Origin of the sequence: Cryobacterium sp. W22_MBD10_FK3, from assembly GCF_052113745.1 — a bacterium.
Classification (GTDB): Bacteria; Actinomycetota; Actinomycetes; order Actinomycetales; family Microbacteriaceae; genus Cryobacterium.
Genome location: NZ_JBGQOH010000011.1, coordinates 1 through 56,136, shown reverse-complemented (window position 1 = coordinate 56,136; position 56,136 = coordinate 1). Strand labels below are relative to the sequence as shown.

53 protein-coding genes, 1 tRNA gene and 1 pseudogene (1 of these 55 only partly in view) are annotated in these 56,136 nt (G+C 70.7%); 23 read left to right on the top strand and 32 right to left on the bottom strand.

Annotated features, from left to right (window positions below):
• The 3 genes in view from ACEN2M_RS11910 to ACEN2M_RS11900 are tightly spaced (each overlapping or abutting the next) and all read right to left on the bottom strand, a layout consistent with a single transcriptional unit that may run on beyond the window.
• On the bottom strand, positions 1–690 hold the 5' portion of the coding sequence (locus tag ACEN2M_RS11910) for an ABC transporter ATP-binding protein (protein ID WP_441648343.1). The gene continues 153 nt to the left of window position 1, outside the view; only the first 690 of its 843 coding nucleotides appear in the window; it begins with the start codon at positions 688–690; its stop codon lies off the left edge, out of view.
• Positions 690–1,757 carry a FecCD family ABC transporter permease gene (locus ACEN2M_RS11905; RefSeq protein WP_441648342.1) on the bottom strand — a complete coding sequence of 356 codons (1,068 nt, stop codon included), beginning with the start codon at positions 1,755–1,757 and terminating at the stop codon, positions 690–692. Before ACEN2M_RS11905 ends, ACEN2M_RS11910 begins: the two co-directional genes overlap by 1 nt.
• Positions 1,754–2,860, bottom strand: coding sequence for a FecCD family ABC transporter permease (locus ACEN2M_RS11900; protein WP_441648341.1), 1,107 nt, complete (start codon positions 2,858–2,860; stop codon positions 1,754–1,756). Before ACEN2M_RS11900 ends, ACEN2M_RS11905 begins: the two co-directional genes overlap by 4 nt.
• Before the next feature lie 224 nt (positions 2,861–3,084).
• Between ACEN2M_RS11900 and ACEN2M_RS11895 the strand changes: the two genes are divergently transcribed.
• Positions 3,085–3,951, top strand: a complete 867-nt coding sequence (locus ACEN2M_RS11895; protein ID WP_441648340.1) for a PhzF family phenazine biosynthesis protein — start codon at positions 3,085–3,087, stop codon at positions 3,949–3,951.
• A gap of 240 nt (positions 3,952–4,191) precedes the next feature.
• On the opposite strand, the gene ACEN2M_RS11890 is transcribed toward ACEN2M_RS11895, so the two are convergent.
• On the bottom strand, positions 4,192–5,121 hold the full coding sequence (locus tag ACEN2M_RS11890) for a sulfurtransferase (RefSeq protein ID WP_441648339.1): 930 nt from the start codon (positions 5,119–5,121) through the stop codon (positions 4,192–4,194).
• A 74-nt stretch (positions 5,122–5,195) separates the two neighbouring features.
• Between ACEN2M_RS11890 and ACEN2M_RS11885 the strand changes: the two genes are divergently transcribed.
• The gene (locus ACEN2M_RS11885) at positions 5,196–6,404 is read left to right on the top strand and encodes an MFS transporter (RefSeq protein ID WP_441648338.1); all 1,209 of its coding nucleotides are present in this window, start codon (positions 5,196–5,198) and stop codon (positions 6,402–6,404) included.
• A gap of 28 nt (positions 6,405–6,432) precedes the next feature.
• On the opposite strand, the gene ACEN2M_RS11880 is transcribed toward ACEN2M_RS11885, so the two are convergent.
• On the bottom strand, positions 6,433–7,329 hold the full coding sequence (locus ACEN2M_RS11880) for an SDR family oxidoreductase (RefSeq protein ID WP_441648337.1): 897 nt from the start codon (positions 7,327–7,329) through the stop codon (positions 6,433–6,435).
• Positions 7,330–7,513: 184 nt separating this feature from the next.
• Here ACEN2M_RS11880 and ACEN2M_RS11875 point away from each other — a divergent pair, with 184 nt between their 5' ends.
• Both ACEN2M_RS11875 and ACEN2M_RS11870 read left to right on the top strand, forming a co-directional pair.
• Positions 7,514–8,497: a serine hydrolase domain-containing protein gene (locus ACEN2M_RS11875; protein ID WP_441648336.1), complete on the top strand. Its 984-nt coding sequence runs from the start codon at positions 7,514–7,516 to the stop codon at positions 8,495–8,497.
• Between the two features lie 57 nt (positions 8,498–8,554).
• Positions 8,555–9,373 carry an aldo/keto reductase gene (locus tag ACEN2M_RS11870; RefSeq protein ID WP_441648335.1) on the top strand — a complete coding sequence of 273 codons (819 nt, stop codon included), beginning with the start codon at positions 8,555–8,557 and terminating at the stop codon, positions 9,371–9,373.
• 9 nt (positions 9,374–9,382) lie between these two features.
• Here the strand turns inward: ACEN2M_RS11870 and ACEN2M_RS11865 are convergent, their stop codons facing one another.
• From ACEN2M_RS11865 to ACEN2M_RS11850, 4 genes are all read right to left on the bottom strand, one after another.
• Positions 9,383–10,369, bottom strand: coding sequence for an aldo/keto reductase (locus ACEN2M_RS11865; RefSeq protein ID WP_441648334.1), 987 nt, complete (start codon positions 10,367–10,369; stop codon positions 9,383–9,385).
• 43 nt (positions 10,370–10,412) lie between these two features.
• Complete coding sequence (locus ACEN2M_RS11860) at positions 10,413–11,201, bottom strand: GNAT family N-acetyltransferase (protein WP_441648333.1); 789 nt, start codon at positions 11,199–11,201, stop codon at positions 10,413–10,415.
• 70 nt (positions 11,202–11,271) lie between these two features.
• The gene (locus tag ACEN2M_RS11855; protein ID WP_441648332.1) at positions 11,272–12,117 is read right to left on the bottom strand and encodes an alpha/beta fold hydrolase; all 846 of its coding nucleotides are present in this window, start codon (positions 12,115–12,117) and stop codon (positions 11,272–11,274) included.
• 44 nt (positions 12,118–12,161) lie between these two features.
• Positions 12,162–12,377, bottom strand: a complete 216-nt coding sequence (locus ACEN2M_RS11850) for a hypothetical protein (RefSeq protein WP_441648331.1) — start codon at positions 12,375–12,377, stop codon at positions 12,162–12,164.
• Positions 12,378–12,540: 163 nt separating this feature from the next.
• Here ACEN2M_RS11850 and ACEN2M_RS11845 point away from each other — a divergent pair, with 163 nt between their 5' ends.
• The 3 genes from ACEN2M_RS11845 to ACEN2M_RS11835 all read left to right on the top strand — a co-directional run bounded on the left by ACEN2M_RS11845 (position 12,541) and on the right by ACEN2M_RS11835 (position 16,274).
• Positions 12,541–13,461 carry a DUF4349 domain-containing protein gene (locus ACEN2M_RS11845; protein WP_441648330.1) on the top strand — a complete coding sequence of 307 codons (921 nt, stop codon included), beginning with the start codon at positions 12,541–12,543 and terminating at the stop codon, positions 13,459–13,461.
• Between the two features lie 10 nt (positions 13,462–13,471).
• Complete coding sequence (locus ACEN2M_RS11840; protein WP_441648329.1) at positions 13,472–14,665, top strand: acyl-CoA dehydrogenase family protein; 1,194 nt, start codon at positions 13,472–13,474, stop codon at positions 14,663–14,665.
• A 67-nt stretch (positions 14,666–14,732) separates the two neighbouring features.
• Positions 14,733–16,274, top strand: a complete 1,542-nt coding sequence (locus ACEN2M_RS11835; RefSeq protein WP_441648328.1) for a threonine/serine ThrE exporter family protein — start codon at positions 14,733–14,735, stop codon at positions 16,272–16,274.
• 66 nt (positions 16,275–16,340) lie between these two features.
• Here ACEN2M_RS11835 and ACEN2M_RS11830 read toward each other — a convergent pair whose 3' ends face one another.
• The 8 genes from ACEN2M_RS11830 to galU all read right to left on the bottom strand — a co-directional run bounded on the left by ACEN2M_RS11830 (position 16,341) and on the right by galU (position 22,558).
• Positions 16,341–16,586: a hypothetical protein gene (locus ACEN2M_RS11830; protein ID WP_441648327.1), complete on the bottom strand. Its 246-nt coding sequence runs from the start codon at positions 16,584–16,586 to the stop codon at positions 16,341–16,343.
• 415 nt (positions 16,587–17,001) lie between these two features.
• Complete coding sequence (locus tag ACEN2M_RS11825; RefSeq protein WP_441648326.1) at positions 17,002–18,138, bottom strand: baeRF11 domain-containing protein; 1,137 nt, start codon at positions 18,136–18,138, stop codon at positions 17,002–17,004.
• Between the two features lie 72 nt (positions 18,139–18,210).
• Positions 18,211–19,062: a hypothetical protein gene (locus tag ACEN2M_RS11820; RefSeq protein ID WP_441648325.1), complete on the bottom strand. Its 852-nt coding sequence runs from the start codon at positions 19,060–19,062 to the stop codon at positions 18,211–18,213.
• A 113-nt stretch (positions 19,063–19,175) separates the two neighbouring features.
• The gene (locus ACEN2M_RS11815; protein WP_441648324.1) at positions 19,176–19,589 is read right to left on the bottom strand and encodes an ankyrin repeat domain-containing protein; all 414 of its coding nucleotides are present in this window, start codon (positions 19,587–19,589) and stop codon (positions 19,176–19,178) included.
• A gap of 191 nt (positions 19,590–19,780) precedes the next feature.
• Positions 19,781–19,856: transfer RNA gene (locus tag ACEN2M_RS11810), tRNA-Ala, on the bottom strand.
• 54 nt (positions 19,857–19,910) lie between these two features.
• A complete protein-coding gene (locus ACEN2M_RS11805; RefSeq protein WP_441648323.1) occupies positions 19,911–20,891 on the bottom strand; it encodes a hypothetical protein in 981 nt (326 codons plus the stop codon).
• A 54-nt stretch (positions 20,892–20,945) separates the two neighbouring features.
• Positions 20,946–21,602 (bottom strand): GNAT family N-acetyltransferase, encoded by a 657-nt coding sequence (locus ACEN2M_RS11800; protein ID WP_441648322.1) that lies wholly within the window; start codon positions 21,600–21,602, stop codon positions 20,946–20,948.
• Positions 21,603–21,664: 62 nt separating this feature from the next.
• On the bottom strand, positions 21,665–22,558 hold the full coding sequence (gene galU, locus ACEN2M_RS11795; protein WP_441648321.1) for a UTP--glucose-1-phosphate uridylyltransferase GalU: 894 nt from the start codon (positions 22,556–22,558) through the stop codon (positions 21,665–21,667).
• Between the two features lie 51 nt (positions 22,559–22,609).
• On the opposite strand from galU, the gene ACEN2M_RS11790 reads away from it, so the two are divergent.
• The 3 genes from ACEN2M_RS11790 (at position 22,610) to mscL (ending at position 24,227) form a co-directional block, all read left to right on the top strand.
• Complete coding sequence (locus tag ACEN2M_RS11790; RefSeq protein ID WP_441648320.1) at positions 22,610–23,188, top strand: 5-formyltetrahydrofolate cyclo-ligase; 579 nt, start codon at positions 22,610–22,612, stop codon at positions 23,186–23,188.
• A 67-nt stretch (positions 23,189–23,255) separates the two neighbouring features.
• Positions 23,256–23,624, top strand: coding sequence for an FmdB family zinc ribbon protein (locus ACEN2M_RS11785; protein ID WP_441648319.1), 369 nt, complete (start codon positions 23,256–23,258; stop codon positions 23,622–23,624).
• Positions 23,625–23,726: 102 nt separating this feature from the next.
• On the top strand, positions 23,727–24,227 hold the full coding sequence (gene mscL / locus ACEN2M_RS11780; protein WP_441648318.1) for a large conductance mechanosensitive channel protein MscL: 501 nt from the start codon (positions 23,727–23,729) through the stop codon (positions 24,225–24,227).
• A gap of 197 nt (positions 24,228–24,424) precedes the next feature.
• Here the strand turns inward: mscL and ACEN2M_RS11775 are convergent, their stop codons facing one another.
• From ACEN2M_RS11775 to ACEN2M_RS11760, 4 genes are all read right to left on the bottom strand, one after another.
• Positions 24,425–24,694, bottom strand: coding sequence for a hypothetical protein (locus ACEN2M_RS11775; RefSeq protein WP_441648317.1), 270 nt, complete (start codon positions 24,692–24,694; stop codon positions 24,425–24,427).
• A complete protein-coding gene (locus ACEN2M_RS11770; RefSeq protein WP_441648316.1) occupies positions 24,687–28,379 on the bottom strand; it encodes an AAA family ATPase in 3,693 nt (1,230 codons plus the stop codon). The genes ACEN2M_RS11775 and ACEN2M_RS11770 overlap by 8 nt, the downstream gene beginning before the upstream one ends.
• A 155-nt stretch (positions 28,380–28,534) precedes the next feature.
• Positions 28,535–29,551: a magnesium and cobalt transport protein CorA gene (locus tag ACEN2M_RS11765; RefSeq protein WP_441648315.1), complete on the bottom strand. Its 1,017-nt coding sequence runs from the start codon at positions 29,549–29,551 to the stop codon at positions 28,535–28,537.
• 64 nt (positions 29,552–29,615) lie between these two features.
• Positions 29,616–30,218, bottom strand: a complete 603-nt coding sequence (locus tag ACEN2M_RS11760) for a hypothetical protein (protein ID WP_441648314.1) — start codon at positions 30,216–30,218, stop codon at positions 29,616–29,618.
• A 135-nt stretch (positions 30,219–30,353) separates the two neighbouring features.
• On the opposite strand from ACEN2M_RS11760, the gene ACEN2M_RS11755 reads away from it, so the two are divergent.
• On the top strand, positions 30,354–31,079 hold the full coding sequence (locus ACEN2M_RS11755) for a 4'-phosphopantetheinyl transferase family protein (RefSeq protein WP_441648313.1): 726 nt from the start codon (positions 30,354–30,356) through the stop codon (positions 31,077–31,079).
• Positions 31,080–31,330: 251 nt separating this feature from the next.
• Here ACEN2M_RS11755 and ACEN2M_RS11750 read toward each other — a convergent pair whose 3' ends face one another.
• The 3 genes from ACEN2M_RS11750 to ACEN2M_RS11740 form a co-directional block, all read right to left on the bottom strand.
• Positions 31,331–32,689, bottom strand: a complete 1,359-nt coding sequence (locus ACEN2M_RS11750) for a M1 family metallopeptidase (RefSeq protein WP_441648312.1) — start codon at positions 32,687–32,689, stop codon at positions 31,331–31,333.
• A gap of 5 nt (positions 32,690–32,694) precedes the next feature.
• Positions 32,695–36,603 (bottom strand): Pls/PosA family non-ribosomal peptide synthetase, encoded by a 3,909-nt coding sequence (locus tag ACEN2M_RS11745; protein WP_441648386.1) that lies wholly within the window; start codon positions 36,601–36,603, stop codon positions 32,695–32,697.
• Positions 36,604–36,969: 366 nt separating this feature from the next.
• Positions 36,970–37,956 carry a DMT family transporter gene (locus ACEN2M_RS11740; RefSeq protein ID WP_441648311.1) on the bottom strand — a complete coding sequence of 329 codons (987 nt, stop codon included), beginning with the start codon at positions 37,954–37,956 and terminating at the stop codon, positions 36,970–36,972.
• Here ACEN2M_RS11740 and ACEN2M_RS11735 point away from each other — a divergent pair.
• A pseudogene (locus tag ACEN2M_RS11735) lies at positions 37,955–38,188 on the top strand (GntR family transcriptional regulator); the annotation flags it as partial. The gene ACEN2M_RS11740 and the pseudogene ACEN2M_RS11735 overlap by 2 nt on opposite strands.
• Positions 38,189–38,565: 377 nt before the next feature.
• A complete protein-coding gene (locus ACEN2M_RS11730; protein WP_441648310.1) occupies positions 38,566–39,585 on the top strand; it encodes an aminotransferase-like domain-containing protein in 1,020 nt (339 codons plus the stop codon).
• Here ACEN2M_RS11730 and tcuA read toward each other — a convergent pair.
• The 3 genes from tcuA to ACEN2M_RS11715 all read right to left on the bottom strand — a co-directional run bounded on the left by tcuA (position 39,582) and on the right by ACEN2M_RS11715 (position 43,545).
• Complete coding sequence (tcuA, locus tag ACEN2M_RS11725; RefSeq protein WP_441648309.1) at positions 39,582–41,063, bottom strand: FAD-dependent tricarballylate dehydrogenase TcuA; 1,482 nt, start codon at positions 41,061–41,063, stop codon at positions 39,582–39,584. The two genes, ACEN2M_RS11730 and tcuA, sit on opposite strands and share 4 nt — an antisense overlap.
• Before the next feature lie 110 nt (positions 41,064–41,173).
• Positions 41,174–41,875: a response regulator gene (locus ACEN2M_RS11720; RefSeq protein WP_441648308.1), complete on the bottom strand. Its 702-nt coding sequence runs from the start codon at positions 41,873–41,875 to the stop codon at positions 41,174–41,176.
• Positions 41,872–43,545 (bottom strand): ATP-binding protein, encoded by a 1,674-nt coding sequence (locus ACEN2M_RS11715; RefSeq protein ID WP_441648307.1) that lies wholly within the window; start codon positions 43,543–43,545, stop codon positions 41,872–41,874. The genes ACEN2M_RS11720 and ACEN2M_RS11715 overlap by 4 nt, the downstream gene beginning before the upstream one ends.
• 114 nt (positions 43,546–43,659) lie before the next feature.
• Between ACEN2M_RS11715 and ACEN2M_RS11710 the strand changes: the two genes are divergently transcribed.
• From ACEN2M_RS11710 to ACEN2M_RS11700, 3 genes are read left to right on the top strand one after another with little or no spacing between them, the layout of a single operon-like run.
• A complete protein-coding gene (locus ACEN2M_RS11710) occupies positions 43,660–44,640 on the top strand; it encodes a Bug family tripartite tricarboxylate transporter substrate binding protein (RefSeq protein WP_441648306.1) in 981 nt (326 codons plus the stop codon).
• Positions 44,637–45,275, top strand: a complete 639-nt coding sequence (locus tag ACEN2M_RS11705; RefSeq protein ID WP_441648305.1) for a tripartite tricarboxylate transporter TctB family protein — start codon at positions 44,637–44,639, stop codon at positions 45,273–45,275. Before ACEN2M_RS11710 ends, ACEN2M_RS11705 begins: the two co-directional genes overlap by 4 nt.
• 1 nt (position 45,276) lies before the next feature.
• Positions 45,277–46,857 (top strand): tripartite tricarboxylate transporter permease, encoded by a 1,581-nt coding sequence (locus tag ACEN2M_RS11700; protein WP_441648304.1) that lies wholly within the window; start codon positions 45,277–45,279, stop codon positions 46,855–46,857.
• A gap of 8 nt (positions 46,858–46,865) precedes the next feature.
• Here the strand turns inward: ACEN2M_RS11700 and ACEN2M_RS11695 are convergent, their stop codons facing one another.
• Positions 46,866–47,558: a hypothetical protein gene (locus ACEN2M_RS11695; protein ID WP_441648303.1), complete on the bottom strand. Its 693-nt coding sequence runs from the start codon at positions 47,556–47,558 to the stop codon at positions 46,866–46,868.
• Between the two features lie 124 nt (positions 47,559–47,682).
• Between ACEN2M_RS11695 and ACEN2M_RS11690 the strand changes: the two genes are divergently transcribed.
• Together ACEN2M_RS11690 and ACEN2M_RS11685 are read left to right on the top strand one after the other, a co-directional pair.
• Positions 47,683–47,991, top strand: a complete 309-nt coding sequence (locus ACEN2M_RS11690; RefSeq protein WP_441648302.1) for a hypothetical protein — start codon at positions 47,683–47,685, stop codon at positions 47,989–47,991.
• Positions 47,992–48,135: 144 nt separating this feature from the next.
• The gene (locus ACEN2M_RS11685; protein WP_441648301.1) at positions 48,136–48,333 is read left to right on the top strand and encodes a hypothetical protein; all 198 of its coding nucleotides are present in this window, start codon (positions 48,136–48,138) and stop codon (positions 48,331–48,333) included.
• 49 nt (positions 48,334–48,382) lie between these two features.
• Here ACEN2M_RS11685 and ACEN2M_RS11680 read toward each other — a convergent pair whose 3' ends face one another.
• The 3 genes from ACEN2M_RS11680 to ACEN2M_RS11670 all read right to left on the bottom strand — a co-directional run bounded on the left by ACEN2M_RS11680 (position 48,383) and on the right by ACEN2M_RS11670 (position 50,534).
• Entirely contained in the window at positions 48,383–48,586 is a 204-nt protein-coding gene (locus ACEN2M_RS11680) for a hypothetical protein (RefSeq protein ID WP_441648300.1), read from the bottom strand.
• 95 nt (positions 48,587–48,681) lie between these two features.
• A complete protein-coding gene (locus ACEN2M_RS11675; protein ID WP_441648299.1) occupies positions 48,682–49,341 on the bottom strand; it encodes a response regulator transcription factor in 660 nt (219 codons plus the stop codon).
• A complete protein-coding gene (locus ACEN2M_RS11670) occupies positions 49,338–50,534 on the bottom strand; it encodes a sensor histidine kinase (RefSeq protein WP_441648298.1) in 1,197 nt (398 codons plus the stop codon). Before ACEN2M_RS11670 ends, ACEN2M_RS11675 begins: the two co-directional genes overlap by 4 nt.
• 173 nt (positions 50,535–50,707) lie before the next feature.
• Here ACEN2M_RS11670 and ACEN2M_RS11665 point away from each other — a divergent pair, with 173 nt between their 5' ends.
• The 4 genes from ACEN2M_RS11665 to ACEN2M_RS11650 all read left to right on the top strand — a co-directional run bounded on the left by ACEN2M_RS11665 (position 50,708) and on the right by ACEN2M_RS11650 (position 55,083).
• On the top strand, positions 50,708–51,244 hold the full coding sequence (locus ACEN2M_RS11665; RefSeq protein ID WP_441648297.1) for a hypothetical protein: 537 nt from the start codon (positions 50,708–50,710) through the stop codon (positions 51,242–51,244).
• Positions 51,245–51,314: 70 nt separating this feature from the next.
• Positions 51,315–52,193 carry a transposase gene (locus ACEN2M_RS11660; RefSeq protein ID WP_441648296.1) on the top strand — a complete coding sequence of 293 codons (879 nt, stop codon included), beginning with the start codon at positions 51,315–51,317 and terminating at the stop codon, positions 52,191–52,193.
• 44 nt (positions 52,194–52,237) lie between these two features.
• Positions 52,238–54,037, top strand: coding sequence for a helicase HerA-like domain-containing protein (locus ACEN2M_RS11655; protein WP_441648295.1), 1,800 nt, complete (start codon positions 52,238–52,240; stop codon positions 54,035–54,037).
• A 104-nt stretch (positions 54,038–54,141) separates the two neighbouring features.
• Positions 54,142–55,083 carry a S1C family serine protease gene (locus ACEN2M_RS11650; RefSeq protein ID WP_441648294.1) on the top strand — a complete coding sequence of 314 codons (942 nt, stop codon included), beginning with the start codon at positions 54,142–54,144 and terminating at the stop codon, positions 55,081–55,083.
• Positions 55,084–55,104: 21 nt separating this feature from the next.
• Here the strand turns inward: ACEN2M_RS11650 and ACEN2M_RS11645 are convergent, their stop codons facing one another.
• Entirely contained in the window at positions 55,105–55,377 is a 273-nt protein-coding gene (locus tag ACEN2M_RS11645) for a DUF2277 domain-containing protein (RefSeq protein ID WP_441648293.1), read from the bottom strand.
• A gap of 428 nt (positions 55,378–55,805) precedes the next feature.
• Here ACEN2M_RS11645 and ACEN2M_RS11640 point away from each other — a divergent pair, with 428 nt between their 5' ends.
• Positions 55,806–56,075, top strand: a complete 270-nt coding sequence (locus tag ACEN2M_RS11640; protein ID WP_441648292.1) for a hypothetical protein — start codon at positions 55,806–55,808, stop codon at positions 56,073–56,075.
• Positions 56,076–56,136: the final 61 nt, after the last annotated feature.

The following is a 56,136-nucleotide window of genomic DNA, read 5'->3' as shown; positions in this document are numbered from 1 at the left end:
CCGCATCACGACGAGCCTGTCGGCGTAGCGGGCGGCCAGGTTGAGGTCGTGCAGCACCATCACCACAGTGGTGCCCTGATCGTGGTTCTGCTCATGCAGCAGGTCGAGCACCTCCACCTGGTGGGTGACGTCGAGGAACGTGGTCGGTTCGTCCAGCAACAGGATGTCGGGCTTCTGCGCGAGTGCCATGGCGATCCAGACGCGTTGACGTTGCCCACCGGAGAGCTCTTCCATGCGCCGGGAGGCCAATTCCAGGGTCTGGGTGGCGGCCATGGCCTCGGCCACGATGGCGTCGTCGGTGCTCGACCAGTGCCGGAACCAGCCCTGGTGCGGGTACCGGCCGCGGCCGACGAGGTCGGCCACGCCGATGCCCTCAGGCGCGATGGGCTGCTGCGGCAGCAGCCCCACGATGGTGGCGACCTGACGGCTGGGCAGACCGGCGATGTCGCGGCCGTCGAGGGTGACGGTGCCGGCCTGCGGCGGCAGCAGCCGGGCGAGGCCGCGCAGCAGGGTGGACTTTCCCGATGCGTTGGCGCCGACGATCACGGTGATCGCGCCGGGTTCGATGGCGAGGTCGAGGTTGTCGACGATGCGGATGCCGTCGTAGCCGAGGCTGAGGCCGGTCGCGGTGAGGGCGTGGCGGGCTGCGGCGGGCGCTACTGCCGTGCTCTGGTCGGTGGGCTGGGGCATCAGGCTCCCTTTCCGATTCGGTTCTGGGTGGCGAGCAGCCAGAGCAGGTAGGGCGCGCCGATGGCGCCGGTGATGATGCCGGCCGGCAGTTCGAGCGAGCCGGGCAGCAGGTGCTGGGCGGTGAAGTCGGCGACGGTGGTGATGAGCACACCGATCAGGGCGGCCGGCACGAGGGCCAGGCTGCCGGTGCCCACCAGGCGCCGGGCGATCGGGGCGGAGACGAAGGCGATGAAGGCGAGCGGGCCCACGAAGGCGGTGGCGAGGGCGGCGAGCGCCACGGCCGTCACGAGCAGCGCCAGCCGGGAGCGTTCGGCGCGCACCCCGAGGCTGCTGGCGGTGTCGTCGCCGAGCTGCAGCATCCGCATCCGCCCGGCGAGCACGCCAATGGCCGGCAGCAGCACCGCCAGGAACGCGGCCAGAACCGCGATCTCGGGCCAGCGGGCGCCGCTGACGCTGCCGACCAGCCAGGTGAGGGCGTCTTGCGCGTTGCGCAGGTCGGCGCGGGACAGCAGATAGCCGAGCAGGCCCTGCACCATGAACGCGACGCCCACGCCGATGAGCACGAACCTGTAGCCCACCACGCCGCCGCGCCAGGCCAGCAGGTAGATGGCGGCGGCCACCACCATGGCGCCGGCGAAGGCCATGAACGACGTGGCGACGCTGCCCAGGCCCAGCACGAGCAGGCCGAACACCGCGGCCGCGCTGGCGCCGCCGGTGACCCCGATGATGTCGGGGCTGGCCAGGGGGTTGCGCAGCACGGTCTGGAACAGCGCGCCGGAGACCGCGAAGGCAACGCCGACCAGGATCGCGAGGGTCAGCCTGGGCAGGCGCAGTTTGAAGACGATGAAGTTCTCGCTGCTACTCCCCTGCCCCGCCAGGGTGCGCAGCAGGTCGGGCACGCTGAGGTTGTAGGCGCCCACCATCAGGCTCACGGCAGCAACGAGCAGCACCAGCACGCCCAGCGCGGCCACGATGCGGCGCTCCCGGCGGTGCCGCAGGGTGCGGGCCAGCGTGAGCGGGGCGGCATCCGCTGCCGGACGGGTGACGGATGCCGCGCCGGCGCTCACAGGCCGGCCAGCTTCACGCGGCGCACCAGCATGATGAGCATCGGGGCGCCGAGGAACGCGACGACCAGGCCGGCTTCGATCTCGCCGGGCCGGGCGATGACGCGGCCGAGCACGTCGGCGGCCAGCAGCAGCACCGGGCCGAGCACCGCGGAGTAGAGCAGGATCCAGCGGTAGTCCGGGCCGGTGAACCGGCGGGCGATGTGCGGCACGGCCAGGCCCACGAAGACGATCGGGCCGGCCATGGCGGTGGCGGAGCCGCAGAGCAGCACCACGGCGACGGCGCAGACGATGCGCGCCGCCACGAGGTTCTGGCCGAGCCCGCGGGCCAGGTCGTCGCCGAGGGCGAGGGCGTTGAGCATCCGCCCCGCCAGGAGGCAGAGCAGCGCGCCCACGGCGATGAACGGGGCCAGCTGCAGGGTGGAGTCGAGGTCGCGGGCCACCAGGGAGCCGGCCGACCAGAACCTGTACTTGTCGAACGCCTCCGAGTCGGTGAGCAGCACGATGGTGATCAGCGAGGTGAGGGAGGCGGTGAGCGCGGTGCCGGCCAGGGCCAGTTTCACCGGGGTGGCGCCCTCCCGGCCGAGCGAGCCGACCACGTAGACGATCACGGCGGCAGCGAACGCGCCGGCGAAGGCGAACCAGACGTAGCCAAGCGCGGAGGTGACGCCGAACCAGGCGATGCCGCCGACGACGAAGAGCGAGGCGCCGGCGTTGACGCCGAGCAGGCCCGGGTCGGCGAGGGGGTTGCGGGTGATGCCCTGCATGAGGGCGCCGGCGAGGCCCAGCGCGAGGCCGGCGAGCAGGCCGATGGCGGTGCGCGGCACGCGCAGGTCGAGCACCACGGTGTGGTCGGTCACGCCGAGGTCGGGGTGCAGCAGGGCGTCGAGAACGGTGCCCAGCGGGATCTCCCGGCTGCCCACCACGAGGGAGGCGGCCACGGCGAGCACCAACAGCACCACGGCGATCAGCAGCCCGGCGAGCTGGCGGCGGCGCGGCACCCGCACGGCGTCCAGGCCGGCGCCGGGCACGGGGGCGCCGGGCCCGGGCAGCTCGGTGCCGCGGGCAGGCGCGCCGGTCGCGCCCATCTGTGCTGAGGTAAGCATTACCTAAGTATGACAGGCCAGAACAGCGCCACGACCTGCCAGGGCGCTGGGAGATTCTCCGTCAGGGGGCCATCCGCCCGTGCCGGCCGCCCCGGACTGACTCACTGCACCTCGTACCGTTGAGCGCGCCCGCTATAGCGGGCGCGGCGGCCCGCAGGGGGTGCGGCGACCAAGCGAGGGGCGCGCCGCCCGGTGACGGGCACCGATGCTGGCACCATGGACGCATGACCGTGCCCGTGCTGCGTTTCGCCGCCTTCACCGATCCGTCCCTCGACCGCGCCCAGGACGGCGGCAACCCGGCCGGCATCGTCCTCGACGCCAGCGGCCTCGACGACGCCGCGATGCAGGCCATCGCCGCGGAGGTCGGCTACGCCGAGACCGCGTTCGTCACGGTTCCGCGCGTTGACGGCGACCCGCGACGCAGCCGGTTACGGTACTTCTCCCCCGTCGCCGAGGTGCCGTTCTGCGGGCACGCCACCGTCGCCACCGCGGTCGCGCTGGCCGGCCGGGACGGCGCCGGCACCCTCACCTTCGACACCAGCGTCGGCACGATCACGATCGAGACCCGCAACACGGATGCCGGCCTGACCGCGTCGTTCACCAGCGTCGTGCCCGAGGTGCGTGCGATCGCGCCAGAGGTGCTCAGCACCCTGCTCGAGCTTCTCGGCGCCACGGCCGGGTCGCTGCACCCCGGCTACCCGCCCCGGCTGGCCTTCGCCGGCAACTGGCATCCGGTGCTGGTCTTCGCCGGCCTCGCTGAGTTCGACGCCTTCACCTTCGACCCGGCAAACATGCGTGCACTGATGGATGCGCAGGGCTGGGCGGGCACCGTCACCACCCTGGTGGTGCGGGGCGATACCGAGTTCGAGGCGCGCAACCTGTTCCCGGTCGGCACCCTCAGCGAAGACCCGGCAACGGGTTCGGCCGCGGCATCGGTGGGCGGCTACCTGCGCGAACTCGGGCTCGTGACGCCGCCGGTCAGGGTGGTCATCCGCCAGGGCCGGCACGTGGGCCGGCCGAGCCTGCTGCTCGTGGACGTGCCCGCGAAGGGCGGCATCGTGGTGAGCGGCACCGCGGTCGACATCGCCTAACCGCGCCAGCACCCTCGTGCTCGCGGCGCACCCTGGTGCTCGCGGCATCCTTTATGGCTCGCGGCGCACCTTCGTATTCGCGGCGCACCGTCGTGTTCGCGGCGCACCTTCGTATTCGCGGCGCACCGTCGTGTTCGCGGCGCAGGTTAGTGCGCCACATACCCTGCGCCGCGAGAAACAACATGCGCCACCAGAAACAACCTGCGCCACCAACGGCTGCGCAGCGAGGGCCACCGGGGGTCAGTGCCCCGCGCCCGTGCCGTCACCGGTCGCGACCGGGCGGTCGAGCAGGTTCGACCACTGCGACCACGACCCGGGGTAGAGTGCCGGCGTGAATCCGGCGAGCGTGAGCGCCACAGCCTCGTGCGCGGCCGTCACCCCAGACCCGCAGTACACACCCACGTCGACGCCGGCATCCGGCGCAGCACCGGCTGCATGAGGCGACGGCGCGCCGCCCTTGTCGCCCGCCGAGGAGCCATCGGCCGCGACCCGGCCGCGCACCCCGAGCGCCTCGAACCGGGCGCGCAACTCCGCGACGGGCAGAAAACGCCCGTCGGCATCGAGGTTTTCGCCGGTGGGGGCGCTCACAGCGCCCGGAATGTGCCCGGCGCGCGGGTCGATCGGTTCGGTGTCGCCCCGGTAGCGTTCGGCGGCGCGGGCGTCGAGCAGCACACCGTCGAGCGCGAGCGTGGCCGCGGCATCCGGGTCGAGGGTCGGCAGCACGCCCGCCATGAGCACGACCGAACCCGGCGTCACCGGCTCCTCCCCCACCACCACGGGCAGGCCCTCGGCCCGCCAGGCGGCCAGGCCGCCGTCGAGCAGGCGCACATCACGCACCCCGGCGTTGCGCAGCAGCCACCAGGCGCGGGCCGCCGACATGTTGCCCAGGTCGTCGTAGACCACGACGGTGTCGCCGTCGTTCAGGCCCCAACCGCGGGCGGCCGCCTGCAGATCGTTCAGCGCGGGCAACGGATGCCGGCCATCGGCCGGTTCGCCGTGCCCGGCCAGCTCGGAGTCGAGGTCGACGTACACGGCGCCGGGCAGGTGCCCGCGGCGGAACTCGGTGCGGCCGGGAGGGCCACCGAGCTTCCAACGCACATCGAGGATGCGCGGCGCGGGGCCGGCGATGAGGAGCCCGGCCAGGTCGGCTGCCGTGATCAGTGTGTGCACCCGTCCACGTTAGCCGCAGGCCGGCCCGGCCCCGCTTTTCGCCGCGGTGCTCCCCGGCCGTAGACTGGAGGGTTGTGAGCAGCTACTGGACCCTTCTGAAAACCCCGGGCGTTGCCCGACTCATCGGAGCCCAGCTCACCGCCCGATTCCCGTTCGGGATGCTCTCGCTGGCGTTCCTCATCCACATCGAGGCGCTCTTCGATTCGTACGCGGCCGCCGGCCTCGTGCTGGCCGCCATGAGCATCGGCCAGGCCATCGCCGGCCCGCTCACCTCCCGGCTGATGGGCCGGCTCGGCATGCGCCCGGTGCTCATCGTCACCATGATCGTGTGCACAGCGGCCATCGTGGTCATGGCGCTGGTTCCGCTGCCGATCCCGGGCCTGATGGTCGTCGGCTTCATCGCCGGCCTGTCGATGCCGCCCGTGCAGCCGGCCGTGCGCACCATCTATCCCAAGGTCGTCAACTCCCGCCAGCTCACGCCGCTGTTCTCCCTGGATGCCTCGGCGCAGGAGATCATCTGGGTGCTCGGCCCGGTCATCGCCACCTTCGTCGCCATCCAGGTCAGCAGCACCGCGGGCATCCTGCTCGCCGCGTTCTTCCTCGTCGCCGGCGGCATCTGGTTCGTGGCGCTGCCCGAGGTGGGCCGGGTGCGGATCCCCCGCAGCCGTCGCAAGCTCGGTGTGGTGCTCAAGAAGCCCGAGGTGCTGCTGAGCACCGTCGTGGGCTTCATGCTCGTCGCCGCCTGCGCGGCCGTCGAGGCCGGTGTGGTCGCCGTGTTCGGCCACGGCAGCGCCAACGCCGGCTGGGTGCTGGGCATCTTCGCCATCGGTTCGCTCATCGGCGGGCTCGCGCTCGGCCACCTCCCGATCGGCCCGTGGGCGCTGGCCAGCCGGATGCTCATCGTCACGATCGGCCTGGCCGTCGCCGCGATCTGGCTCAACTTCTGGTGGCTCTCCGGGGCGCTGCTGCTGGCCGGCATCGGCATCGCACCGTCGTTCGCCGTGCTGTTCGGCATCGTCTCGGCCAGTGTCAAGTTCAGCGACACCGCCGAGGCCTACGGCTGGGTCGGCACCGGGCAGCTCATCGGTGCGGCGCTCGGTTCGGCGCTGGCCGGCTTCGCCATCGACCACTCCGGCGCGGCCTCGGCCATCTACGTGGCCGCCGCCTTCGCGGCGCTCGGAACGATCATCCCCGCGCTCGGCCGCCGCTGGCACCCCGACCTGCGCGGGCGCGACGCGAGCCCGATCCCGGACACCGAGCCGATCAGCATCCAGGTCTCCTGACCCGCCCGCTGAGCCAGACCGGGACCGGTCAGTTCCCGAGGCCGAAGCCGCCGTCGCTGGTGAGCACCTGGCCGACCATCCAGCGACCGTCCGAGCCGGCCAGCCAGGCGATCAGCCGCGCCGGGTCCGCGGGGGCGCCGAACCTGCCGAACGGCATCGTGCGCAGATACTCGAGAATGCCCTCCAGCGGCCGGTCGGTCGACTCGGGGTCGAGGTATCCGGTGTTCACCGGGCCGGGGTTGACGGTGTTCAGGATGATGCCGCGCGGCAGCAGCTCGGCGGCGACCGTGGGCGTCAGACCCGCCAGCACCGCCTTGCTCGCCGCGTAGGCCACCTCGCCGGGCATCGGTCCGTTCACCTGCCCCGAGGTCAACCAGATCACCCTGCCGGTGGCGAATTCGTCGATGGGCTCGCTGGCGTCCGCACGCTCCCCTGGCTTGCGGGGCGCGGCCGGCGCCGTCGCTCCCGGGCCGGATTCGACGAACTGCTCGGCGAACGCGCGGGTGAGCAGCAGGGTCGACCGGGCGTTCACCTGCCAGTGTGCGTCCAGCATCCCCGCGGTCAGATCGAAGATCGACCCGTCTCCCCCGCTCTTGGCGTGGTTGGCCACGAGGATGTCCACCCGCCCGGTGAGTGCCGCGGCCGCGTGCATCACGGTGGCGGCCGCATCCACCTCGGCGAGGTCGGCGCTCACGTCGCCGAACACCGCGCCCTCCTGCAGCGCCCCGCGGATGCCGGCCCGCACGGCTTCGAGGTCGTCACCGCCCCACGGCTGTGCGTGGTCGTGCGGGGCGTAATGCTGCACGAACACGCTGGCGCCGAGTTCCGCCAGGCACAGCGCCACGGCGTAGCCGATGCCTTTACGCCGAGACACCCCGGTGACCAGAGCGGTCTGACCGTGCAACGTGGCTATGGCGCCGTTCATCGGGACTCCTCGTGTGGCTGCGGAACGCTGGATTCGTCGTCGAGAATAGCTCTCCCCTTTCGCACCGGGGAGCTCGTGGATACGGTGGTGCAATGAGAGCGCTCTGCCCTACTGACCCCGGCCCTGTCCCCGACGCGAGTGTGCACCCCCAGTGTGGCGCACGACCGAGCCTCGGTTCGCCGTCGTGACCGCCGGCACCAGCGATGCCACCCTGGCGGCGCGACTGAAGGGCCGAGCGGGCAGAGGCCACCGCGTCATCGCGGTCGCCACGGTCGCGGCGGGCGAGGTCGTGACGGCGACACTCGGCGCCGACCTTGACGCGGACTTCGAGATCGGGTCGATCTCGAAGGGCTTCACCGGGCTGCTCTACGTCGATGCTCTCGAGCGGGGAGAGATCGGGGCGCTGTCGACGCTGGGCGACTTCCTGCCCCTGGCAACGAGCCCGGCGGCGGGCCTCGCCTTGAGCGCTGTGAGCACCCACTCGTCCGGGCTCCCCCGGCTGGCGCCGGGCACCGTCACGCTGCGCACGATGCGCGACATGTGGCGCCACGGTGCGAACCCGTACGGGGAAGACCTGCCGCAGCTGCTCGGTCAGGCCGCCGAGGTGAAGCTCGGCAAACCTCGCCCCTCCTACTCCAACTTCGGCTTCGAACTGCTCGGGCACGCCATCGCCGCCGCAGCCGGCACCACCTACCGCGAGCTGGTGGCGACCAGACTCGCCGGCCCACTCGGCCTGGCCAGCGTCTACGCGCCGCGCTCCGCCGCCGACCTGCGCCCCGGCGCCCTCCTCGGCACCAGCCGGCTCGGACGACCGCAGCAGGCCTGGACCGGGGAGGCCCTCGCCCCGGCCGGCGGCATCCGCGCCTCGATCGAAGACATGGGCAGGTTCACCCTCGCGCTCCTCGACGGGTCGGCGCCGGGCATCGCGGCGCTCGACCCCGTCGCGCCGCTGGCCGGCCCGGCGGTGCGCATCGGGGCCGCCTGGATCACGATCGACCGGCACGGCCGCCAGGTCACCTGGCACAACGGCGGCACCGGCGGCTTCCGCTCCTGGATCGGGGTGGACCGGGCTGCGGGAACTGGAGTGGTGGTCCTCACCGCCACCGCCAGGTCCGTGGACAGGGCCGGCATGTCCATGCTCACCGAGCTCAGCACGGCCGCGCCCTGACCGAGCCCGGCCTTGAGCGGGCAGAGCAGAGACCGGTGGCTTGGTTTAATGGGAGCCATGGATCACACGCTGAAGCTCAACGACGGTCACCTGATTCCGCAACTGGGGCTCGGGGTGTACAAGATTCCGGATGCCCTCGCCGCCGGTACCGTGCAGATCGCGTTGGAAGCCGGCTACCGGCACATCGACACCGCCGCGCTCTACGCCAATGAGCGCGGCGTCGGCGACGGGCTCGCCCGGGTGGCCCTGCCCCGCGACGAGGTCTTCGTCACCACCAAGGTCTGGAACGACCGGCACGGCTACGACGAGAGCCTGCGCGCCTTCGACGAGAGCCTGGCCAAGCTCGGCTTGGACTACGTCGACCTCTACCTGATCCACTGGCCCGCGCCCCGGCAGGACCGCTACGTCGAGACCTACAAGGCGCTCGAGACCCTCCGCGCCGACGGCCGGGCCCGGTCCATCGGGGTGTCGAACTTCCACACCCACCACCTGGACCGGTTGCTGGCCGAGACCGATATCGTGCCGGCGGTCAACCAGGTGGAGCTGCACCCGTGGCTGCAACAGACCGAGGTGCGCGCGTACAACGCCACCCACGGCATCCTCACCGAGGACTGGTCGCCGCTGGCCAGGGGCCGGGCGATCGGCAACCCCACCCTCGACGCCATCGGCGCCCGCTACGGCAAGTCAGCCGCCCAGGTGGTGCTGCGCTGGCATCTCGACCTCGGCGACGTCGTGATCCCCAAGTCGGTGACGCCGGAGCGCATCCGCGAGAACCTCGACGTCTTCGACTTCAGCCTGGATGCCGCCGACCTCGCCGCCATCACCGCCCTGGACGCGGGCGAACGCACCGGGAAAGACCCCGACGACCTCGGTTGACACCAGGTGTTACCAGCGTTCGTGGATGGACTCCCGCAGCAGCCGGTCGTAGATGGACTGCACACCCTCCATGAACTCGATGGGCAGGGTCGGCACGGCGCCGGCGGATGCGTTGCCCCGGGCCTGCGTCACCGACCGGGCGCCGGGGATCACCGCGGAGACCCCGTCGATCTGCGCCACCCAGGCCAGCGCCGCCTGCGCCGGGGTGAGCCCGTCCGGCACCAGGGCGGCGAACTCGTTCGCGGCCACCAGACCGGTCTCGTAGTCCACGCCGGAGAAGGTCTCGCCCACGTCGAAGGCGCTGCCGTCGCGGTTGAAGTTGCGGTGGTCGTTCTCGGCGAAGGTGGTCTCTCGGGTGTACTTGCCGGTGAGCAGGCCGCTGGCCAGCGGCACCCTGGCGATGATGCCCACCCCGGCGGCGCGTGCAGCCGGCACGACCTCGTCAAGCGGCTTGAGCCTGAACGCGTTGAGGATGATCTGCACGGTGGCGATGCCGGGGCGCTGGATCGCGGTGAGCGCCTGCTCGCAGGTTTCCACGCTGACGCCGTAGTTGGCGATCACCCCGTCATCGACGAGGGTGTCCAGGGCGTCGTAGACCTCACCGGACTCGATGACCGCGCTGGGCGGGCAGTGCAGCTGCACCAGGTCGAGGGTTTCGGTGCCGAGGTTCCGGCGGGACCGCTCGGTCCAGGCACGGAAGTTCGCCAGCACGTAGTTCTCGGGCAGCTGCTCGACGCGGCGACCCATCTTGGTGGCCACGGTGATGTCAACGCCCGGGGCGCCGTGGTCGAGGAAGTGCCCGATGATCTGCTCGCTGCGGCCGTCACCGTAGACGTCCGCGGTGTCGAAGAAGGTGACGCCGGCCTCGACGGAGGCGGCGAGCACGGCGGTGGCGTCGGCCTCGGTGACGTCGCCCCAGTCGGCGCCCAGCTGCCAGGTGCCCAGTCCGATGACGGAGACGGTGCGGCCGGTTCTGCCCAGTGTTCTAGTGTCCATCCGACCAGCCTAGCCACGCGGCCTGACCGCGAGCGGTTTGGCCCTAGCGCGCCCAGTTATACGGCGTGGTCGTCGACACCTTGATCAGGCCGGATCGTTCCAGGATGGGCCGGGAGTATTCGGTCGAATCGCTGTGCACCAGGGTCTTGCCCTGGGCGAGCGCGGAGCGGGCACGGGCGGCGGTCAGGGCACGGTAGATACCGCGGCCACGATAGTCCGCCAGGGTCGCGCCACCCCAGATACCCACGAAGTCGGTTCCGGGCACCGGCTCGAGTCGGCCGCCGCACACCATGCGGCCGGCCACCTCGGCGACCCAGAGCTCCATGCCGTCACCGAGAGCGACCCGCTCGAGCAGGGCGTCGGCCATCCGCGTGTCGACGGCGTCGCCGAACGCTTCGTCGACGGTGGCGCTCATCGTGCGCACGTCGGCCTCCGAGGTGACCCGCCGCAGCGTCACGCCGTCCGGCGTGGCCACGTCGGCACAGAGCGCAGCGAGGGGGCCGATCATGATCGATTCGGCCTCGTCCGCCTCGAACCCGTTCGACAGGAGCGCCGCGTGCAGGCCGGGGGCCTCGTCGTGGCCTCGGCTCTTCCACTCCACGCGGGAGACCCCGGGGTCGGCGCGGAAGTACTCGAGGGCGCCAGTCACCAGCTGCGCGATGCCGGCCTGGTCGGCTCCGCCGAGGTCGCGGTAGGTGATGAAGCCGCGGCCACCGGCGAAGGTCACCAGCCGTAGCGGGCCCAACCGGGTCACGCCGATCGCGCTCGGGGTTTCCGCGTCGGTGCGCAGCTGGTCGTCGTAGGCCTGGAGGTACTCGGCGGGATTCATCATCAGGTTCATGCTGGCAGCGCCGGCCCGCCCTGGCAACTCGGGCGGTCGGGCCCCCTCGGCCGCGGGCGGGTCACGCCGCGCGATCGCCCGCGGGCACCGGGTCGGCGGCGCCGTCGATCACCCGCACGAGCACCCGGGCGATCCGGCTGCGCACGATGTGGTCGTTGGCCTCCACCCGGTGGGTGGTGACGTGCCGCATCCGCTCCACCACCCGCAGGCTGCCCGGCGCGACGAAGGCGTCCAACGCCCCGTAGATCAGGTCCACGGGAATCCGCAGGCTGGCGATGTCGCTCACCATGGTCTGGGATTCGATGCAATGCTCGAGCGATTTCACGAACGGCGTCCAGGTCTCCGCCGTGAGGTCCAGGATGCCCTTGGGCAGCAACCGGCCGAGCACCGCGGCGTTGGCGAGGGTGAAGTCCTTGTTCGACCGGAGGAATTCGTAGGCGCGCAGGTACGCGGTCACCCGTGCACGCACCCACGGATCGCCGATGTCGGTGGGCGAGAGATAGATGGGCGGCCCCACCAGCAGCAGCCTCGCGACCTTCATGCCCCGGCGGGCATACCGGCGGTGTGTGGCCGCGTAGCGGGTCGCGATCAGGCTGCCCAGCGAATGCCCCACCAGGACGAACGGTTCCCGCAGTCGCAGGTCCCGGATCGTGGCGGCGAGCGCGTCGACATGATCGTCGAGGGTGTACTCGCAGTCCGGCGGTGCGGGTGAGGAGCCGTGCCCGAGGATGTCCACGGCGACGACCCGGTGCCCGGGCGCCAACAGCGGCACGACCTTGCGAAAGGTGACCGCCGTCGACGCGATACCGTGCACCAGGATCACCACGGGTCCCGTTCCGGTGTCGGTCTGCACGTGCAACCGCGGGGTGCGGCGTCGGCGGACGATCTCCGCCAGCGCCGCCCGCATGCCGCTTCGAGCGGTCGGGGTCCGGGGGTCCGGCTGTTCGAGCGCTATTCGCGCAGGTCTTCCTTGTAGTCGTTCTTGGCCTTCGTGGCGTCGCGCTCGGCCTCGGCGTGCTTCACACCGGCCTCGGCCTTCTTCACTTCGGCATCGGCCTTGGCCTCGTCGACCTTGTCAGACACGCGCTCCTTGGTGTCCTCGGCTGCGCGCTGGATCTTCTGGCCGGTGGCGGCGAGTGCGTCTTTGGCGTCGTCTGCAAATCCCATGGTTCCTCCTAGAACGAGTGCTGAATCGTATTTCCGGCGGCGGCCCCGTCGAAAACGGGTGCCGCTTCGAGCGTACGGCGCGGCCCTGAGCCGAGACTCGATTGTGATCCGACTCCCAGAAACCACCCAGATTGCGGCTGCGGCCCGACCCTACAGTTGGCCCATGAGCAACAGCGCGGACAGTAACGGTGCGGTGCCGGCCGGCCGGCGGCAGCGGCCCCTCCGCCTGACGCGACGGGTCGGCGTCATGGGCACGCTGGCCCTTATCGGCCTGCTCCTGGCCGGCTGCACAGCACTCGGTTCGTCGAGCTCCTTGGCGCCGGGTGTCCGGTCCGAGTCGATGGATGCCGGCACCGAGCCCGGCGAGATGGTCGCGCCTGGCGATGCTGTCGCCGGCGATGCCGCCATTGCCGATCGCTCCGTGATCACCACAGGCTCGGTGTCGCTCACCGTCGAAGACCCGCTCCGCTCCGCCGAGAACGCCGCGACCATCGTCGAGGAGGCCGGCGGCCGCGTGGACAGTCGGACCGAGACGCCCGAAACCGAGAACCAGTCCGCGAGCGCGAACCTGACCCTGCGCATCCCGGCCGGCGACCTCGACCGCACCCTCGACCTGCTCCGCGCCCTCGGCACCGTGAACTACGTGTCCCTCAACGCTTCCGACGTCACCCAGCAGAGTCAGGACCTCGACGCCCGGATCACCGCACTCACCACCTCAGTCGACCGGCTGCTCACGCTTATGTCGCAGGCGACGAACACCACCGACCTGATCGCCATCGAGAGCGAACTGTCCACCCGCCAAGCCGAGCTGGAGGGCATGAAGTCCCAGCGGGACTACCTCACCGACCAGATCGAGTACTCCACGGTCGGCCTCGATCTCTACTCCACCGGCACCGTCGCTCCCGGCGCCCCCGACAACTTCTGGACCGGCATCGTGGCCGGCTGGAACACGCTGGTGACCGCGCTCGGCGCCCTCCTGGTGGGCGTCGGTTTCGCCCTGCCCTGGCTGGCAATCCTGGCGCTGGCCGGCGGGATCGTGCTTCTCATCGTGCGCCTGTCCACGCGGAAGGGAAAGGCTACGTAGGCTTGCGGGTGTGACCGAGTTTTCGCGCCCCGCAGCGCCCTCCCCCGCCGCCCCGGCGGCCGTGCTCGACGACGCCCTGCTCGGCCGCATCCGGTCCCGTGCCGCCGCCCACGACGCCGCCAATACCTTCCCGTTCGACGACATCACGGAGCTCGCCGAGGCCGGTTACCTTCGCGCCCTGGTGCCCACCCGGTTCGGCGGTTTGGGCCTCACCCTGCCGCAGCTGGCCACCGAGCAGGCCCGGTTGGCTGCGCACGCGCCGGCCACGGCCCTCGCCGTGAACATGCACCTGGTCTGGACCGGTGTCGCCAAGGCCATGTCCGACCGGGGCGACGCTGCCCTCGAGTTCGTGCTCACCGAAGCCGCGCAGGGCGCAATCTTCGGTTTCGGGGTCAGCGAGCCCGGCAACGACCTGGTGCTGTTCGGTTCGTCGACAAACGCCGTGCCGCACCCGGACGGCGGCTACAGCTTCACGGGAACCAAGGTCTTCACCTCGCTCTCCCCGGTCTGGACCCAGCTGGGCACCATGGGCCTGGACAGTTCCGACCCGGACCGGCCGCTGATCGTGTGGGCGTTCCTGGACCGCACCCACCCCGGCATCACCCGGAAGGACGACTGGGACACCCTCGGCATGCGCGGCAGCCAGAGCCAGACCACCCTGCTCGACGGCGCCTACGCGCCAGCCGACCGGGTGGTGCGCGCCCTGCCACCCGGCCCGGTCAACGACCCGCTGATCTTCGGTATCTTCGCCACCTTCGAGATCCTGCTCTCGGCCGTGTACACAGGCATCGCCGAGCGGGCCCTGGAGCTCGGCGTGCAGGCCGCAAAACGGCGCCGCTCGGCCAAAAACGACGGCCGTGCGCTCGCGCAGGATCCCGACATCCGCCGCCGCATCGCCGAGGCGGCCCTGCTGCTGGACGCGATCCACCCGCAGATCCAGGCGCTCGCCCGCGACGTCGACGCCCTCGCCGACCACGGCTCGTTCTGGTTCGCCAAGCTCGCCGGTCTCAAACATCGCAGCGTGGAGAGCGCCAGGCAGGTCGTGGACCTGATGCTGCGTGTGAACGGCGGAGCCAGCTACTTCGCCGGCGATGAACTCGGCCGGCTCTACCGGGACGTGCTGGCCGGGTTGTTCCACCCGTCCAACGCCGATTCCGCCCACGCCACCGTCGCGACAGCCTGGCTCGGCCCCCTCGATGTCTGAGCAGCCGCGCACGTTCCCTCCCCGCATCACCGATCCCCGAAGTGTTGAAGTTGTCCAGTTGACTACCGTGCCCGAATCCACCCCACCGGCAACCACCGAGCCGATGCCGGTCGCCGCCGGTCCGGTGACTGCTCCGGTGCCCAGGCAGCCGTATCGGGCTCCGCACCCCACCACCCCGCGCCCGGTCACCACGAGCATCCCGATCCTGCGGGCCGACGCCAGCGGCATCGCCGCCGTACGGGCCTACGAGGATGCACCGAGCACCTCCACCATCGCGGTCCCGGTCATCGACATTGCCGCGTACACCCGGTCGGTGCTCGACCTCACCATGCGGCTGGCCGAAGTGATCTTCGCCTCCGGCGCCGGCGCCGAAGACGCCACGGCAGCGATGCTCGCGCTGACCCGCGCTTACGGCCTGCGCGGCACCGAGGCGAACATCACCCACACGATCATCACGCTCACCCACGAAGACCAGTCCACCCACGAGTCCATCTCGCGCAGCCGGGACGTGAAGTACCGCACCCTCAACTACGCCAAGCTCACCGCCACGTCGGAGCTGATCGCCGATCTGATCGACGAACCCACCGATGTTCCGGAGGCCCGCAAGCGCCTGGCGACGATCGTGTCGTCGAAGCCGCAGGTGTCTCTGCTGTACCGCCGGATCGGCTGGAGCCTGGTCGGCGCCGGCGCGGCGGCGCTCATCGGCGGTGGCCCGACCGTGATCATCGCCGCTTTCGTGGCCGGTATCGTGATCGACTTCCTCACCACGGCGCTCGACAGACGCCGCGTGCCGCTGTTCTACCAGACCGTCGTCGGCGGCGCCGTCGGGCCGATCTTCGCCGCTATCGTGCGGCTGATCGACCCCTCCGCCAGCCCGTCACTCGTCGTGGTAGCCACCATCATCATGCTCCTGGCCGGGGTGACCACCTTCGGCGCGGTGCACGACACCCTGTCCGGGTTTTACCTCACCGGCACGGCCCGGCTCATCGAAGCCCTCCTCATCACCGGCGGCCTGGTCGCCGGAGTCGCCGGTTCCTCGCTGGTGCTGGTCAGGTTCGGGCTCGACCTGGGGATCAGCGCGGATGTGACCCCCACCCTGGGTGTCGTCGCCATCCAGCTCGTCGCCGCGGTGGTCATCGTGGCCGGCTTCGCGCTGGGCACCCAGGTGCCGTGGCGGGCGTTCTGGGTGGTCTGCCTGCTCGGCGCCGTGGCCGAGGCGGTCTACCTGGGCGTCAGCAATGCCGGTTTCGGGCTGGTCTGGTCCTCCGGCGCCGCGGCGATGGGTGCCGGGCTCCTGGCCGCCGTCGGCGCGCGCATCGTGCGCACCCCTCCCCTGGTGATCATCGTCTGCGCCCTGGTGCCGCTGGTGCCGGGTCTGGCGCTGTTCCGCGGGCTCCTGCAGATGTCCGACGGTGACATCAACGGGCTGCTCAACCTGCTCACCGCCGGCGCGATCGCGGTGGCCCTGGCGGCCAGCGCCATCCTGGCCCAGCTGATCGTGCAGTACGTCTGGGGCCCCGGCCGCAGCCTGCAACGTCGATTCGTGGGGCCGCTGATGGCACTGCCCGTGCGGCTGAGCCGAAGCACCAAGCCGGGCGCCCGCATCTAGCCCGGCACCACCGAAACTCCGGCGGCAGCGCATCCCGCGCGGCCGCCGGAGTCCTGTGTCGAGCGGCTAGTTGGGAACTTCCCCCTCGGTGGTCTCGTCCGAGACCTCCTCGTCGACGAACCGGTACGGAATGGGTTCCTCGGTCTCCCGCCCCTTCCGGTAGGTGCGGGTGATCGTCTGGCCGTCCTCGACGGCCTCGAGCACCACCACATCCTGGTACCCACCGTTGGCGAAGTGCAACTCGATTTCGGTGCCGGACCCGATCACGTTCGGACCGAATAGCACTGCTTTGTACGTTTCCTGTGCGCTCATGATCTCCCGGCTCTCCGTACGACGTCTCGTCCCAGTGACGAGGCGCCTCATCGCAGACAGCCTACGTCGACACCTCCGAAAGGCACAGGGCCAGCCCGGGCCCCCAATCGGGCGGTCACCGGGCACCCGCAGCGCCTGAAGATGCCCTTTCTCCGGAACCCGCGTAGGGTCAGATCATCGGTGCCACTCGGGCTCAGGTCGAAGGAGTACACATGGCTGACAAATCACCCAAGAAGGATGCGACCAAGAAGGTCGCCGGCAAGTCGCTCAAGGAAAAGCGCGCCGACAAGCAGCTCAAGTCCGCTGAGACCGAGAAGGCTCGCAAGCGCTAACTCGCTTCCAGCCGGTCGCTTGACGCCCGGATTCACGACTCACCGGTGTCGCCTGCCTGCAGGCGGCACCGGTTTTTTGGTCGTCAGACCATGAACCGCACCCCCGCGGCCACCGCGCCGCCGCCGGGCATGTCGTCGGATCGCACCGCAAAGATCTCCGCCCCCGACAACAGTGCCCGCCGCAGAATCTCGTCGACGACACCGTAGCTCACGGCGTCTTCGGAATCGCTCAGGGTGACGGCGCCGCTCTCCTCGTCCACCAACCCAGGCACGCTCTGGTCGATGTCCACGAAGAGGGTCTCCACCGCACCGTAGGTGGCTGCCCGCGCCACGTCGCTGAGGTCGGTGACGGCGCGGCCGTGCGCGGCCCTGCGGGCCATCCGGTCAACCAGCTCGGTCAGTTGGGCGGCGTACAGCTCGTCCAGAATGCGTCGTGCCGCCCGGCCGAGGTCCTCGTCCGGGGTCTCCTCCGGGTTGCCGGCGATGATGCCGTCGGTGAGGTTCGGGTAGCTGTTCACCGACCTGTAGATACCGGCGAGCGGCTCCGCGGCGGCCAGGATCAGCGGCAGGTCGAGGCCGCTGAGCACCGGACGCAACGCCCGGTCGATCGCGCGGGCGTACTGGCGCATCCGCACCTTCTGGCCCTCACCGCCCTGGATGCGCCCACCCATGATGTGGCTGTCCTGCGTGCGGCCGTTGATCGACGGCAGGCCCACAGCGTCGGCCACGTCGCTGGGCAGCCCGGGCACCGACACCGCATACACCGGGCTTTCCGCGCTGATCTCCAGCAGCCGCACGGAGTTCTGCGCGAGCGCGAGCACGAACGCGGCCTGCGGGAAGGTGACCGCGCGCAACAGCGGCTTGAGGTAGAACCGGTCGGACACCTCGATGGCACCGCTGAGCCGGTTGGGCAGCCGAAAGGTGCGCACACTGTCTGGGGTGGCGAAGACGGCGAGGCTGTACGAGAGGGACCGCCAGAAATCGGAGTCCCCGATGAGGTCGTCGAGGGTCTCCTGCAGCTCCTCGATAACACCCTTCTCGGCCCCGGCGTCGCGCAGCTGCTGCACGGCCTCGGTCAGCCGGTTCTTCAGTTCCACCCTGGCCTTGTCCGAGTCCTGCGGCAGCGGGGTGGTGCTCAGGTAGATCGAGACGCACGGATGTTTGCGCACCGCTGCGAGGGTGTCGACGTCGTCTCTGGTGGGTATGTCGGTGTGCAGCACGGCAGGAGCTCCTTCGGTCCGGGTGCCCACGTGCCGCCCCCGCTCGACCGTGAGCCTGTTGTGCGGCCCACTCTATCCACTCGGCTCGCTTCTCATAAGGGCAGCCACGGCGGCCTCACCGCGGATCGCCGCGAGCATCGTCAGGATCTCGTCGACGAGCTGGGCGGTCACTCCGGAGCACACGATGCTGTGCGGTCCCACGGCGCCCAGACCGTCGGCACGCACCCGGATCACCGCCCAGCCCACCTCGGCCAGGGCCGCATCCTTCTCCAGGTCAGAGACCTCTTTGAGGCCGCGGTGCGAGGTCTTGTCGCGTCCGGGCGAGTCGTACTCGATCGCCACCCTGAGCGCGGGAATGATGATGTCCGGCCACACCTCCGGTTTGCCGTAGAAGGTGCGGCTGATGCGGATCGCGTTCACCCGGTGCGGCAGCCGGATGCGTTCGCCCAGCAGCATCCGCAGCTTCTGCTCGGCCTGCGAGGTGCGCGTTTTCAGCCCGGGTTTCATGAACGGCACCCCGCCTTCGAACCGGGCGGCCGGCGCCTGCGCGTTCTTCTGGCACTTCGGGCAGCCAGGCCCGGTGAGGGCCTCCCGCACGGGCGCCCGGTACCGGGAGTGCCCCCGAGTGCAGATCCACTCGTAGTCGACCCCGATACGGGTCTCCTGGGCCAAGGCTGCCCGACCGGGCGGAGCTACACGGCGAAGCAGCTGCTCCCGGCTGCGCTTGGTCTCGGCCAGCAGCATGCAGAGCGGGCAATCCCGCTGCAGGGTGACGCGGGCGTCCGCGGCATCCGCCCCGTGCCCGCACCTGAACCGCACCGCGATGCCGCCGGTACCGGCAGCGTCGCCTGTGTCGTTTGTGTCGCCTGTGCCGCCTGTGCCGCCTGTGCCGCCGCTACCCACTGTGTCCGGGTTCTCGTCCATCCGCATCCGCCCCTCGCCGCCTGTGCCCTCTAACTTCAGGTGCCGTCACGCTAACAACGACCGACGACATCGGGTCAGCTTCGTTCACCGCACGGTGACTCAGCCCCAGCGGGTCAGGCGCCGGTGTGGGTTTCGAGTACCTCGCGCATGCGGGGCAGGGCGAACTGGTCGGCGATCTGGATGCCGGAGTGGCTGCCGAGATCCGGATCGGCGCCGGCCGTCAGCAGGTCGAGCAGGATCGGCTCGTTGTTCCGGAACACGGCACAGGCCAGGGCGGTCTGCCCCATGCCGTTCACCACGCTGGTGTCGGCGCCGCGGCGCAGCAGCTCCTGCACGGTGTCGCGGTGCTGAGCATACGCGGCCACGATGAGCAGGCTGTCGCCGCGGGCGTTGACCAGGTCGAGGGGCACCCCGGCGTCGAGCATCTCACCGAGCGGGCCGGTCCGGCCGTCCCTGGCCAGGTCGAAGACTCCCTCGACGACGGCGGCGGGCGGCGTGGCCGCCGGCTGGTCCTGATGCGCTGTCATGGTTCTCTCCGGTTGTCTCGAACACCGGAGCCGCCGGGCTCCGCGGCCCGCCGGCCCCGGCACTGACCCCAATCCTAACCATCCGCAGCGGCCGGATTCCGGCATCCGCTGCCCGCCTGGTCACGAATGGCAGCGGATGCCGTGAAACACAGAAGGACCGCAGCCCGGGGGCCGCGGTCCTTCTGTTTCAGTGGTGGAGCTAAGGAGATTCGAACTCCTGACCTTCTCATTGCGAACGAGACGCGCTACCAACTGCGCCATAGCCCCAGACTGCGTATTTACAATATCACGCGAGCGCGAGCGGTCCGAACCGTCGCACCGTCAGCCGACGGCGCGGCGACGGCGCAGCACGTCGTCAAGGTCGGTCATGCCCGGCTCGGTGTCGCCGATGATGCCCATGTTGGCGAATTTGCTCGGCACCGTCTGCGGGGCGGCCTTCGCCGCGGCGGCGCGGGCCACCGGGCGGGTGATCGGGGTGACCTCCGACGGGGCGATGGCCTCGGCCATCGCCGCGGCGCGGCGCTGCAGCTCGGCCTCGGTGGCGGCCTGGCGCAACTGGGCAGCGGCATCCACCGACGCCATCGCGGCCTGCGCGATCGATCCCGGCGACAGGTGCAGGGGCTTGGGCAGCGGCTGCGGGGTCCACGGCGTGGGCTGCGCCACGGGGGCCTCGTCGAAATGCACAGGCTCGAAGCGCTGACCGGATGCGGGCGCGCGGCGGCCGGCGGAGGCGGCATCGGCGCCGGCGGCGACACGTGGTGCCCGGGCGGACCGGCTGACAGTGTTCAGGCGGCCGAGGGTGGTCACGGCGGTCACGGCGGCGACCAGGCCGCCGGCCAGCAGTGTCCAGATGCCCGCTGAGAGCATGGTGACGCCCACAACCGTGAACACCAGGCCCACCACCAGCAACAGGGTGGAGAGGGCGCGCATGGCGCGCAGGCGCTTGGCCTTGCCGGCCGGGGTGAGGGTTTTGGGTCGGGCGGCTGCGGCGCGCAGCACCGCCGCACGCCGGGCGGCCGTGGCGGCGTCGCCGGCGGCCTTCGACGCGATCCGGGCGTCTTCCTCCGCTTGAGCGAGGATCTTGCGTTGGGCGGACACACCGCGCGCGTTGGTCTCCACGCGTACCTCCTGGGGGATTTCGGACGTCTCGGCCAGGATCCGCAGGGTCTGCTGCAGGCGCACGGCGTTGCGTTCGGTGGCGAGATACTGCCGGCGTCTCGCCCATGTCGGCATGAGGTACGTCACCCAGAGCGCGGCGGCAACGGCCACCATCACTCCCCCACCCAGGACTTCGCTACTCATGCTCCCTAACGTATGAGTCGCAGCGCCATCCGTGCCTGATTACCGGGGGGTGTGTCACTTGTCCACCGGCAACGGATGCGCGGCGGCGGCCCTGTCGTACTCGTTCACGGTCGCGTTGCCCGGCGGCACCTGGCCGTCCTGCCAGCGTCGCAGCACCCCGGTGCGCACCTCCTCGGCCACCAGGCCGAACGCGAAGTGGTCGCGCCAGGCGCCGTTGATGTGGATGAACCGGCGGCGGAGCCCCTCGTAGCGGAAGCCGAGCTTCTCCACCACCCGCAACGACGGTGCGTTCTCCGGCCGGATGCAGATCTCCATCCGGTGCAGGCCGAGCTGCGCGAAGCAGTAGTCGGTGGCGAGGGCGACGGCGATCGGGGTGATCGAACGGCCGGCGAATTCCTCGCCGACCCAGTAGCCGATGGATGCGCTGGAGAGCGACCCCCAGGTGATCGACGACACGTTCAGCTGGCCGGCCAGCTCCCCGTTGTACTCCACCAGGAATGGCAGACCGCTGCCCGTGCGCGAATGCGCGAGCAGGCTGCGGATGCTGGCCCTGGTGTCGAACGACATCGGGGCATACGGGCTGGTGGCCTCCCAGGTGCGCAACCAGGACCGGTTGGCCATGAGCTCACGCTCGAGAGCCCTGGCGTCGCGCAACCTGATCGGACGCAGGGTCACGGCACCCTCGCGGAGGGTAGGGATCGCGGTCGGCACGAAGAGCCCGTCTGGTTGGGGGCCGAAGCCCGAGGATGATGCGCAGCTTAGCCCGCGGTGACTCAGTCGAGCGTGGCGGTGAACTCCTTCAACCACGGGCGCAGTTCCACACCGAGGTCGTCGCGGTCCACGGCCAGCTGGATGATGGCCTTGATGTAGTCGAGCCGGTCGCCGGTGTCGTAGCGGCGGCCGCGGAAGATGACGCCGTAGACGCCGCCGGTGGTCTCCGGGGTGACCGCCATCTCCTGCAGGGCGTCGGTGAGCTGGATCTCGTTGCCCTTGCCCGGCTTGGTGTGCTCGAGTACATCGAACACCTCGGGGCGCAGCACGTAGCGGCCGATGATGGCCAGGTTGGACGGGGCATCCTCTGCCGCCGGCTTTTCGACCAGACCGGTGATGCGCACCACGTCGGGGTCGTCGGTCTTCTCGATCGCGGCGGCACCGTAGAGGTGGATCTGCGACGGGTCGACCTCGAGGAGGGCGACGACGCTGGTGTTGCGGGAGATCTGCTCGGCGAGCATCTTGTCGAGCAGCGGGTCGCGGGCGTCGATGATGTCGTCACCGAGCAGCACGGCGAACGGTTCGCGGCCCACGTGCATCTTGGCGCGGAGCACCGCGTGGCCGAGGCCCAGCGGGTCGCCCTGGCGCACGTAGTGCATGTCGGCGAGGTCGGTGGACTCGTTCACCTTGGCGAGACGGTCACGGTCACCCTTCTGGATGAGCACAGCCTCGAGTTCGGTGACCCGGTCGAAGTGGTTCTCCAAGGCGTTCTTGTTGCGGCCGGTGATCATGAGCACATCGGTGAGACCGGCGGCGACGGCCTCTTCAACGACGTACTGGATGGCCGGCTTGTCGACGACGGGCAGCATTTCCTTGGGCATTGCCTTGGTTGCCGGCAAGAACCGGGTTCCCATACCGGCTGCGGGAATAACGGCCTTTGTAATGTGAGTAACCATGGCTTTAGGTTAGCGGCAACCCGTATTGGTTACGCACCTAGGATGACTTGTATGGATTCTGACATCGAGCACCGCAAACGGGCGCTCCGCGCAGACCTCCGGGAGCGCCGCCACACCATGACCGCCGCGGAACGCGACGCAGCGACAGCGGGGTTCACCGAGAACCTGCAGAGCATCGTCACCGACCTCTCCGCCCGGTCGATCACCTGCTACCTCTCCAGCCCCACGGAGCCGAACACCCGCCCGTTCGTGAACTGGGCAGAGGCCAGGGGCATCCGGGTGCTGTTCCCGGTCTCGCGCGACGACGGCCTGCTCGACTGGACCGTCGGCGAGGAGGAAACCGAGGTGCAGGGCCTCTCGGGTGCGCCGGAGCCCAAGGGTGAGCTGCTCGGCCCGATCGCGATCAACGACGTCGACCTGATCATCGTGCCGGCGGCGGCCATCGACCAGACCGGGCTGCGGATGGGCTGGGGTCGTGGGTACTTCGACAAGACTCTCGGGTCGATGGAGAAGTGCCCCCCGGTGTACGCCGTGGTCTTCGACAACGAATACGTCGACGAGGTGCCGCGGGAGGTGCACGACCAGCCCGTGAACGGCCTGGTCACCCCCACCCGCATCGTCGTTTTCTGAACCTGCCCCCGGCTGGCGCATACTAGCCTCAAGCCCAACCGCTCCGCATACAAACCGAAAAGACGCAGTGCCTACCTATTCCTACCGTTGCACCGAGTGCGACACCGCCTTCGATATCCAGCAGGCGTTCACCGACAACACCCTCACCGAGTGCCCCACCTGCGGCGGCAAGCTCCGCAAGGTCTACTCCTCGATCGGCGTGAGCTTCACCGGCTCGGGCTTCTACCGCAACGACTCACGTGCAGACTCGGGCAGCAAGTCCAACTCGTTGTCCGCCGAGAAGAGCGGCAAGAAAGACTCGTCAGCATCCGAATCGTCCTCGGCCAAGCCCGCCGAAAAAAGTAGCGCCCCCGCACCGTCGACCAGCGGATCGTCCTCGAGCGGTTCGAGCTCCTCGTCCAGCTCGACGCCCACGCCGGCACCGAAGGCCAGCTGACCCGACCGGCACGGGGCCGCGGCCCCGCCTCTTCCGGCGCGCGCGCCACAGCCGCTACGATCGAATTGCGCGGCGCCAGCCGCCCCCATAGGAGGTACAACCGTGATCCAAGGCTTCAAGGCATTCATTATGCGGGGCAACGTGATCGACCTCGCGGTCGCCGTCGTCATCGGCGCTGCATTCACCGCCGTCGTCACCGCCATCGTCGAGGGAATCTTCAACCCGCTGATCGGTGCCATCTTCAACGCCGACAGCCTCAAGACCTCGTTCCTGATCGGCCTTCCCGGCGGCGGCAGCCTGGCGTTCGGCCTGGTGCTCGCGGCCATCATCAACTTCCTGCTGATCGCGGCCGTGGTCTACTTCGTCTTCGTCATGCCGATCAACCGGATGAAGGAGGCGCAGGAGCGCCGCCTGGCCGCACAGGCGCCCGCCGGAGTCGAGGAAACGGCCCCGCTCACCGACATCGACCTGTTGAGCGAGATCCGCGACCTGCTCGCCGCCGCCCAGGGTTCCACCGCCCCGGCCGGCCTGTCCGGCACCGCCGCGGCTGTTGCCGCGCCCCGCACTGGTGACGCCACCGACGGCCCCAAGCACACCCTGTAGCCCCCGCCGCGGGATGCATCGCTCCCGCGGAACTCCGGCAAGCACGCCGAGAAGACAGTTGAGGCCACTTACAGGCCCACACACTGACCCCAAGTGACCTCTCGCCGGCATGGGCGCGCGCGAGAAGACAGTTGAGGCCACTCACAGGCCCACACACTGACCCCAAGTGACCTCTCGCCGGCATGGGCGGGGAGGGACTACCAGTGCGGGGGCTTGTCCTGCCGCAGGCGGGCGTCGTTCGCGCTGGTGGAGGAGCCGTTGCCGGCGGTCTGCCCGCCCTCTTCACGGGCGGGCGGCTCCGGGCTGGTGTCGGTGTCAGGCGCTGGAGTCAGGCGGGCCCGGCGGGCTCCGGCCGACTTGACCACCGACTGGCGCGGCTGGGCAGCCCCGGCGTCGCCGGCGGATGCCGCGGGCACCGCCGCGCCCGCGGACCCCGCGGCGCCGTCAGCCGCTGCTCCGTCAGGCACGGTGCGCCGGACCGTCCGACCCTTCGGTCTGGGTGACCCCGGCCAGCGCGGCGACACGGGCGGCCACGGCATCCGGGTTGCTGAACAGTTCGAAGCTGTGCACGCGCAGGTAGTGCCAGCCCAGGCGTCGCAGCACCTCTGGGCGCAGCCGCAGGGACTCCCGGAGGCTGGCCCGGTTGACCACGGCGTCGGTCTCCACGACCACGGCGCGGCCGGCGTGCGACGCGGCCAGGGCGAGCTTGCCGCGGTGCCCGAGCGAGACGGTGAGGCCGCGGCGTTCGAGGCGCCGGGCGAGGTCAACGAGCATGGCTTCGCGGGCATCCGGCACGGGCACCTCGTTGCGGCGGGCCTCGGTCTCGGTGAGCACCTGCGACAGCGCCAGGATGCCGTGCCGCTGGCGGTCGGCGTCGATGTCGGCCGGGCGGAAGCAGGAGACGATGTCCATCGCCCGGCGGGCGCGGGTCATGCCGATGGCGAGCAGGCGTTCGCCGCCGGGTTCGCCGAGCGAACCGAAGTTGCTCAGCAGCCGGCCGTGCGGGGTGCGCCCGTAGCCGATCGAGAAGATCACCCGGTCGCGGCTCTGCGCCACGGCCTGCTCGAGGGTGAGCACTGTGAACGGTTCGGCGCGGTCCTTGAGGATGAAGTCGCTGAGGTCGGTGCGCTTGGCGAACGCGGCCAGCACAGCCTGGTGCACCCGCACGGCGTGCCGGGCGCTGGCGGTGATCACCATCAGCGATTCGCGGGGCCGTTTGACGGCGTGGTCCATGACCAGGTCGACGACCTTCGCGACCTCGGCGTCGACGCTCTCCACGGCGCCGCTGTCCACGTCGGGCATGCCGTGGCCGCCCTTGACGTAGTTGAGGGTGAGGCTGCCGTGGCCGAGGAAGCTGCCCGCCCAGGGCAGCGAGTCGATGCGGCCGCCGTAGAAGCGGTGGTTGACCAGCTCGGCGAGGTCCTCGCCGCCGGCCCGGTAGCTGCGGGTGAGGGTGAGGGTGGGCAGCAGCTCGCCGAGGCGGGCCAGGGCGGAATCCGCGTGCAGCGCATCCACGTTGGTCTCCTGCGGCGTCGGAACGTCGGCCGGCTCCACGATGCCGGTTTCGAATCCGGACGGCGTCTGCGTGACCGGGTCGCCGAACGCCACGACCTGCTTGGCCCGGCGAATGGCGCCCACGTTCTCGGCAAGGGTGGTCGCGCCGGCGTCGACGAGCAGCACGGCGTCGAAGGTCATCTTGTCATCGAGAGCGGCGACCTCATAGGGCGAGGCCAGCCAGACCGGGGCGAGCACGCGGCCCAGGTGCGGGGAGACCTCGTTGATGCGGGCCGGGGTGGCGCGGTCGGCGCGTAGCAGCCGGCGCAGCTGGTCGGCCTCCTCAGGCCAGTCGACGACGCCGATCTTCCAGGTCTCGGCGAGCAGCCAGGCCAGGATCTGCCCGGTGGTGGAGGCGTGGGCCTCGTCGACGAGCTTGAAGTCGGCCTCGAGCCTGTCGAGCACCTGCGTGTTGGCGTTGAGCAGGGCCTTGTCGCCGCCGAGCATGACCTCGAGCACGGACTGCCACCAGGCGAGTTCGAGTTCGGCGGCCACATCCTGCTCCGACACGTGACGCTGGGAGAGGTCGGTCATCAGCGGGTCGAGGTTGTGCTCGCGCAGCGTGGCGAGCAGGGCGGTGCGCTCGTGCAGGTTGGCGAGCACCTCGCTCTCGGCGGCGAGTCCGGACATCATCTTGACGAGTTCGCGGAGCGGCCTGGACACCAGCTGACGCGGGGTGCCGGCGTTGCCGAGCGGCACGTCGAGCTTGCCGAGGTCTTCGGAGACGCGCTGGTAGGCGACGTGCACGTCGTTGATGCCCACGGGCACCTCCGGTGTGACACCGGCCGCGGCGTAACGCTGCCACAGGGTGCGCTGCTGCTGGATGCGCCGCAGGCTCTCGTTCATGTCGCTCACGTGCACACCGGGTCGCAGGTACTCGTCGGCGAGCTTGCGCAGCCGGCGACGGTTCGTCGAGGTCATCTCGGGCGAATCCCGGCGGGCGGAGGTGGCGGCGATCAGTTCGGTGAGTGAGCGGTCGAACACGGCGGGCTGGAACTTGTCCAGCGTCTCGCGGATGTCCAACAGCAGACGCAGGTAGATGCCCAGCTCGTGCACGTTCTCGAACGGGCGTAACCGGGTCTGGCCGACGAGGTGGCCGGCGCGCTCCAGCAGTCGGGGCAGGTCGGTCTGGCTGAGCCGCTTGGCCAGCTCGTGGGAGGCGCCGGCATCCGCGGTGGAGGTGAAGGACGCGCCGTACCACGGCGAGTCGCCGGGGCCGTAGCGGAACTGGCCGAGGACCGCGGCCTTGATCAGGACCGCGGCGGCACTGGACCGGTCGTGGGCGAGACGTTCCAGGGCGACTCGGTCGAGCCGGGCCGTGGTCGACGGCGGCGCGGGCAGTTGGGCGAGCCTGGCGAGTTCACCCAACGCGTCGAGCACCGAGACTCCGAGTGCGGCATCCTTGCGGGTCAACGCGGAACGGTAGTCCAGCAGCACCTTGCGCAGGCGCACGAGGGCGTCGTCCACATCGCCGACGCGCGGCTGGGTGCACTTCTCGTTGCGGGTGATCGACTGGATCAGGTCGCGGCGCAGCGTGCGCGGGGTGACGGCCACGCCGGGCAGGCCCACCTGCACGAGGCGGTGGGCGATGCCGTCGAGGCTGGAGCGGCGGGCGCTGACCACGAGCACGCGCTTGTGCTGGGCGATGAGCGAACCGATGGCGTTGACGATGGTCTGGGTGCCGCCGGTGCCTGGCAGGGTCTTCACGACGAGGGAGTTGCCGGCGCTGATCTGCGCGACGACGTTCTCCTGCTCGGCGTCGGCATCCAGCAGCAGGGTGTCGGTGCCGGGCGGGCGTACGTCTTGGGCGATCGGCAGCACCGGGTTGTAGGCGATCTCGATGGCGCGCTTGGCGGTGGGGTTGCCGGCGACGGCGTCGAGCACCGGATGCGTGAGCTTGTGCGCGTCGGCGGCCATGGCCCGGCCGACGTCGGCGAAGGAGGAGGCCACCAGTCGCGGCACGACGTTGAACCAGGGCAGGTGCGAGGTGAGTCCGCGCAGCCGGTCGATCACCGGTTGCGGCTTGAACGCCCCGTTGGTCACGGCCAGGGCCACGAAGGCGTCGGCGTCGAGGGTGATCTGGAACTGGTCGTGCAGCGCGCGGGCCAGCTCGGGGTTGAGGAACGGTGCGCCCTTGAGCTTCAGCTCGAAGTCGCGGCCGTACCGACGGATGGCCAGGGGCCGCAGCAGCACCGGTGCGGTGAATTCGACGTCGCCGTAGCGCCACTGGGCGAGCCCGATGGCGAGGTGCACCGATTCGATGCCGCGCATCGACCGCAGCTCGATGCCCTTCTGGGTGATCTCGTTGGCGGCCAGGCGCGCGTTCCGCAGCGCCAGCTCGTCGCGGATGAGGTTGGAGAGCAGGGTGGTCTTGCCGGTGATGAACTGGGGCAGACCGCCAGGATGGGTGGCGGAGAGCTCGATGCGCGAGCGTGGGCTGTCACCGAAGTGCAGCAGCGGCGAGTGACCGCCGACGGCGGCGAGTTCGTCGCGCCAGTGTTGCCAGGTCGGTTCGGCGATGTTGCCGGCGACCAGCGCCGGGTCTCCCAGGCTCACCGAGTCCGGGGAGGTCGCGAGACGCGAGTCGGCTGACGGCATGTCGGAGTAATCCGACGCAAAGTCGTCATCTTCTGGTTTTCTATCGAGGCGCCACACACCCACACCCTATTTCTCCGCTGACCGGTTCTCGGGTAGGCCACCCGGTTATTTCCCGCATTCGCAGGTTTCTCTGCGTATTTGGCGGTATTCGGGGCCTAGAGCCAGTCCTTGCGTTTGAACACGGCATACAGCCCAAACCCCATGGCGAACATCAGGGTGATCGCGAACGGGTAGCCGAATTGCCATTTTAGCTCCGGCATGTGGGTGAAATTCATGCCGTAGATCGTTCCGACCAGGGTGGGAGCGAACAAAATCGCCGCCCAACTGGAGATTTTCTTCACTTCTTCGCTCTGTGCCAGCCCGGTCTCGCTCAGCCGGCGGGTCTCGTCGTTCTGCCGCTGCGCGACCAGGGTGCTGTGCACCGTGAGGGCGTTCTGCAGCAGCTGGCGGAAGGCGTCGCCGCGTTCCACCACCCTGATGGTGTGGTCGAGCACGTCGCGCAGGTGCCTGTGCAGTTCCACGTCCACGCCGTGCTTCTCGAAGCCCTCCTGCAGTGACTCGAGCATGCCGATCAGCGGCTGGGTGGCGCGCTGGAACTCGATCACCTCCCGGGAGAGGGCGTAGATGCGTCTGGATACCGCCTGGTCGCCGTCGAAGAGCTGGTCCTCGATCTCGTCGATGTCGTTCTCCAGGCCGGCGACCACCGGCGCGTACTCGTCGATCACCTGGTCGAGGATGGCGTAGAGCACAGCCTGCGGCCCGAAGGCGAGGAGGTCGGGGGTGCTCTCGAGCCGGCGGCGCACCGAGACGAGGTCGGGTGACTCGGCGTGCCGGATGGTCACGACGAAGTCGGGGCCGACGAAGACGTGCAGTTCGCCGAACTCGACCCGTTCCTCCTCGTCGAGGTACCGGGCGGGGCGCAGCACCAGGAACAGGGTGTCGGCGTACCGTTCGATCTTGGCCCGCTGGTGCCCCTTGAGGGCGTCCTCGATGGCGAGGTGGTGCAGGGTGAATTCGTCGGCCACCGACCTGATCTCGTCGTCGGTCGGCCGGTACAGCCCGATCCAGGCGAACCCGGCCTTCTCTTTGAGTACCTCGAAGACCTCCTGCAACGTCTCCGGGGTTGCCACCCGACGGCCATCCACATAGATCGCGTCATCAATCAGCGCCACTGCCGCTCCTTTACTCGCGGTACAAGTGTGGCACCGGCGGAGCCGGCCGACGGACAGAGCCCGGTCAGTGTCGCTGCGGGCCCTCGTGTTTGCGGTAGGTGGGGCTGAACGCCAGCAACACCAGGCCGACGCCGAGCACGCCCTGACCGAGCGCATTGGCGGGGAGGAGGGAGAGGGCTCCGCCGGCCAGGATGAACGCTGCCGGGATCACGCGGTAGACGCGGGCGCGCAGGATGGCGCTGCCCACCAGGATCCAGCCGACGCCGAAGACCGCGGCCGTCAGCAGCAGGCCGAAGGCGTACGACCCGGGCCGCTCGGTGCCGTCGAGCAGGTTCGGCTCGACCCTGCCGAGCGTGGGATGGAGGAAGGCCTGGGTCCAGAACAGACCGCTGAGCAGGATAGTGCCGGTTCCGGCCACGATCGACGCCGAGAAACCGAACTGGCCGATCTGCTTGGCACGGCGCACGTACAGGGAGACCAACGAGAGCATGAGCAGCAGGGCGCCGGCCAGCAGAGCGACCGAACGGATGGCGTAGAGCGGCGTCTGCGCGACCTCGCTGAGCGGGTCGGGAATCAGTCGGAGCGCCTGGTCCAGCAGGGCACCGACGATGAACATCGCACCGGCGGCGAGAGTGGACGGCTTCGCCAGACCTTCGAACCTGTTCACTGCACCCTCACCCACGCGCCTGGAGCCTCGACAGCCCCCGCACGCCGGTGCGTGGAACCGGGCTGATCACGACGATCATTGCACCCGGGATGCCCCCGAACAAGGGCCACGAGCGGCCGGCGCTAGGGTGATGGCGTGCCCGCTGCCTCCTCATCCCGCTCCCACCACGGCCTGCGCGGCATCGATCTGGCCGACACCGTGGTGGTCACCCTGGGCGCCCGGGCGGCGACCCCGGCCGACGACCACCGGGCACTCGCGCAGCTCGTGGCGCGGCTGGCCGGCGTCGGCGTCGCATCCGTGTCGCTGCAGCAGCGGTGCCCGCACTGCGGCGCTGCCGATCACGGTGCGCTCCGGGTGCACCTCGTCGGGCAGCCGGATGCCACCGCCACCGCCACCGTGCGCGTGAGTCTCGCCCGGGCGGGCGGGCGGCTCGCCCTGGCGGTCACGGCCGCCGGCCCCGTGGGCATCGATGTCGAGTCCGTCGCCGCGCTCGGCCGGGCTCCGGTCGACGACGTGCTGCTCTCCCCCGCCGAAGCACAGGCCCTGGCCGGCCGGGATCCGCGCGCGGCCACGGCCGATCTCGCCGTTCTCTGGACCGCCAAGGAGGCGGTGCTCAAGGCCGCCGGCGTGGGCCTCCGGGTCGATCCGCGTGAGCTCACCGTCACCCTGGACCCGGCCGGCGTGGCCGCGGTCGCGGGCTCCCCCGGTCAGCCGACCTTGGCCGACTGGCCGGCCGCGCCGTTCCCGGTGCGGAACGTGCACCTCGTCTCGGTGCCCGCGCCGGTCGGTTCGGTCGCCACGGTCGCCGTCGTGTGCGCCGAGCGGCCGCGGCTGCTGGTGATGCCCGTCGGCGCCCGCTGACCCCGGTGGCGCGCCCCCCGATCCCCGGCGAGCACTTCCCCGGCCGATCCGGCCGCGCACTCTCGGCAGTTCCCGGCGCGCGAGTTGCGCCAGACTGCCCCTTCCCGGCTCGTCAAGGGGAACGTTGCCGCAGCTCGCGGAGGCGGCGGCGCGCGAGTTGCGCCGAAGTGCCCCATCAGGGCCCGGCTAGGGGGATTCTGCCGCGACTCGAGGAGGGGGCTGGACCTCGGACTCGCGGAGGGGGCTGGACCTCAGGGTTCGAGCGGCGCCGCGGCGCCCGGCTGCAGCTGCGGCAGGCTCTTGGCCGACACCCAGCGGGCGATGATCTTGTCGGCGACACCGACACCGGATGCCACGCGGAAGCAGCCGAGCAGGTCGGCGGTGGTGACACTGCCATGCCGGTGGGTGCGGGTGTACGCGCGCAGGGCGGTGAAGAAGGCTTCGTCGCCGATGGCCTGCCGCACGGCGTGCAGGGCCAGGGCCCCGCGTTTGTAGACCCTGTCGTCGAACATGTCGTGCGGGCCCGGATCACCCACGACGATGTTCTTCGGCAGCCGGTCCAGCTCGGCGCGGTGCAGCACGGCGCTCGCGTGGGCGCTGAGGCCACCGCTGGCCTCGCCCCAGATCCACTCCGCGTAACAGGCGAAGCCCTCGTGCAACCAGATGTCGGCCCAGCGGGTGAGGGTTAGGCTGTTGCCGAACCACTGGTGCGCCAGCTCGTGCGCGATCAGCCGGTCGCTGCCGTGCATGCCGTCCACATGGTTCTTGCCGAACACGCCCAGTCCGTGCGCCTCGAGCGGGATCTCCAGGTCGTCGGCGGTGACCACCACCGAATAGGCGGGGAACGGGTACGGGCCGAACGCGGCGCTGAACACGCTGATCATGTCGCCCAGGCGGGCGAAGTCCACGGCCACCTGCCGGGCCAGTGCGGGCGGGTAGAACACACTGTGCGCCACCGGGGCGGCGGTGAGGTCGTGCCGGCGATACCGGCCGATCTGCACGCTGGCCAGGTACGCCGCCATCGGCTCACGCACGTCGAAGGTCCAGGTGGTGCGGCCGGACCGGGTGCTCCTGGCCACGACGGGCCCGTTGCTCACCACCGTGTACGGGGCCTCGCAGGTGAGCTGGATGCGGAAGGTGGCCTTGTCGCTGGGGTGGTCGTTGCAGGGGAACCAGGACGGCGCCCCGCTGGGTTGGCCGGCGACGAGCACACCGTCGGTGAGTTCCTCCCAGCCCACCTCGCCCCAGTGGCTGCGCACCGGATGCGGCGCCCCGCGGTAGCGCACCACAACCTCGAACGGCTCCCCCGCCGCCAGCGCCACGGCGGGAGTGAGCACCAGTTTGCGGGCGGTGTGCGTTGTCTTGACGGGCGCAGCACCGTTGACCGTGACCCTGTCGACACTCAGGCCGGCCAGGTCCAGGCTGAACCGGCCGAGCCCGGTGAGGGCCCGCGCCGTGATCGTGGCGGTCGCGGTCAGCCGGTTGGTGGCGACCCTGTAGTCAAGCTCGAGGTCGTAGTGCTCCACCGTGTACCCGCCGTTGCCGCTGGCGGGGAGGTAGGGGTCTCCCGCGGACGCGGACCCGAAAACGGCGGGCGTGTGCTGCAACATAAGGGTCAAGTCTTCCACGGCGGGCGGTGCCACGCTGCAATCGGGTTGCCCGACCAGAGCGAATCGGTGGGCACCCGCTCGCCGCGCATCACCAGCGAGCCCGGCCCCACGGTGGCGTTGGCGTCGATGCGCGCCGCCGGCAGGATCACACTGTTGGGCCCGAGCGTGCCGCCCGCTCCGATGTGCACGGTGTCCAGCTGCATGATCCGGTCGTGGAACAGGTGGGTCTGCACCACGCAGCCACGATTGACGCTGCTGCCGGCCTCGAGCGTGACCAGGTCGGCTTCGGGCAACCAGTACGACTCGCACCAGACGCCCCGCCCCACGGTGGCGCCCAACGACCGCAGCCACAGGGCGAGCCACGGCGTGCCGGCGGCGTTCTGGGCGAACCAGGGCCTGGCCACCATCTCCACGAAGGTGTCCGACACCTCGTTGCGCCAGATGAACGACGACCAGAGCGGATGCTCGGTGGCCCGGATCCGCCCCACCAGCAGCCACTTCGCAGCCGTGGTCAGCGCGGCCGCCACCGCTCCGGCGACGATCAGCACGAACCCGCAGAGGAGCAGCGCCAGGCCGGGTCCGCCGAACAGCCACAGTGCGTCGAGGAGCACGAGCACCCCGAGCCCTATCCATGCCGAGGCGAACACCGGAATCAGGCGCAGCACCTCCCAGAGCGACCGGGCCAGGCGCAGCCGCGCCGGCGGGTGGAAGGTGCGGGCCTCGTCGATGTCGGTCCCCCGGCGGCGCAGGCGCACCGGCGGGTTGCCCAGCCAGGACGAGCCGCGCTTGGCCTTCCGCGGGGTGGACGACAGCACGGCCACGAGGCCGTCGCGCGGCACCGTGCGGCCGGGGCCGGCGATGCCGCTGTTGCCCAGGAACGCCCGGCGGCCGATCTTGGCACGGCCGATGCGCATCCAGCCGCCGCCCAGCTCGTAGCAGGCGACCATGGTGTCGTCGGCGAGGAACGCGCCCGGCGCGATGGTGGTGAGCGAGGGCACCAGCAGCACCGTGGACGCTTCGACGCCAGGGCCCACCCTGGCGCCGAGCAGCCGCAGCCAGACCGGGGTGAACAGGCTGGCGTAGAGCGGGAAGAGCAGGGTGCGGGCGCCGTCGAGCAGGCGTTCGGTCATCCAGACCTGCCAGCCCACGCGGCTGCGCACCGGGTGGTGCCCCTCGGTCAGGCCCAGGCCGAGCAGGCGCACGGCGCCGATCACCGCGCCGGCGTAGAGCAGCCCGGCGGCGAGCACGGCCGGCGGCACGGCGAGGGCGGCGCGGCCGGCCGCGACGGACAGGGTGCCGGCGTCACCGACGGCCAGACCGATGATGAGCACACCGAGCAGGACCGCGGCGGCCGGGATGGCAGCGAGGGCCACCGAGCCGGCGCCGTAACCGAGCAGCCAGCGGCGAGCGTTGGCCGGTCGTTCGGCGGGCCAGGCGCGGCGCGCGGAGCCGACCCTCGCGGCGGGTGAGCCGGCCCAGCGTTCGCCCCGCGGCACCCGGCCCGAGACGGCGGAGCCCGGTTCGATCTCGGCACCGTCGCCGATCTTCGCGCCACCGAGCAGGGTGCTGCGGGAGCCGATCACGGCCTCCGCGCCGATGCGCACCCGGCCGATGCGCAGGGTGTCCCCGTCGAGCCAGTACCCGGCCAGGTCCACCTCGGGTTCGATGGCGGCGCGCTCGCCGATCGAGAGCAGCCCGGTCACCGGCGGCACCGAGTGCAGGTCGACGCCTGGTTCGATGCGGGCGCCGAGCAGGCGGGCGTAGTAACTGATCCAGGGCGCCCCGGCCAGGCTCGCGGCATCAACGAAGTGCGCCACCTGTTCGGCCAGCCACAACCGCAGGTGCACCGAACCACCGCGCGGATAGTTGCCGGGCTTCACACCCTTCAGCAGCAGCCGGGCGGCGACGACGGAGATGCCCATCTTGCCCAGCGGGGTGACCAGCAGCACAAACCCGGCCAGCACCCACCACCACGACATGGTGGGGGCGAAGGATGCGCCGGCGGCGGCGAGCACATTGTTGGCCGCGGCGAGGTATACCAGCCAGCGAGCGCCCACGAGCAGGTGCAACGGCACGCTGTAGAGACTCTGCAGCAGACCACTGCGGGCCGGGGTGGGCAGCACCTGCCGGGTGGCCCTGGCCACCGGCGGGATGCGCCCGTCGAGTTCGTCGGCGAGGGCGCCGATCCGCGGGTGGTCGTAGATGTCGCTGATCCGGGTGTCCGGGTAGCGCTCCCGGATCGCGGAGACGAACTGGGCGGCCGAGAGGGATCCGCCGCCGTAGGCGAAGAAGTCGCTGTCGGCGTCGGCGACGGGCAGGCCGAGAATCGCGGCCCAGTGTTCGGCGAGCCAGGCGGCGGTCGCACTGAGCGCATCCGTGTCGGCCGGGCCAGCCCCGGCCAGGCTGGGCAGCGGCCAGGGCAGCGCGGCGCGGTCGACCTTGCCGGAGGTGCGGGTGGGGATCGACTCCACCAGGGTGAGCAGCGGCACGAGGGCGGCGGGCAACGCCTCCCGGAGTGCCGCGGTGGCGGCGGGCAGGTCGAAGGCGGCGGCCGGGTCGGCCACGGAGAGGTAGCCCACCAGCACCTGGTTGCCGGCCGGGGTGGTCTGCACGACAGCGGCGGCGCCGGCCACGCCGGGCAGCGCCTGCAAGGCGGCGTCGATCTCGCCGAGTTCGATGCGCCGGCCGCCGAGCTTGATCTGGTCGTCGGCGCGGCCCACGAACACCAGGCCCTCGGGGTCGAAGCGCACCAGGTCGCCGCTGCGGTAGGCGCGCTCCCAGCCGAGCCCGGCGTGCGGGGCGTACTTCACCGCATCCTGCTTTGCGTCGAGGTAGCGGGCCAGGCCGACCCCGCCGATGATCAGTTCGCCGGTCTCGCCGGCGCGCACCCGGTTGCCGGCCGGGTCGACCACGGCCAGGCTCCAGCCGTCCAGCGGCAGGCCGATGCGCACGGGGTCGCTGCCGTCGAGCAGGGCGCCGCAGGCCACGACGGTTGCCTCGGTCGGGCCGTAGGTGTTCCACACCTCCCGGCCGCGGGCACTGATGCGGGCGGCGAGTTCGGGCGGGCAGGCCTCGCCGCCGAAGATCACCAGGCGCACGTTCTCCAGCGCCTCCTCGGGCCAGAGGGCGGCGAGGGTGGGCACCGTGGAGACCACGGTGATGCCGTGCGCGATCAGCCAGGGGCCGAGGTCGGCGCCGCTCCGCACCAGCGAGCGGGGCGCGGGCACCAGGCAGGCCCCGTTCCGCCAGGCCAGCCACATCTCCTCGCAGGAGGCGTCGAACGCGACCGACAGCCCGGCCAGCACCCGGTCACCCGGCGCGATCGGCTCGCCGGCCAGGAACAGGCCGGCCTCCGCGTCGACGAACGCCGCCGCGGACCGGTGCGTCACCGCCACGCCCTTGGGCACCCCGGTGGAGCCGGAGGTGAAGATGATCCAGGCGTCGTCGCTGGGGCTGGGCATCGGTTCGCCCCAGTGCGCCAGCGACGGGTCCTCCTCCGCCGACAGCGGCCGTTCGGTGAGCACCCCGGCGTCCAGGCCCTCGCGCACCGTGAAGACACCGCCGGCGCCGATCACGCCCACCACCCTGGCCTCGCCGAAGACCAGCCGGGCGCGTTCCTCGGGATCGTCCGCATCGACGGGCACGTAGGCGGCGCCCACTGTGAGGGCGGCGAGGATCGACAGGTAGAGGTCGCGGGTGCCCGACGGTATGCGGATGCCGACGGTGTCGCCGCGGCGCACGCCCGCCCGGCTCAGCCGCACGGCCTGCTCGTTGACCAGCCGAACCAGGCGGCGGTAGCTCAGCGCGCCGGCGGCGTCTTCGAGGGCGAGGGCGGTGGGGTGCTCCTCGGCGGTGGCCAGCAGGATGTCGACCAGGGTGCGCTGCGGATGCACCAGATGGCCGGCATCCAGCACGGCCTGCTCGTGTGCCGGCTCGTACGGGTCTGAGATCGAGGTGACCGCAGCTGTGGTGGCGGGCGTCGAGACCGTGTGGGCCAGTGAGTCGGCTGAGCGCTTATCGGGCTCTGGATGGTTCGGGGTCACGCACGCTCCTGTCCGGCTTTCGCGACAAACCGCGACGGCGGCAGCTTAGAACCAGTAGGTAACCAGCGGGTGAACGCACGTCACACCCGTTCATTCTCCCCCGCGGCCCCCGTTCCGTCTCTCCACGCGCACGCTAGAAAGGAGAAAGGGAGCTAAAAAGGACCAAATTGCCAATTCGGTCCCTTTTAGCTCACTATTTCCTTTTCAACGTTCGTCGCCCCCGGCGGCGGATGCGGGTCAGCGGATGCGGGCGCGCACGGCGGTCGCGGCGCAGAGGATCACCGCGAGGGCGCCGACCAGCACGATCAGGTCCAGGTGCTCACCCAGGAGCAGGGTCGCCCAGACGATGGTGAGCACGGGCTGCACGAGCTGGATCTGGCTCACCCGGGCGATCGGGCCGATGGCCAGGCCGCGGTACCAGGCGAAGAAGCCCAGGAACATGCTCACCCCGGCCAGGTAGGCGAAGGCCAGCCAGGCCGGGGCATCCGCCTCGGGCCAGCCGGAGCCGAGGCCCAGCAGCATCAGCGGCACCATCACCGGCAGCGCCACGATCAGCGCCCAGCAGATCGTCTGCCAGGAGCCCAGCTCGCGGGAGAGCAGCGCGCCCTCGCCGTAGCCGATGGCCGCGAGCGCGACGGCGGCCACCAGCAGCAGGTCGGCCGGCGCCAGGCCGTGCAGGCCGCCGTTGCTGAGCGCCACGAAGCCCACCACCGCCGCCACCCCGAGGCCGCTGGCGAGCCAGAACCGCACGGACGGCCGTTCCCGGGCGCGGAGCACGGCGACGACGGCCGTGGCGGCGGGCAGCAGCCCGATCACCACGGCGCCGTGCGCGGCCGGAACACTCTGCAGGGCGAACGAGGTGAGGATGGGGAACCCGGCGATCACTCCGGCGCCCACGACGGCCAGGCGAAGCCACTGCACACCATGCGGCACCCGCTGCCGCAGCACGGCGAGCACACCGATGGCCAGCAGCCCGGCCAGCACGGCCCGGCCGGCGCCGACGAACAGCGGGTCGAGCTGGCTCACCGCCACCCGGGTGAGCGGCAGCGTGAAGGAGAAGGCGAGAACGCCCAGCAGCCCGAATGCCAGGCCGGCGGACGGAGATCCGTGCGGTGCGGCGGCGGCGGCGGCGGGCGAGGCTGCAGTATGCGGTCCCGCGGCAACGAGCTCCGACGCGGATAGCACTGGCGCCGCCGGAACGATAGCGCTATTCTCAGTTTTCATGCAAGAGGATAGCACTATGTCGGACTCCACCGCCGTCACCGGGGCGGACGGTGAATCCGCCCATCTCGCCATCGAACGTCGGCTGCGCCGGCTGGTGGCCTCCCGCCCGGCCGGTGAACGCCTGCCGTCCACCCGCGCCCTGGTGCAGGAGCATGCCGCCAGCCCGCTCACCGTGCAACGGGCGTTGCAGCGCCTGGTGCTCGAAGGGCTCGTGGAGACCCGGCCGGGCGCCGGCAGCTTCATTGCGCGGCGGCCCGGCGTGCACAGGGCCGACTTCGGCTGGCAGACCACGGCGCTGGGCACCGCCCGCACCGGCGCCGACGCCATCGGAGTCGCCATGGCGAGCGCCGGGCCCGGGGTGGTTTCGCTGCACTCCGGTTACCCGGCCGAGGAGCTCCTGCCCACCCGGCTCGGGGGGGGGGGGGAGGGGGGGGGGGGGGAGGGAGGAAAGAAGAGGGAGAAAGGAAAGACAAAGGGGGGGGGCGAAAGTGCTTTCGCGTTTTTGTGGGGTGGTGGTGGCCAGCAGGGGGGAGAAGGGGGGGGTTTTTGTTGCAGTGGGGTGACGGGGTGGGGGCTCTTTTCCCCATGGGGTTTGGGTGGCCCTTTGTGGTGGGGGCGCCCCACACAAGCACCGCGGTCGAACGGGCCCCGCTGGCGGGGCTGCCCGATCTGCTCACCTGGTTCGCGGCTGAGCTGGCCCCGGCCGGGGCATCCCGTGTCGCCCCGGCGACCGCCGACGACGTGGTGATCACCCCGGGCGGGCAGAGCGCGCTCTCGTCGATCTTCCGAGCCCTGGCCTCCCCCGGCGACGCCATCGTGATGGAGTCGCCCACCTACTGGGGCGCCATGGCGGCCGCCCGGCAGGCCGGGTTGCGGGTCGTGCCGATCGCGCGGGGTGCCGGCGCGCCATCCGCCGCCGACCTCGACGACGCCCTCGGCGCCAGCGGTGCCCGCCTGTTCTACGCCCAACCGCACTTCGCCAATCCCACCGGGGCGCTCTGGTCCAGCGTCGAGCGCGCCGCCATCCTGGCGGTGGTCCGGGCCCGCGGCGTCTACCTGATCGAGGATGACTGGGCGCACGACTTCGGCATCGACGCGGATGTGGTGCCGCTGGCCGCCGACGACGCGAACGGCCACGTCGTCTACGTGCGCTCGCTCACCAAGAGTGTCTCCCCCGCTATCCGGGTCGGCGCCGTCGTGGCCCGCGGCCCGGCCCTGGCCAGAATCCAGGCCGACCGCACCGTGGACGACCTCTACGTCAGCGGCATCCTGCAGGCCGCCGCCGTGGACGTGCTCTCCGACCCCGGCTGGCGCAGCCACCTCACCCGGCTGCGCGGATCGCTGCGCAGCCGGCGCGACGAACTGGCCCGGCAGGTGCGTGGCCAGCTGGGGGCGGATGCGCTCGAGCTGGTTCCCCGGGGCGGGCTCAACCTCTGGCTGCGGCTGGCCGACGGCGTCGACATGCCCGGCCTGGCCCGGCGCAGTCGCGCCGAGGGGGTGCTGTTCTCCCCCGGCGACGACTGGTTCCCCGCCGAACCGACCGGCTCGTTCCTCAGGCTGAACTACTCCAGGGCCCGCCCGGAGATCTTCGAGGAAGCCGTGGCGACCATCGCCCGGCTGCTGCCCTAGGCCAGCTGGCCCGCCCGACGGCCGAACACCATGCCGGCGGTGAGGCCGGAGCCGCCCGGGTAATTCTTCGAGAACAGGCCGCCGAGCGCCTCGCCGCAGGCGAAGAGGCCCGCAATCTCGCTGCCGTCGGCACGCAGCACCCGGCCGTGGGTGTCGGTCTTCAGCCCGCCGAAGGTAAAGGTGATGCCGCAGGTCACGCCGTAGGCGTAGAACGGGCCCGTCTCCAGCGGTGCGGCCCAGTTGCTCTTCGGCGGCAGCACCGCCGCGCGCCGGCCGTCCTTGATCGTGGGGTCGAAGGCTGTGGTGCGATCGATCGAGTCGTTGAACTCCCCCACCGTGCGGGTGAACGCCGCCACGGGGATGCCGATCTTCTCGGCCAGCTGCGCCAGGGTGTCGGCGACCTGCACCGAGATGCCGGGCATGTCGTATTCCTCGGTGCGCAGCATCGGGCGCAGCGTCGCGTCGAAGATCTGCCAGGCGACCGATCCCGGCTGCGCCAGGATCTCGCGGCCGTACTTGGCATAGGTGTAGTTGCGGAAGTCGGCGCCCTCGTCGAGGAAACGCTCACCCTCGCGGTTCACCAGGATGCCCAGCGGGTAGGACTGCCGGGTGAGGCGGTTGGTGAGAACCCGGTTGGACTCGTTCTGCGCGGTGAAGGCGTCCCACTGCACCGAGTGGCAGGTCGTCCAGTCGCCGCCGCGCGCCGCTCCGTGCCGCAGCCCGGCCTCGAGCAGCTCGCCGGTGTTGAACGGCGTGCCGCGCACCTTGGCGTTCTGCCAGCCGGCACCCATCTCGGATTCGCGCAGCGTCGGGCTGGCCTCGAAACCACCGGATGCGATAACCACCGACTCCGCGTGCAGCTCGCTTCCGTCGGCCAGACGCACCCCCACGACCCGGCCCGTGTCGTTCAGGACCAGGTCCACGACGTGCTGGCCGTAGCGAATCTCAGCACCCTCCTCGAGGGCGACCCGGGTGTGGTCCGCGATCAGGCCCTCGCCGCCGCCCACGTTGCCGATGTGCAGACCGCCCCAGAAGAGGTACGAGCCGTCGGGTCGGTCGTAGGCCTGGCGTTCGTACATCAGCCGGTACTGCAGGCCCAGGCTCGCCAGCCACTCCACGGTCGGTCGCGCCTCGTGCACCAGTACCTCGGTGAGGTCGGGGTCGTTGCCCCCCTCGGTGACCTTGACCAGGTCGGCCCTGAAGTCGTCGACCGAGTACGACGGCACGATCGAGCGCTCGTGCCGGTCGTCGGGTTGCACGAACGACTGCAGGTCGTCGAGCCCGTCGTGCGGCACCCTGGTCGCCCCCGCGGTGTAGAAGCTGTTGCCGCCGGCCTCGTGCTGCTCGCCGCGCTCGAGCAGCAGCACTCGCCGGCCGCGTCGCGCCGCGGCGTGTACCGCGCTGAATCCGGCGTTCCCGCCGCCCACGACGATCACTTGGGCGTCGGTCACTGCTTTTCCGGTCACTGCCTCGGTCACTTCATCCTCCTTGACGAATATCTCGACGTCGAGATTCTTCATCGATCGTAGGACGCATCGCTCCGCCGGCGTGGTTTAGGCCATATTGGACGTAGTGGCTGCGGGAGTGGTCAGAAGCCGTCCTGGCCCGTCCAGCGGTACAGGTTCTGCGGCCGGCCGACGTCACCGTACTTCGCCGTCACCTCGACCTCCTCGAGCAGGGCGAAGTGTTCGAGGTACCGCCTGGCGCTGACCCTGGACATGCCGAGAACCTCGGCGAGGGCCGCGGCCGTGATCGGCACCGTGTTCGCGCGCAGGGCGTCGATGACCAGCCGGGCCGTGTTCTCGGAGAGCCCTTTCGGCAAGGCCGCGCGCGTGCCCGCGGCCTTCCGGCCCTGCATCGAGTCGATTTGGGCCTGGGTCAGATCGGTGCTGTCGAGCGGCCTGGCGTCCGCGCGACGCGCGGCATAGCGGCGCATCCGCGCGGTGAAGTCCTCGGGCCGGAACGGCTTGAGCAGGTAGTCCACGACACCCAGCTCCAGCGCCTGCCTGACCAGCTCGGGGTCGGGTGCGGCGGTGACCATGATGACGTCCAGCGGCGCCACCGACGCCGAACGCACCGTGCGCAGCAGGTCGAGTCCCGACGCGTCCGGCAGGAACATGTCCAGCAGCACCAGGTCCACGCCGCCGTGGGCGATCCGTGTGGCAGCAGCGGCCGCCGTGAGTTCGGTGCCCGCGACGTCGAAGCCATCGATCGTGGCGAGAAACCTGCGGTGCAGGGCGGCCACGGCGAAGTCGTCTTCGACGATGAGCACCCGGATCGTTTCGGTCATGCGGGTGGCTCCTCGGGGTGGGGTGATGAAGCGGATGGTGCCGGTAGCTGCACCTGGAACCTGGCGCCGCCGAGGTCGGCACGATCGATGCTGATCTCACCGCCCCGCTCAGCCACGTGGTCGTGCACGACGGCGAGACCGATGCCGTGCCGCCAGCCGTCGGCCTCTTTGGAGGTTCGGCCGGACTCGAAGATGTGCTGCGCGTCGGCCTCGCTCACCCCGGGCCCGTCGTCATCGACGATGAGTTCGAGCCCGTCGCCGTCACCGAACAGGAAGACCTCGATGCTCGAGTCGGCGGCCTCGATGGCGTTCGAGAGCAGGTTGCCGACGACGGTGAGTTCCGCCGGCCCGACAACGACATCGGGTGCCACCCGGCTGTCTTCCGAAATCGTGAGCGTGATGCCTTCAGCGTCGGCCTGCGCCTGCCGCGAGGCGAGCAGCGCCGCGAGCACCGGCGACTGGATGCGCTGCCACTCCGCTGAGGCGCCGGGGCGCTCCGCCCGCGGCAGGCTGTCCAGGTAGCTGCTTGCGTCGTCGAACTCACCGAGCCTGAGCAGGCCGGCGACAACGTGCATCCGGTTGTCGAAGTCGTGGGCCTCGACCCGCAGCACGCCGGACCGTGCCCGTTCGTCGCCGAGCGTCGCCAGCATCGACTCCAGCTCGCTGCGGTCCTGGATGACGAGGGTGCTGCCCACGGCGCGGCCGTCGGCGACCGCCGTCGAGCGGGTCACCACCAGGGTGCGCCCCGCGGTGATCAGTTGTCTCGTGCCCGGCCTGGTTTCGGTGTCGAGCAGTGCGGCCACCGCGGCGGGGAGCGCCTCGCGTGCGTGCCGGCCCTCGACCGGCCCGGCCACGGCCAGCAGCCGCTTCGCCCCGGCGTTCATGAACGCGATCCGACCGTCGTCGTCGATGCCGATGACGCCGTCTTGAACCCCGTCGGTCATGGCGGCCCGCGACTGCACGAGTGCGAGCATCTCGCCGGGCTCCACCCCGTAGAGCCGGCGTCGCAGCCGGGCCGTCACGGTCCACGACACGACCAGCCCGAGCAGCACCGCGAACAGGGTCGGCACGATGATCTGCAGCGCCCGCCCGGCCACCTCCTGCTGCACGGCCCGCAGCGGCACCCCCGCCGAGACCGTGCCGACGATGCTGCCGTCCGGGGCGATCACGGGCACCTTGGCGCGCAGGGTCAGGCCGACCGGACCGTCTTCCTCCGAGCCCACGAACCGCTCCCCGGCGCGCACACCGGAGTGGTCGCTCGAGACCGGCTTGCCCACCAGTTCCGGCCAGGGGTGGGCGACCCGCAGATTGTCGAGGTCGACGACGGTGATGTAGGACACCCCCGCTGCCTCCTGCATCGCCGAGGTGACGGGTTGGATCACGGCGTGCGGATCCGCCGACTGCAGGCCCTCGATGACGACCGGGAGGGTGGCGACGCTGTCGGCGAGGACCTCGAGATCCCCCTCGGCCGCATGCCGAACCTGATCGGCCTGCACGAACACCGCGATCCCCGCCGCGACGGCCGCGATCAACGTGATCACCGCGACCTGCGCGACGAACAGGCCGAAGGCGAAGCCCCGGCGCCGTGCGGTCGTCGTCCCGTCGGGGTGCACGCGCGGCAAGCGGCGACGCAGCGACGAATCACGAGCGTTTCGTTGTGGTGAGTTCATCGCGACCGAATTGTCCAATATGGCTAGATATGTGCGCAACGGCGCTCGGGGCGATGTGTCGACATAGGTTGGGGCCTCAATCGATCTCCTACAACGTCGTAAGGGTGTTCTCTCGTGAAACAAGTATTACGCACCATCGCGTTCAGCTCGGCGGTGGCGCTGATCACAGGCCTCGCCGTCGCCAACGCAGCCTCTACCGGATCGTCCTCCACGGTCCGCAACAAGTTGACCGTCATGGCCCCGGCCTCGCCCGGTGGCGGATGGGACGGATTCTCCCGCGAGTCGCAGGCGGCCCTGCGTTCGGAGGGGATCGTCAACAACGTGCAGGTGGCCAATGTGCCCGGGGCCGGCGGCACCATCGGGCTCTCGCAACTCGTGCAGATGAGCGGCAGGAACGACATCCTGATGGCCACCGGCGGGGTGATGATCGGCGCGATCGCGCTCGGCGACACCCCCGAATCGCTGCAGGATGTCACGCCCATCGCCCGCGTCGCCGACGACTACGCCGCCCTGGTCGTGCCCGCTGACTCGCCGATCACGTCGCTGGACGACTTCGTCGAGGCGTGGCAGGCCGACCCCAAGGGAACCTCGATCGCCGGAGGCTCGCTGGGCTCCATCGACCACCTCATGACCGGTCTGCTGGCCGGGGCCATCGGGCTCGACCCCGAACAGGCCAACTACATCGCCTACTCGGGCGGCGGCGAGGCGCTCTCGGCACTGCTCTCGCACACCACCACCGGCGGCATCTCGGGCTACAACGAGATCTCCGGGCAGGTGGAGGCGGGCCAGTTGCGGGTTCTCGCGGTCTCGTCGCCCGAACGCATGCCCGGCGTGGAGGTGCCGACCTTCATGGAGTTGGGCGTCGACGTCAGCATGTCGAACTGGCGCGGCTACGTCGCCCCGCCCGGGCTGAGTGAGGCCGAGACGGCGGAGCTCGCCGCGATCGTCGAGGAAATGCAGGCTTCGTCTGCCTGGGCCGAGGTCCTCGAACGCAACAACTGGACGGACTCGTACCTGGTGGGGCCTGACTTCGAGGCGTTCCTGGGCGAGCAGCAGATAGAGATCGACAAGATCATTGAGGAGCTCGGACTGTGACCACCGCATCGACCGCACCCGCCGGCACCCGTCCGTCACCGGAGCCAGGCACCCTCCGCCGACAGTCCTGGTGGACCGGCCGTGGCGAACTCTCAGTGGGGCTCCTGGCGCTGGTCGCCGCCGCCCTGCTGATCGTCGGCACCGTCACGATGAACGTGCGCGGGGACCAGGAGCCCGGCCCGCAGTTCTTCCCGATCATCGTGATCTGCCTCCTGCTCGTCACCGGCGGCTGGGTCACCGTGCAGGCGCTGCTGCCCCGCCGCTCGACCACCAGGGTCTGGCACCGCCCCGACATCTCCGAGGACATGCTCGGGGACGTCGCCGGCACCAACACCGAGCTCATCAAGCTCGACCACCTGCACGCCGCGGCCGGCGCAGAAGACGAGACCACCTTCGACTGGCGCACGTTCGGACTCGTGCTCGGCGCCGTCGTGCTCTTCGCGGTGCTGCTCAACCCGGTGGGCTGGATCTGCAGTGCCGCCATCCTCTTCTGGCTCGTCTCCTACGCCCTCGGCAGCCGGCGTCCGATCTTCGACATCGGCGTCGCCCTCATTCTGAGCTCGGCAGTGCAGCTCGCTTTCAGCGCCGGACTGGGCCTCGCCCTGCCCTCCGGCATCTTCGGATGGATCTTCTGACATGGACCAGATCACACTTCTCCTCGAGGGGTTCTCGGGGGCACTCACGCCCATCAACCTGCTGTGGGTGCTCATCGGCGCCGTCCTTGGCACCGCCGTCGGCGTGCTGCCCGGGCTCGGCTCCTCGATGGCGGTGGCCCTGCTCCTGCCGGTCACTTTCAGCCTGGACCCCACGGCGGCGTTCATCATGTTCGCCGGCATCTACTTCGGCGGGCTGTTCGGCGACTCCACCGCCGGCATCCTGCTCAATACGCCGGGCAACTCCTCGGCCATCGCGTCTTCGTTCGAGGGCAACCGGATGGCGAAGAGCGGGCGGGCGGGCAAGGCTCTCGCCACCGCTGCGCTCGGCGCGTTCTTCGGCGGCACCCTGGCGACACTGGTCACAGTGTTCGCCATGCCCCTGCTCGTGTCGATGGCGACGATGTTCGGCCCCGCCGAGTACTTCGCGCTGGCGGCGTTCGCCTTCCTCGCCGTGAGCTCGGTCGTCTCCGAGTCGATCGTGCGCGGACTGCTCTCGCTCGGCATCGGCCTCGCACTCATGCTGGTGGGCATCGACGGCCCCAGCGGCACCGAACGGTTCACCTTCGGCATGCCGCAGCTGTTCGACGGCCTGTCCATCGTGGTCATCACCGTGGGGCTGCTCGCCCTCGGCGAGGTGTTCTCCGTGGCCTCCCGCATCCACCGCGAAGACGGCTCGGTGCAGATCATCCAGCAGGGGCGCGCCTGGCTCAACCTCGGCGACCTCAAACGCGCCGCCCCGGCGTGGCTGCGGGGCACGGCGTTCGGGCTCCCGTTCGGCATCATTCCCGCCGGCGGCGCCGAGGTGCCGACCTTCCTCGCCTACGGAACCGAGAAGCGGCTGGCGAAGGCCCGTGGCGACAAGAATTTCGGCACCGTCGGCAGCATCCGCGGGGTCGCGGCACCGGAGGCGGCGGCCAACGCCACGGCCGGCACCGCGATGGGCGCCCTGCTCGCTCTCGGTCTGCCCACCTCCGCCACGGCGGCGATCATGCTCGCCGCCTTCCAGCAGTACGGCTTGCAGCCGGGACCGCTGCTGTTCGCGCGCACGCCCGAGCTCGTCTGGACGCTGATCGCGTCGCTGTTCATCGGCCTGGTCGCGCTGCTCATCCTCAACATGGGCTTCGCCTCACTCTGGGCGAAGCTGCTGCTGGTACCCAAGCACTATCTCTACGCCGGCATCACCGTGCTCGCCGTGCTCGGCGTCTACGCCATGGGGTCGTCGGTGGTGGACGTCTGGGCGCTCATCGCGATCGGGCTGATCGGCCTGTTGATGCGACGCTTCCGCATTCCGTTGGCGCCCGTCATGATCGCCGTCGTCCTGGGCCCGCTCGCCGAGACCGAACTACGTCGCGCGCTGGCTGTGTCGGCGGGCGACCCCGGCGTCCTGGTGTCCAGCCCGTTCACGATCACCCTCTACGCGATCCTCGCGATCGTCACGGTGGTCTCGGTCGTGCAGCACCTGCGGAAGCGGCAGCGTACCGCCCGCGCCGCCGTGGTCGCACCCGAACCGTCTGTGGTCGACTCGGCGACGAGCGACAGCGAGAGCTCCCCGCGCAGCTGACCGGCTGGTTAGGCTCTGCCGCCGTCGGCGCTCTGCTCGACGGCGGCGAGCCAATCGCTCCAGAACAGCTTCCAGTGCTCGCCCTCGTCGAACGAGACCACCTTGTCGTGCGTCACGCCCAGCCGCAGCCGGCCGTCTGGCAGCAGGTCGGTGGAGAACAGGATCGACCCCAGCGGCGCCCCGGCACGGTCGACGGTGAAGCGCAACGCCTTCGCCGCGGGCTTGGAGCGCAGCACCAGGTCGACACCGGGAACCAGGTCGGCGCGCGCATCCTCGTCGAGCAGCAGCGCCCGCAGCACGTCCCGGTCCAGGGCGAGCACCTTGGTGCGGCTCACGCTGAAGCTGCCGTCTGGCATCTGGCCGGGCAGCCTGAGGCCGGTGATGCGTTCGTAGCCCACGGTCACCCCCTGCGCCCACCAGCCGTCCACGCCGTGCTCGGCGTGCACCCAGGCGGCGATGGCGGTGTGTCCGGCTTGGCGCCCCGGACCGGCGTCGATCAGATCCGCCCACTCGTCCCAGGTGTGTCCGGTGTTCTCCAGGATCGACTCGTCGGTCTGCACGGGTTCGGCCGCCCAGCTGCGGCCTCCGGCGCGGCCGGGTTCGGCGGGTGGCGCCGGCACGCTCGATGGGGCGCCTGGGCGGGCCGCGGCGGCCGTCATCCGGTCGCGGACGCCGTGGGTGAAGGATTCGTTCGAGGTCATCGGGCTCCCGGGTTCGCAATCGAGAATACGGGGCGTGGGCCGTGTGGTCCAGCAGCGTGCTGCCGCCGGCGACGCGAGCAGTCCGTTGATTCCCTAGACTGAGAGGGAAGGGGGCGATGTCCGGATGAGCAAGAACAAGAGCGACGAACCGCGCGACGAGTTCGACCACGTTCAGATTCCCGAGTTCCTGGCCAGGCCGTTCGAGCGCCTCGCCCGCCGCCCTGCCGCCGGCCAGCCCGCCGCGGGCAGGCCCGCCCGGCCTTCCACGAGCGACCGGGTCGACGAGAGCACGGATGCCGACGGCAACGTGGATGCCGACACCCCCGACGACACCGAGCCCGTTCAGCGGCAGTGGTGGGCCGGCTACAAGGGCAAGATGCTGCTCTACGGCGTTGGCACCCTCGTCATGGTCTTTCTGCAGTCCCGCACCTGACCTGCCGCGGCGGCCCGCCGACTACATCTACCGCAGTACACAGGTTCATCCGTTCAGGGGATGCCGGCCACGACGCCTTTCGAGACGATTGATGTACCGATCCAGGTCATCTGGTCGCCAGCCGCCCCGTCGAGAGGACCGACCATGACCACCATCCTGCACACCCTGCCCACCCGCCGGTCGCTCCGCCCGGTCGTCATGACGGCGAGCGTCGTCACGGTGGCGGCCGGCAGCCACGGACCGGCCGATCTGCCCGTCAGCGTCAATCGCGCACCGGCGCACGCCCTCGACCGGATCGCGCTCTGGGCAGCCCAGCCGGCCGGCTTCACGCGCGCCGCCTAGGCCACCCGCACTCGCGCCGGTCACAGAGCCGGAACAAGTGACCGGGGGCTCAGGGGCCCACCAGCAGGATGAGCACGTGATAGACCACGTAGGCCGGCCAGACGATCGCCTGGAGCAGGCCCAGGACGAACGCCCAGAACGACCCGTCCGACGTGGAAATGAAGTAGATGGCGGCTCCGACGTACGCCAACAGGAAGAAAAACCCCCAGGACCCGTCGCGCACGATCACGCTGCCCCGACCATCCGTTGCCATCAGACCCTCCACTCGTGAGAATTACCTGACTGACCGATGGAACACAGGGTAACCGCGCCGTCCGCCGAGCGATACCGGCGCCAGGAGCCGCGCGGTCAGGCTCTGATGCCCGCCTGCACCGCCAGGGACACCAGCTGGGCCCGGTTCTGGGTGCCGGACTTCATCATCGCCCGGTTGGCGTGGGTCTTCACCGTGAATGGCGACACGAAGATCTGGGCGGCGATCTGGGCATTGTCCAGCCCCGCCACGATCAGCGTCAGCACTTCCCGCTCCCGCTGGGTGAGCTCCACAAACCGCAGCACCGCGGCGGGGTCGCTCGCCACGGCCGCCGGCTCGGCGATGTGCTCGACGAGGGCGTTGACGGCGGCGGGCGACAGCGCGTGGTTGCCGCCGGAGACCCGCAGAATGCCGTCGGTCAGCTCGGTGCGGCTCGCGCCCTTGCCCAGGAAGCCGTCCGCGCCGGCCCGCAGGGCGGTCAGGACGTAGTCGTCCTGCTCGAAGGTGGTCAGGATCAGGATGCGCACGGTCTCGGCGGGATGGTCGGCGCGGATCCGGCGGGTGGTCTCCACCCCGTCTATGCCCGGCATCCGGATGTCCAGCAGCACGACGTCGACCGCGGTGCTCTCCAGGAGCCGGACCGCGGAGATTCCGTCGCCGACCTCCGCGACGACGGTGAGGTCGGGATGCGCTTCCAGAATCGTGCGGAGGCCCGCCCGGATCATCTCCTGGTCGTCGACGATCAACACTCGGATCATGCGGGGGCTCCATTCGTCAGCACCGGCTCGGCCGGCAGAGTTGCCGTGAGCCAGAAGAATCGTGCGTCCTCACGCACCTGCACCTGCCCGCCGGTGGAGGCGGCGCGCTCGCGCATACCCACCAGCCCGTGGCCGCCGCCGGCCGTCGGGCCCGCTGCTGCGTTCAGTTTGCGCAGGTTGACCACCTCAAGGGCGACACCCGCCGGGGTGACCGATACCCGCACCGACACGTCTCCGCTGCCGTGCCGGTGCGCGTTGGTGAGTGCCTCCTGGCTGATCCGGTAGGCCGCGGCGCTCACCGCCAGCGGCAGGTCCACCTCCAGGCCGGAGAGCGTGGCCTCGATCGTCAGGCCGGCGCGGCGAAAGGTCTCGATGAGTTCGGGGATGCGGCCGTGCTCCGGGGTGGGCGCGAGGCTGTCGGGTTCCGCGCCCACCCGCAGTACCCGCAGAATCTCCTGGGTCTCGCGGAGCACCGCCTGCACGCCCTGCTGGGCGGCGGCCAGGTCTCCGCGGCTCGCGTGCGCGTCGGCGGGCAGGTGCACGTCCGCGGCGCCGAGGTGCATGTTCACCACCGCGATCTGGTGGCCCACACTGTCGTGCAGGTCCCTGGCGATGCGCAGCCGCTCCTCGGCCACGCTCTTGTCCACGGCGGCCGCCCGGGTGGTGATGGCCTCGGTGGTTCGGCGGTGCAGTTCGGTCCAGTACCGCCGGGACTCGCGGATGGCGCTGCCCACGGCGGCGGTCGCGATCGCGGCAAATGCCGACACCGACGCCTCGGGGTTCACGGTGATGCTGAGGCTGCCGGACACGAGCCATACCGAGGCGAGGTTGGCGGCCGCGACCACTCCACCGCTCGCCACCGCCGACATGCCACGGAGGGAGAGCAGCAGGGCGGCGAAGCAGGCGATCGACCAGTTGGCGATCGGCGCCCAGCCGAACAGCGCGCCGATCAACGGGCCGGCCGCCACCAGGACCAGCCCGAGGTAGGGAATCCGGTAGCAGAACATCACCCCGGCGGTGGTCGCAACGAGGGCCAGCACTCCACCGACGGGCAGGCCGGCCCCGGCGACCGTGATCCCTTCCACAATGATGGCCAGGGCCACGATCACCAGGATCACCCGTTCCAGCGTGGGGCCGGTGCGTGACCAGAAGGGGGAACGCGGGGCACGTCGCGGCTGCTCGAGGGAGGTCACAGGCCAATCCTCCCAGTTGGACAAGGAGCCACGTAGTCCGTCTGCAGTACGGGGCGACCGTCCGGACGCACGACGATTCAGGTTCGGCAGCCGCCGAGGATGGGATCTACCGGCGAACCGTCCGTGGCTCGGATCACTCGCCGGCCATCATCCACTCGAAAGCGAGCATCACCATGACCCAGGCCACCCCCACCTCCGGCACTGGCTTCAGGGCCTACGAGTACACGACGATCCGGGTGCCGCGCGACCTGGAGTCGATCTACGCCGACAGCTACCGCAACTTCGGCTGGATCACCGAAGCCACCGAGACCGGTCTGCCCGGCGCCACCACGGTGACCCTCAGGCTCAAGCGTGACCGGGCGTTGAAGAACCGGCCGCTGGTGGCCGAACTGCAGCGCCAGGCCGACGTCGCCCTGGTCGCGATTGCCGCCCTCGAGCGATCCGCATCCACCGCAGCCCTCGGCCTGTCCATCGGGGTCGGCATCGTGGGCACGGCCTTCCTGGCCGGCTCGGTCTTCAGCCTCGAGGCCGGCCTGGTGCCGCTGTCGATCGTGCTCGGCGCCGTGGGACTCGTCGGCTGGTTGGCCGGCTACCTGGTGCACGGGCGGGTCCTCGCCCAGCGCACTGCCCGCGTCATCCCGCTCGTCGACGCGCAGTACGACGTGGTCTACCAGAGCGGGGAACGGGCCAGTCACCTGCTCGCCGCCTGAGCGGGCCCTGTCGGCACCCGAAGCAGGTCGAACGCTGGCGCCACGGGTCCGCGCGGGCGAGGATGGTGCCATGGTCGCCACCCTCGCCGCTGTCGCCCGGGAGCTCTACGGCATCCAGCCCCAGGACTTCACCGCAGCCCGCAATGCCAGGGCGCGGGAGCTGAAACTCTCGGATGCCGCTCTGGCCAAGCAGGTCGCGGCGCTGCGGAAGCCCGCACCCGCGGCCTGGGTGGTGAATCTCCTGGCCCGGGAGAACTCCGACGATCTCGCCGCGCTCCTCGACCTCGGCGAGCACATGCGCACCGCCCAGGAGCAACTCGACCGGGACGCGTTGCGGCGACTCGGCGGCGAGCGCCGGACCGCCGTCACCGCGCTCGCCCAGGCCGGTGCCGCGCGAGCCGCCGCACTCGGCCACCCACCCACCGCGGCCGTGGCCGACGAGGTCGAGCAGACCCTGTTGGCGGGCACGTCGGATCCGGCCGCCGCCGGCGCGGTCGCCAGCGGGGTATTGGTCAAGCCGTTGCGGGCCGGCGGCTTCGACGCCGTCGACCTCGACGGTGCCGTCGCGGTGCCGGATGCGGAGGCGTGGGCCCCGTCGCCCGGCGGCGCCCGCAGCCCGGCACCGCCGGATCCCGTGCAACTCGCCGACGTGCGCCGCCGCAAGGAGGCCAGGCGGGAAGCGGAGCGTCTGGAGCGCGAGGCGGACGCCGCGGTCGCGGAGGTCGATGCCCTGGAGCGGCGCGCTCACAGGCTCGAGCTTCGCCGGGCCAGCCTGGAGGCCGAGATCGCGGAGCTTCGGGAACAGCTCGACACCGCCGAGGCGGCGCTCGCTGCCGTCACCGCCGACGACGGCGCCCTCACCGATGCCCGGAGCCGGGCCATCCGTGCGGCGGAGGACGCCAGAAACCGCGCCCGCGACGCCGCCCACGCCGCCGAGGAATCCGACTGACCCGCCCCTGCCGCGAGCGGCTTGGCGGCGGTTAGGATACCGCCATGACTCCCAGCGATGCAGTCGACGCCGTCAGCCAGCTCAAGGCGAAAGCGGATGCGGCCAGGGCCGCCGCGCTCCGCGCCCAGGCCGACGCGGAGGAGGCGGAAACCCAGCTGCGCCAGGCCGAGGCGCAATCCGCGGCCACCGCTCCCGAGTCGCCCACGCCCCCCTCCGGCCCCCTCGACGACGCCCAGGTCCAGGCGATCCGGTCCGGCTACGCCTTCGACGGGCCGGCGCTCGAGCTGGGCGCCCTCGTCAATGGCGAGGCCCGCCCCGACGTGCAGATCCGCATCCCGCTTGCCATGACGAACCGGCACGGGCTGGTCGCCGGAGCGACCGGAACCGGGAAGACCAAGACGCTGCAGGTGCTCGCCGAGCAGCTGTCGGCGCACGGGGTGCCGGTGTTCGCCGCCGACATCAAGGGCGACCTCTCCGGCATCGCCAGCGCCGGCACGCCCAGCGACAAACTGCTCGCCCGCACCAGTGCGCTCGGTCAGGACTGGGCCGGCGCCGCGTCCCCCACGGAGTTCTTCTGCCTCGGCGGCATCGGCCACGGCGTTCCGATCCGGGCAACCGTGGCCGGGTTCGGTCCGCTGCTGCTGAGTAAGGTCCTCGGTCTCAACGACACCCAGGAGTCCAGCCTGGGCCTGGTCTTCCATTACGCCGACGAGGCCGGCCTGCCGCTGCTGGACCTCACCGACCTGCGGGCGGTGCTCAGCTTCCTGATCAGCGACGCCGGCAAGGGCGAACTCACCGGCCTCGGCGGGCTCTCCAGCGCCACCGTCGGCGTCATCCTGCGCGAACTCATCACCTTCGCCGACCAGGGCGCCGACGTCTTCTTCGGGGAGCCCGAGATCGACACCACCGAATTCCTCGCGGTCACCGCCGACGGCCGCGGCCAGGTCAGCCTGCTCGAGGTGCCCGGGGTGCAGGATCGGCCCGCCCTGTACTCGACGTTCCTGATGTGGCTGCTCGCCGACCTCTTCAACGACCTGCCCGAGGTTGGCGACCTTGACAAGCCGAAGCTGGTGTTCTTCTTCGACGAGGCGCACCTGCTGTTCCGGGACGCCTCCAAGGACTTCCTGGCCGCGATCACGCAAACCGTGCGGCTCATCCGGTCGAAGGGGGTGGGCATTTTCTTCGTCACCCAGACGCCGAAAGACGTGCCCGGCGACGTGCTCGCCCAGCTGGGCTCCCGGGTGCAGCATCAGCTGCGGGCGTTCACCCCGGATGACGCCAAGGCGCTCCGGGCGACGGTCTCGACCTTCCCGCACTCGGGCTACGACCTCGACGAGGTCCTCACGGGGCTCGGCATCGGCGAGGCCGTCGTCACCGTGATGAACGAGAAGGGGGCACCGAGTCCGGTCGCGTGGACCCGGCTGCGCGCGCCGCTGGGGTCGATGGCGCCCACCCCGGCCGCACAGATCGAGGCCACCATCAACAGCTCCCCGCTGCTGGCCCGCTACGGCGAGCCGGTCGACCGCGATTCCGCCCGGGAGCTGCTGGCGACCCGGCTGGAGGCGGCCACCCGGGTCGCCGACGCCGAACAACGGGCGCTCGACCAGGCCAAGGCCGACGCCGAATTCGCGAAACAGCAGGCTGCCGCCGATGCGCAACAGGCCAAGGCGCAAAAGAAGGCGGACGCCGACTACGAGCGGCTCCGGCGCCGGGCCGAGACCGGATCCCGCACTCGCGCCAGGCCGCAGAAGTCGGTGCTCGAAGAGGTGCTCGGCTCAACCGCCACAAAGACCATCCTCACCGGCATCGTCACGGGCATCTTCGGCACCCGCCGCCGCCGCTGACCTGCGCGGCCCGCCAGGGTCGCTGCACGCGCACCGACACCCGGCCGAACGCTGGCAGCGAACGGCTCCCCATCTCCCCCGCCCGCGACGTACGCTCTGGATTCATGAGCGATGTTCCGGCGATGGATGATGACGGGCTCCTCGACGCCTACTCGCGAACCGTCATGGCGGTGGCCACCCGGGTGCTGCCGAGCGTGACCAGCGTCACCGTGCGCACCAGGCGCGGCTCTGGGTCGGGAAGCGCCAGCGTCATCACCGCGGACGGCTTCCTCCTCACCAGCGCCCACGTCGTCGCCGGCGCCGAACGCGCCGAGGTCGGGTTCGCCGACGGCACCAGCAGCGAGGTCGAGGTCGTCGGCCGCGACACCCTGTCCGACCTCGCCGTTTTGCGCGCGCATGGCGCCACCCCGCAGCCGGTTCAGCTCGGCGACGCCGCCCAGTTGAAGGTCGGCCAGGTGGTCGTGGCGCTCGGCAACCCGCTCGGCCTGGCCGGCAGCGTCACCGCCGGCATAGTGTCGGCGCTCGGCCGGTCGCTGCCCACCCGGTCCGGCCGGGTGATCGACGAGGTGATCCAGACCGACGCCGCCCTCAACCCCGGCAACAGCGGCGGTGTGCTCGCCGACAGCGCCGGCCGCATGGTCGGGGTCAACACCGCGGTGGCGGGCATCGGGGTGGGCCTGGCGATTCCGATCAATGTGACCACCCGGGCGATCATCACCGCTCTGATGACCAGGGGCAGGATCCGGCGGGCCTGGCTCGGCATCGCCGGTGCCCGGGTGCCGCTCTCGCCCGAACTCGCCGCCCGGATCGGCTCACCGACCGGTCTGCAGGTGGCGGCGGTCGCGCCGGGCAGTCCGGCCGAGCTGGCCGGCCTACACCGTGGGGACATCGTCGTCGCGCTGGCCGGCCAGGCCGTCGTGACGGCCACGGCCGTGCAACAGCTCATGGTCGAAGACGCGATCGACAGGCCCATTGAGATCACGGTCTGGCGAAACGGCGCGCTGGTCGATGCCATCACCACGCCGCGAGAACTTCAGGAGTCCTGACGGGCGGGCATCACGACCGGATCAGGCTGCGGCGAACCGCTTCGCTGAGCGTTCCCTGGCCTTCTCCGCCTCGACCTCGCGGTTCTTGGGCGGCGCGGTCGTGACCAGATCCTCGAGCAGGTGGCGCGAAATGTGCGCTATCTCGGCTACCGCCCGGTCGAAGGCCTCCGCGTTGGCCTTAGACGGTTTGGTGGATCCGCTGATCTTGCGCACGAACTGCAGCGACGCCGCGTACACCTCGTCGTCGGTGGCGGCAGGCTCAAAATTGTGAAGCTGATGAATGTTCCGACACATACTTCGAGGGTACCCAGCCGGCCGCCCGCAGGAAAGTGCGAAAAAGTGTTGCGCGGCGTGCGTTCCGCCCGCTACGGTGATGCCTACGCCATACGACGAAAGGAGCCCAGCGTGATTACTCAGAAGACTGCATTCGCATTCAGCTTCACCGCCGGCTTCGTCGGCGTCTTCACCGCCTGATCGGCCAGTAGGTAACCCACCGGTCCAGACGGTGGTGACGCTCTCGAAGCCCGACCAGGCAGCATTCGCACTCGTGTGCATTCCCGCACCCGTTCGCATCCTTCTGCCCGGGTCACTCACCCCGTGAGCGGCGCGCAGTGCGCGCGTCGCCTCGTGCCGCCCTCGGGCGGCCACCCTTCATTCGGCGACCCCGAACGCCTGTTCCACGGTGCCCGGATTCGCGAACCTTCCCTAAGGAATGCATCATCATGAATACCCAACTGGCGCCCGTTCCGGGCCGCCACGACCACCCGCCCCAACCCGTTCGCTCCCCCGAGGCGCACACCGTGCGCCGCGTGGGCCTGCTCGATCGGGCCGCCATGCACCTGGGCGTCGCCCTGATCCACTGGGGCCGCCGTCCCGTCCGGTCCCGCCGGCGGAACCGGCCCGTCTTCAGCCCGGAATCGATCGAGGCCCGGCGGGAGCTGGACCGGGTTCGGGACCAGTATCTGGTGCTCAAGATCACCCAGTTCCGGTGACGCTCACCGCGCAGGCCCGTCGTCGCGGCTCCGGCCGCGGCGACGGCCCGCGGGGCCGGGC

Bases quoted from the DNA above. Each gene is read 5' to 3' on its own strand.
- ACEN2M_RS11900 (WP_441648341.1), bottom strand. From the start codon at position 2,860: ATGCTTACCTCAGCACAGATGGGCGCGACCGGCGCGCCTGCCCGCGGC.
- ACEN2M_RS11895 (WP_441648340.1), top strand. From the start codon at position 3,085: ATGACCGTGCCCGTGCTGCGTTTCGCCGCCTTCACCGATCCGTCCCTC.
- ACEN2M_RS11880 (WP_441648337.1), bottom strand. From the start codon at position 7,329: ATGAACGGCGCCATAGCCACGTTGCACGGTCAGACCGCTCTGGTCACC.
- ACEN2M_RS11870 (WP_441648335.1), top strand. From the start codon at position 8,555: ATGGATCACACGCTGAAGCTCAACGACGGTCACCTGATTCCGCAACTG.
- ACEN2M_RS11865 (WP_441648334.1), bottom strand. From the start codon at position 10,369: ATGGACACTAGAACACTGGGCAGAACCGGCCGCACCGTCTCCGTCATC.
- ACEN2M_RS11860 (WP_441648333.1), bottom strand. From the start codon at position 11,201: ATGATGAATCCCGCCGAGTACCTCCAGGCCTACGACGACCAGCTGCGC.
- ACEN2M_RS11855 (WP_441648332.1), bottom strand. From the start codon at position 12,117: ATGCGGGCGGCGCTGGCGGAGATCGTCCGCCGACGCCGCACCCCGCGG.
- ACEN2M_RS11850 (WP_441648331.1), bottom strand. From the start codon at position 12,377: ATGGGATTTGCAGACGACGCCAAAGACGCACTCGCCGCCACCGGCCAG.
- ACEN2M_RS11845 (WP_441648330.1), top strand. From the start codon at position 12,541: ATGAGCAACAGCGCGGACAGTAACGGTGCGGTGCCGGCCGGCCGGCGG.
- ACEN2M_RS11830 (WP_441648327.1), bottom strand. From the start codon at position 16,586: ATGAGCGCACAGGAAACGTACAAAGCAGTGCTATTCGGTCCGAACGTG.
- ACEN2M_RS11820 (WP_441648325.1), bottom strand. From the start codon at position 19,062: ATGGACGAGAACCCGGACACAGTGGGTAGCGGCGGCACAGGCGGCACA.
- ACEN2M_RS11815 (WP_441648324.1), bottom strand. From the start codon at position 19,589: ATGACAGCGCATCAGGACCAGCCGGCGGCCACGCCGCCCGCCGCCGTC.
- ACEN2M_RS11805 (WP_441648323.1), bottom strand. From the start codon at position 20,891: ATGAGTAGCGAAGTCCTGGGTGGGGGAGTGATGGTGGCCGTTGCCGCC.
- galU (WP_441648321.1), bottom strand. From the start codon at position 22,558: ATGGTTACTCACATTACAAAGGCCGTTATTCCCGCAGCCGGTATGGGA.
- ACEN2M_RS11790 (WP_441648320.1), top strand. From the start codon at position 22,610: ATGGATTCTGACATCGAGCACCGCAAACGGGCGCTCCGCGCAGACCTC.
- ACEN2M_RS11770 (WP_441648316.1), bottom strand. From the start codon at position 28,379: ATGCCGTCAGCCGACTCGCGTCTCGCGACCTCCCCGGACTCGGTGAGC.
- ACEN2M_RS11750 (WP_441648312.1), bottom strand. From the start codon at position 32,689: ATGTTGCAGCACACGCCCGCCGTTTTCGGGTCCGCGTCCGCGGGAGAC.
- ACEN2M_RS11740 (WP_441648311.1), bottom strand. From the start codon at position 37,956: ATGAAAACTGAGAATAGCGCTATCGTTCCGGCGGCGCCAGTGCTATCC.
- ACEN2M_RS11720 (WP_441648308.1), bottom strand. From the start codon at position 41,875: ATGACCGAAACGATCCGGGTGCTCATCGTCGAAGACGACTTCGCCGTG.
- ACEN2M_RS11715 (WP_441648307.1), bottom strand. From the start codon at position 43,545: ATGAACTCACCACAACGAAACGCTCGTGATTCGTCGCTGCGTCGCCGC.
- ACEN2M_RS11700 (WP_441648304.1), top strand. From the start codon at position 45,277: ATGGACCAGATCACACTTCTCCTCGAGGGGTTCTCGGGGGCACTCACG.
- ACEN2M_RS11695 (WP_441648303.1), bottom strand. From the start codon at position 47,558: ATGACCTCGAACGAATCCTTCACCCACGGCGTCCGCGACCGGATGACG.
- ACEN2M_RS11690 (WP_441648302.1), top strand. From the start codon at position 47,683: ATGAGCAAGAACAAGAGCGACGAACCGCGCGACGAGTTCGACCACGTT.
- ACEN2M_RS11685 (WP_441648301.1), top strand. From the start codon at position 48,136: ATGACCACCATCCTGCACACCCTGCCCACCCGCCGGTCGCTCCGCCCG.
- ACEN2M_RS11680 (WP_441648300.1), bottom strand. From the start codon at position 48,586: ATGGCAACGGATGGTCGGGGCAGCGTGATCGTGCGCGACGGGTCCTGG.
- ACEN2M_RS11675 (WP_441648299.1), bottom strand. From the start codon at position 49,341: ATGATCCGAGTGTTGATCGTCGACGACCAGGAGATGATCCGGGCGGGC.
- ACEN2M_RS11665 (WP_441648297.1), top strand. From the start codon at position 50,708: ATGACCCAGGCCACCCCCACCTCCGGCACTGGCTTCAGGGCCTACGAG.
- ACEN2M_RS11660 (WP_441648296.1), top strand. From the start codon at position 51,315: ATGGTCGCCACCCTCGCCGCTGTCGCCCGGGAGCTCTACGGCATCCAG.
- ACEN2M_RS11655 (WP_441648295.1), top strand. From the start codon at position 52,238: ATGACTCCCAGCGATGCAGTCGACGCCGTCAGCCAGCTCAAGGCGAAA.
- ACEN2M_RS11650 (WP_441648294.1), top strand. From the start codon at position 54,142: ATGAGCGATGTTCCGGCGATGGATGATGACGGGCTCCTCGACGCCTAC.
- ACEN2M_RS11645 (WP_441648293.1), bottom strand. From the start codon at position 55,377: ATGTGTCGGAACATTCATCAGCTTCACAATTTTGAGCCTGCCGCCACC.
- ACEN2M_RS11640 (WP_441648292.1), top strand. From the start codon at position 55,806: ATGAATACCCAACTGGCGCCCGTTCCGGGCCGCCACGACCACCCGCCC.